At 60.1% G+C, this 56208-nt stretch carries 56 protein-coding genes, 1 tRNA gene and 1 pseudogene (2 of these 58 cut by a window edge); 27 read left to right on the forward strand and 31 right to left on the reverse strand.

Annotated elements, in window-relative coordinates:
* Positions 1–1042, reverse strand: the 5' portion of a protein-coding gene (gene aroB, locus NKH70_RS11620; protein WP_352714235.1) for a 3-dehydroquinate synthase. 80 nt of this gene lie to the left of the window's left edge; 1042 of the gene's 1122 nt are visible here — the first part of the coding sequence; it begins with the start codon at positions 1040–1042; the stop codon falls past the left edge of the window.
* A complete protein-coding gene (locus tag NKH70_RS11625; RefSeq protein ID WP_352714236.1) occupies positions 1039–1641 on the reverse strand; it encodes a shikimate kinase in 603 nt (200 codons plus the stop codon). The genes aroB and NKH70_RS11625 overlap by 4 nt, the downstream gene beginning before the upstream one ends.
* Positions 1642–1801: 160 nt before the next feature.
* On the opposite strand from NKH70_RS11625, the gene NKH70_RS11630 reads away from it, so the two are divergent.
* From NKH70_RS11630 to NKH70_RS11650, 5 genes are all read left to right on the forward strand, one after another.
* Positions 1802–1951, forward strand: coding sequence for a hypothetical protein (locus tag NKH70_RS11630; protein WP_023677884.1), 150 nt, complete (start codon positions 1802–1804; stop codon positions 1949–1951).
* Positions 1948–2865 carry a site-specific tyrosine recombinase XerD gene (locus tag NKH70_RS11635; protein WP_352714237.1) on the forward strand — a complete coding sequence of 306 codons (918 nt, stop codon included), beginning with the start codon at positions 1948–1950 and terminating at the stop codon, positions 2863–2865. The genes NKH70_RS11630 and NKH70_RS11635 overlap by 4 nt, the downstream gene beginning before the upstream one ends.
* A gap of 99 nt (positions 2866–2964) precedes the next feature.
* On the forward strand, positions 2965–3915 hold the full coding sequence (locus NKH70_RS11640) for an acetyl-CoA carboxylase carboxyltransferase subunit alpha (RefSeq protein ID WP_292664002.1): 951 nt from the start codon (positions 2965–2967) through the stop codon (positions 3913–3915).
* Positions 3916–4126: 211 nt separating this feature from the next.
* A complete protein-coding gene (locus NKH70_RS11645) occupies positions 4127–5452 on the forward strand; it encodes a L,D-transpeptidase family protein (RefSeq protein ID WP_352714239.1) in 1326 nt (441 codons plus the stop codon).
* A gap of 5 nt (positions 5453–5457) precedes the next feature.
* The gene (locus NKH70_RS11650) at positions 5458–5727 is read left to right on the forward strand and encodes a sulfurtransferase TusA family protein (protein WP_352714241.1); all 270 of its coding nucleotides are present in this window, start codon (positions 5458–5460) and stop codon (positions 5725–5727) included.
* A 166-nt stretch (positions 5728–5893) separates the two neighbouring features.
* Here NKH70_RS11650 and NKH70_RS11655 read toward each other — a convergent pair whose 3' ends face one another.
* Together NKH70_RS11655 and NKH70_RS11660 are read right to left on the reverse strand one after the other, a co-directional pair.
* Entirely contained in the window at positions 5894–7030 is a 1137-nt protein-coding gene (locus NKH70_RS11655) for a CobW family GTP-binding protein (RefSeq protein WP_352714243.1), read from the reverse strand.
* Between the two features lie 4 nt (positions 7031–7034).
* Positions 7035–8213 (reverse strand): D-alanyl-D-alanine carboxypeptidase family protein, encoded by a 1179-nt coding sequence (locus NKH70_RS11660; RefSeq protein ID WP_352910786.1) that lies wholly within the window; start codon positions 8211–8213, stop codon positions 7035–7037.
* Positions 8214–8483: 270 nt separating this feature from the next.
* On the opposite strand from NKH70_RS11660, the gene NKH70_RS11665 reads away from it, so the two are divergent.
* Positions 8484–9647, forward strand: a complete 1164-nt coding sequence (locus tag NKH70_RS11665; protein ID WP_352910282.1) for a M20 aminoacylase family protein — start codon at positions 8484–8486, stop codon at positions 9645–9647.
* Positions 9648–9719: 72 nt separating this feature from the next.
* Here the strand turns inward: NKH70_RS11665 and NKH70_RS11670 are convergent, their stop codons facing one another.
* From NKH70_RS11670 to NKH70_RS11695, 6 genes are all read right to left on the reverse strand, one after another.
* Entirely contained in the window at positions 9720–9863 is a 144-nt protein-coding gene (locus NKH70_RS11670) for a glycine zipper domain-containing protein (RefSeq protein ID WP_352910280.1), read from the reverse strand.
* A 41-nt stretch (positions 9864–9904) separates the two neighbouring features.
* The gene (locus tag NKH70_RS11675; RefSeq protein ID WP_352910278.1) at positions 9905–10204 is read right to left on the reverse strand and encodes a hypothetical protein; all 300 of its coding nucleotides are present in this window, start codon (positions 10202–10204) and stop codon (positions 9905–9907) included.
* A gap of 86 nt (positions 10205–10290) precedes the next feature.
* Positions 10291–11316 carry an alpha/beta fold hydrolase gene (locus NKH70_RS11680; RefSeq protein ID WP_352979354.1) on the reverse strand — a complete coding sequence of 342 codons (1026 nt, stop codon included), beginning with the start codon at positions 11314–11316 and terminating at the stop codon, positions 10291–10293.
* A gap of 86 nt (positions 11317–11402) precedes the next feature.
* The gene (locus tag NKH70_RS11685) at positions 11403–11975 is read right to left on the reverse strand and encodes a TetR/AcrR family transcriptional regulator (RefSeq protein WP_352910275.1); all 573 of its coding nucleotides are present in this window, start codon (positions 11973–11975) and stop codon (positions 11403–11405) included.
* A gap of 192 nt (positions 11976–12167) precedes the next feature.
* Complete coding sequence (locus tag NKH70_RS11690) at positions 12168–12692, reverse strand: hypothetical protein (protein ID WP_502908348.1); 525 nt, start codon at positions 12690–12692, stop codon at positions 12168–12170.
* A 127-nt stretch (positions 12693–12819) separates the two neighbouring features.
* Positions 12820–13146: a DUF1330 domain-containing protein gene (locus tag NKH70_RS11695; RefSeq protein WP_352529087.1), complete on the reverse strand. Its 327-nt coding sequence runs from the start codon at positions 13144–13146 to the stop codon at positions 12820–12822.
* A gap of 340 nt (positions 13147–13486) precedes the next feature.
* On the opposite strand from NKH70_RS11695, the gene NKH70_RS11700 reads away from it, so the two are divergent.
* Both NKH70_RS11700 and NKH70_RS11705 read left to right on the forward strand, forming a co-directional pair.
* Positions 13487–14179 carry a winged helix-turn-helix transcriptional regulator gene (locus NKH70_RS11700; RefSeq protein WP_292659138.1) on the forward strand — a complete coding sequence of 231 codons (693 nt, stop codon included), beginning with the start codon at positions 13487–13489 and terminating at the stop codon, positions 14177–14179.
* 47 nt (positions 14180–14226) lie between these two features.
* A tRNA-Arg gene (locus tag NKH70_RS11705) sits at positions 14227–14303 on the forward strand.
* Positions 14304–14785: 482 nt separating this feature from the next.
* Here the strand turns inward: NKH70_RS11705 and NKH70_RS11710 are convergent.
* The 8 genes from NKH70_RS11710 to NKH70_RS11745 all read right to left on the reverse strand — a co-directional run bounded on the left by NKH70_RS11710 (position 14786) and on the right by NKH70_RS11745 (position 22201).
* Entirely contained in the window at positions 14786–15085 is a 300-nt protein-coding gene (locus NKH70_RS11710) for a MurR/RpiR family transcriptional regulator (RefSeq protein ID WP_353025284.1), read from the reverse strand.
* Positions 15086–15384: 299 nt separating this feature from the next.
* A complete protein-coding gene (gene iolG / locus NKH70_RS11715) occupies positions 15385–16386 on the reverse strand; it encodes an inositol 2-dehydrogenase (RefSeq protein WP_353025349.1) in 1002 nt (333 codons plus the stop codon).
* 37 nt (positions 16387–16423) lie between these two features.
* Positions 16424–17197 carry a TIM barrel protein gene (locus NKH70_RS11720; RefSeq protein WP_353025285.1) on the reverse strand — a complete coding sequence of 258 codons (774 nt, stop codon included), beginning with the start codon at positions 17195–17197 and terminating at the stop codon, positions 16424–16426.
* 1 nt (position 17198) lies between these two features.
* On the reverse strand, positions 17199–18158 hold the full coding sequence (locus tag NKH70_RS11725) for a sugar phosphate isomerase/epimerase family protein (protein ID WP_353025287.1): 960 nt from the start codon (positions 18156–18158) through the stop codon (positions 17199–17201).
* The gene (locus NKH70_RS11730; RefSeq protein ID WP_353025288.1) at positions 18155–19156 is read right to left on the reverse strand and encodes a Gfo/Idh/MocA family oxidoreductase; all 1002 of its coding nucleotides are present in this window, start codon (positions 19154–19156) and stop codon (positions 18155–18157) included. The genes NKH70_RS11725 and NKH70_RS11730 overlap by 4 nt, the downstream gene beginning before the upstream one ends.
* An 89-nt stretch (positions 19157–19245) precedes the next feature.
* Complete coding sequence (locus tag NKH70_RS11735) at positions 19246–20070, reverse strand: ATP-binding cassette domain-containing protein (protein WP_353025289.1); 825 nt, start codon at positions 20068–20070, stop codon at positions 19246–19248.
* A gap of 11 nt (positions 20071–20081) precedes the next feature.
* Complete coding sequence (locus NKH70_RS11740; RefSeq protein ID WP_353025291.1) at positions 20082–21137, reverse strand: ABC transporter permease; 1056 nt, start codon at positions 21135–21137, stop codon at positions 20082–20084.
* A gap of 98 nt (positions 21138–21235) precedes the next feature.
* Positions 21236–22201 (reverse strand): substrate-binding domain-containing protein, encoded by a 966-nt coding sequence (locus NKH70_RS11745; RefSeq protein ID WP_353025292.1) that lies wholly within the window; start codon positions 22199–22201, stop codon positions 21236–21238.
* Positions 22202–22537: 336 nt separating this feature from the next.
* Between NKH70_RS11745 and NKH70_RS11750 the strand changes: the two genes are divergently transcribed.
* The 10 genes from NKH70_RS11750 (at position 22538) to NKH70_RS11795 (ending at position 33991) form a co-directional block, all read left to right on the forward strand.
* Complete coding sequence (locus tag NKH70_RS11750) at positions 22538–23566, forward strand: LacI family DNA-binding transcriptional regulator (protein ID WP_353025293.1); 1029 nt, start codon at positions 22538–22540, stop codon at positions 23564–23566.
* 471 nt (positions 23567–24037) lie between these two features.
* Complete coding sequence (locus NKH70_RS11755; protein WP_353025294.1) at positions 24038–25048, forward strand: ABC transporter substrate-binding protein; 1011 nt, start codon at positions 24038–24040, stop codon at positions 25046–25048.
* Between the two features lie 47 nt (positions 25049–25095).
* Positions 25096–26106: an ABC transporter substrate-binding protein gene (locus NKH70_RS11760; RefSeq protein ID WP_353025295.1), complete on the forward strand. Its 1011-nt coding sequence runs from the start codon at positions 25096–25098 to the stop codon at positions 26104–26106.
* A gap of 44 nt (positions 26107–26150) precedes the next feature.
* Positions 26151–27158 (forward strand): ABC transporter substrate-binding protein, encoded by a 1008-nt coding sequence (locus NKH70_RS11765; protein WP_352449182.1) that lies wholly within the window; start codon positions 26151–26153, stop codon positions 27156–27158.
* A 30-nt stretch (positions 27159–27188) separates the two neighbouring features.
* Complete coding sequence (locus NKH70_RS11770) at positions 27189–28208, forward strand: ABC transporter substrate-binding protein (protein ID WP_353025297.1); 1020 nt, start codon at positions 27189–27191, stop codon at positions 28206–28208.
* A 38-nt stretch (positions 28209–28246) separates the two neighbouring features.
* Positions 28247–29245: an ABC transporter substrate-binding protein gene (locus NKH70_RS11775; protein ID WP_353025298.1), complete on the forward strand. Its 999-nt coding sequence runs from the start codon at positions 28247–28249 to the stop codon at positions 29243–29245.
* Positions 29242–29847 carry an SCO family protein gene (locus tag NKH70_RS11780; RefSeq protein WP_352532382.1) on the forward strand — a complete coding sequence of 202 codons (606 nt, stop codon included), beginning with the start codon at positions 29242–29244 and terminating at the stop codon, positions 29845–29847. The genes NKH70_RS11775 and NKH70_RS11780 overlap by 4 nt, the downstream gene beginning before the upstream one ends.
* Positions 29813–32467, forward strand: coding sequence for a GAF domain-containing protein (locus NKH70_RS11785; protein WP_353025300.1), 2655 nt, complete (start codon positions 29813–29815; stop codon positions 32465–32467). The genes NKH70_RS11780 and NKH70_RS11785 overlap by 35 nt, the downstream gene beginning before the upstream one ends.
* On the forward strand, positions 32464–32829 hold the full coding sequence (locus NKH70_RS11790) for a response regulator (RefSeq protein WP_140762002.1): 366 nt from the start codon (positions 32464–32466) through the stop codon (positions 32827–32829). Before NKH70_RS11785 ends, NKH70_RS11790 begins: the two co-directional genes overlap by 4 nt.
* 13 nt (positions 32830–32842) lie before the next feature.
* Entirely contained in the window at positions 32843–33991 is a 1149-nt protein-coding gene (locus NKH70_RS11795) for a response regulator (protein ID WP_353025350.1), read from the forward strand.
* A gap of 250 nt (positions 33992–34241) precedes the next feature.
* Here the strand turns inward: NKH70_RS11795 and NKH70_RS11800 are convergent, their stop codons facing one another.
* Positions 34242–34427, reverse strand: coding sequence for a hypothetical protein (locus NKH70_RS11800; RefSeq protein WP_353025302.1), 186 nt, complete (start codon positions 34425–34427; stop codon positions 34242–34244).
* Positions 34428–34429: 2 nt separating this feature from the next.
* Here NKH70_RS11800 and NKH70_RS11805 point away from each other — a divergent pair, with 2 nt between their 5' ends.
* The 5 genes from NKH70_RS11805 to NKH70_RS11825 all read left to right on the forward strand — a co-directional run bounded on the left by NKH70_RS11805 (position 34430) and on the right by NKH70_RS11825 (position 41100).
* Positions 34430–35614 carry an ROK family transcriptional regulator gene (locus tag NKH70_RS11805; protein ID WP_353025304.1) on the forward strand — a complete coding sequence of 395 codons (1185 nt, stop codon included), beginning with the start codon at positions 34430–34432 and terminating at the stop codon, positions 35612–35614.
* Between the two features lie 110 nt (positions 35615–35724).
* Positions 35725–37035: an ABC transporter substrate-binding protein gene (locus NKH70_RS11810; RefSeq protein ID WP_353025305.1), complete on the forward strand. Its 1311-nt coding sequence runs from the start codon at positions 35725–35727 to the stop codon at positions 37033–37035.
* Positions 37036–37111: 76 nt separating this feature from the next.
* Positions 37112–38032: a carbohydrate ABC transporter permease gene (locus tag NKH70_RS11815; protein WP_353025307.1), complete on the forward strand. Its 921-nt coding sequence runs from the start codon at positions 37112–37114 to the stop codon at positions 38030–38032.
* Entirely contained in the window at positions 38032–38934 is a 903-nt protein-coding gene (locus NKH70_RS11820; RefSeq protein ID WP_352700489.1) for a carbohydrate ABC transporter permease, read from the forward strand. Before NKH70_RS11815 ends, NKH70_RS11820 begins: the two co-directional genes overlap by 1 nt.
* A gap of 24 nt (positions 38935–38958) precedes the next feature.
* Positions 38959–41100: a beta-galactosidase gene (locus tag NKH70_RS11825; RefSeq protein ID WP_353025308.1), complete on the forward strand. Its 2142-nt coding sequence runs from the start codon at positions 38959–38961 to the stop codon at positions 41098–41100.
* A 148-nt stretch (positions 41101–41248) separates the two neighbouring features.
* Here NKH70_RS11825 and NKH70_RS11830 read toward each other — a convergent pair.
* Positions 41249–41521: pseudogene (locus NKH70_RS11830) on the reverse strand (substrate-binding domain-containing protein); the annotation flags it as partial.
* Between NKH70_RS11830 and NKH70_RS11835 the strand changes: the two are divergent.
* Complete coding sequence (locus NKH70_RS11835; RefSeq protein WP_353025309.1) at positions 41499–41651, forward strand: hypothetical protein; 153 nt, start codon at positions 41499–41501, stop codon at positions 41649–41651. The pseudogene NKH70_RS11830 and the gene NKH70_RS11835 overlap by 23 nt on opposite strands.
* Positions 41652–41747: 96 nt before the next feature.
* On the opposite strand, the gene NKH70_RS11840 is transcribed toward NKH70_RS11835, so the two are convergent.
* From NKH70_RS11840 to NKH70_RS11855, 4 genes are all read right to left on the reverse strand, one after another.
* The gene (locus NKH70_RS11840; protein WP_353025310.1) at positions 41748–43064 is read right to left on the reverse strand and encodes a tyrosine-type recombinase/integrase; all 1317 of its coding nucleotides are present in this window, start codon (positions 43062–43064) and stop codon (positions 41748–41750) included.
* A 462-nt stretch (positions 43065–43526) separates the two neighbouring features.
* Positions 43527–45218, reverse strand: a complete 1692-nt coding sequence (locus NKH70_RS11845; protein ID WP_353025311.1) for a recombinase family protein — start codon at positions 45216–45218, stop codon at positions 43527–43529.
* A complete protein-coding gene (locus NKH70_RS11850) occupies positions 45215–45754 on the reverse strand; it encodes a DUF2924 domain-containing protein (RefSeq protein ID WP_353025312.1) in 540 nt (179 codons plus the stop codon). Before NKH70_RS11850 ends, NKH70_RS11845 begins: the two co-directional genes overlap by 4 nt.
* A complete protein-coding gene (locus NKH70_RS11855; protein ID WP_353025313.1) occupies positions 45711–46079 on the reverse strand; it encodes a DUF3489 domain-containing protein in 369 nt (122 codons plus the stop codon). Before NKH70_RS11855 ends, NKH70_RS11850 begins: the two co-directional genes overlap by 44 nt.
* 349 nt (positions 46080–46428) lie before the next feature.
* Between NKH70_RS11855 and NKH70_RS11860 the strand changes: the two genes are divergently transcribed.
* Positions 46429–47802, forward strand: coding sequence for a PleD family two-component system response regulator (locus NKH70_RS11860; RefSeq protein ID WP_353025314.1), 1374 nt, complete (start codon positions 46429–46431; stop codon positions 47800–47802).
* A 106-nt stretch (positions 47803–47908) separates the two neighbouring features.
* Here the strand turns inward: NKH70_RS11860 and NKH70_RS11865 are convergent, their stop codons facing one another.
* From NKH70_RS11865 to NKH70_RS11890, 6 genes are all read right to left on the reverse strand, one after another.
* Positions 47909–48223, reverse strand: a complete 315-nt coding sequence (locus tag NKH70_RS11865) for a hypothetical protein (RefSeq protein ID WP_353025316.1) — start codon at positions 48221–48223, stop codon at positions 47909–47911.
* 88 nt (positions 48224–48311) lie between these two features.
* A complete protein-coding gene (locus NKH70_RS11870; protein ID WP_353025317.1) occupies positions 48312–49352 on the reverse strand; it encodes a Cap15 family cyclic dinucleotide receptor domain-containing protein in 1041 nt (346 codons plus the stop codon).
* Between the two features lie 522 nt (positions 49353–49874).
* On the reverse strand, positions 49875–50330 hold the full coding sequence (locus tag NKH70_RS11875) for a Mov34/MPN/PAD-1 family protein (protein WP_353025318.1): 456 nt from the start codon (positions 50328–50330) through the stop codon (positions 49875–49877).
* Positions 50321–52006 carry a ThiF family adenylyltransferase gene (locus NKH70_RS11880; RefSeq protein ID WP_353025319.1) on the reverse strand — a complete coding sequence of 562 codons (1686 nt, stop codon included), beginning with the start codon at positions 52004–52006 and terminating at the stop codon, positions 50321–50323. The genes NKH70_RS11875 and NKH70_RS11880 overlap by 10 nt, the downstream gene beginning before the upstream one ends.
* 10 nt (positions 52007–52016) lie before the next feature.
* Positions 52017–53039 (reverse strand): cyclic GMP-AMP synthase DncV-like nucleotidyltransferase, encoded by a 1023-nt coding sequence (locus NKH70_RS11885; RefSeq protein ID WP_353025321.1) that lies wholly within the window; start codon positions 53037–53039, stop codon positions 52017–52019.
* Positions 53036–54172 carry a patatin-like phospholipase family protein gene (locus NKH70_RS11890; protein ID WP_353025322.1) on the reverse strand — a complete coding sequence of 379 codons (1137 nt, stop codon included), beginning with the start codon at positions 54170–54172 and terminating at the stop codon, positions 53036–53038. Before NKH70_RS11890 ends, NKH70_RS11885 begins: the two co-directional genes overlap by 4 nt.
* A 314-nt stretch (positions 54173–54486) precedes the next feature.
* On the opposite strand from NKH70_RS11890, the gene NKH70_RS11895 reads away from it, so the two are divergent.
* Together NKH70_RS11895 and NKH70_RS11900 are read left to right on the forward strand one after the other, a co-directional pair.
* Positions 54487–55230, forward strand: a complete 744-nt coding sequence (locus tag NKH70_RS11895; protein ID WP_353025324.1) for a nucleoside 2-deoxyribosyltransferase — start codon at positions 54487–54489, stop codon at positions 55228–55230.
* Positions 55230–55751: a hypothetical protein gene (locus NKH70_RS11900; RefSeq protein ID WP_353025326.1), complete on the forward strand. Its 522-nt coding sequence runs from the start codon at positions 55230–55232 to the stop codon at positions 55749–55751. Before NKH70_RS11895 ends, NKH70_RS11900 begins: the two co-directional genes overlap by 1 nt.
* A gap of 408 nt (positions 55752–56159) precedes the next feature.
* On the opposite strand, the gene lpxD is transcribed toward NKH70_RS11900, so the two are convergent.
* Positions 56160–56208, reverse strand: the 3' end of a protein-coding gene (gene lpxD / locus NKH70_RS11905) for a UDP-3-O-(3-hydroxymyristoyl)glucosamine N-acyltransferase (protein WP_352910113.1). The gene runs 1079 nt beyond the window's last position; 49 of the gene's 1128 nt are visible here — the last part of the coding sequence; its start codon lies beyond the right edge, outside the window; its stop codon occupies positions 56160–56162.

Below are 56208 nucleotides of genomic sequence, written 5' to 3' on the forward strand. Positions count from 1 at the left end.
CGCGCGTCAGGATGAAGGTCAGCGCGCCGCGCGACACCTTCTTGTCCTGGGTGATGAAGGAGAACAGCGTCTCGGCATCGGGCAGTTCGCCTGGAATGTTGGCCATGCGCCAGGGCAGGCCGACGGCGCGAAGATGCGCCTCGACACGCGCCGCATCGTCGGGGCTCGCCAAATTGAGCCTTGACGAAAAGCGGTGGGCCAGCGCCATGCCGATGGCGACGCCCTCGCCATGCACGAGCCTTGCGCCGTCATAGCCGGTCGCCGCCTCCAGCGCGTGACCGAAGGTGTGGCCGAGATTGAGCAGGGCGCGGTCGCCGGTCTCGAACTCGTCGCGGGCAACGACGTCGGCCTTGGCGCGACAGGCCTCGGCAATGGCCTCTCCCCGCTCCGGCCCGCCGGCAAACACTTGGCGCCAGTTTTCTTCCAGCCAGGCGAAGAACTGCGGCCGGTCGATCAGCCCGTATTTTGCCAGTTCGGCGTAGCCGGCGCGAAACTCGCGGATCGGCAGCGTGTCGAGCACTTCGGTGTCGGCCAGCACCAGCCTGGGCTGGTGGAACACCCCGACCAGGTTCTTGCCGCGCTTGCTGTTGATGCCGGTCTTGCCGCCGACGGAGGAATCGACCTGCGCCAGCAGCGAGGTCGGAACCTGCACGAAGTTCATGCCGCGCCGCGCGATGCCGGCGGCAAAGCCGGCGAGGTCGCCGACGACGCCGCCGCCGAGCGCGATGACGACGTCGCCGCGCTCCAGCTTGGCGGCCAGCACGCCGTCGACCACCTCTTCGAGATGCGCAAAGCTCTTGGTCTTTTCGCCTGGCGGCAGCGTGATGACGGCATGTTGGATGCCTCCGCTTGCCAGGCCGGCCGCAAGCGTTGCGAGATGCGCGGCCGCGACGTTTTCGTCGGTGATGACCGCCGCCCGCGTCCCCGGCAGACGGCGCGAAATCTCGGCGCCGGCGCGTGCCAGCAGGCCGGGACCGATCAAAATGTCGTAGGCACGCTCGCCAAGCCCGACTTCGACAGAGACCGCTGCATCAGCGCTCACGACCGCACCTCGTCAATGTCGGCAACGCCAAGGTGGCCGCGCAGCGCGTCCACCACTTCGGCGGCAATGATCTCCTTGCGGTCGTCGCGGGTCGGCACGGTGACGTCGGCCGCGGCATAAACCGGGTAGCGTTCCGCCATCAGCCGTTCGAGCACGGCGCGCGGTTCGGCGCTTTTCAGCAGCGGCCGATTCTGCTTCTTGGAAACGCGCTCCATCAACAGGTCGATCTCTGCCTTCAGCCAAACCGAAACGCCATGGCTGGCGATCGCCTCGCGCGTCTGCGCGTTCATGAAGGCGCCGCCGCCGGTCGACAGCACCTGCGGCCCGTGCTCCAGCACACGCAGGATGACGCGCTGCTCCAGCGCCCGGAACTCCGCCTCGCCATAGCGCTCGAACAGGTCCGGGACGCTCATGCGCGAAACAGTTTCGATTTCCTGGTCGCTGTCGATGAAGGGCAGTGCCAGCATCGCCGCTACCTTGCGGCCGATCGCCGTCTTGCCGGCGCCCATCAGCCCGACAAAGACGATGGAACGGCCGCCCAGCCGGCCGAGCAGCGCGGCATGGCTCTCGCCCGGAGGATTTGCTGGTAGCGCGTTCATGTTTCTAGGCCTCTTGCCGGCGTATCGACATCAAAAGCCTGTTTGCGTCAAGCGCGGCGCAACCGGGACCTGTTATCGGCTTCACCCTTGAATTGGCCGGATTGGCGTCTCATAAGGGCACAGGGTTGGAAATGCAGAATAAGACGACGGGCGAAAATTAATGCCAACACTGTTTCGCTTTGTCGTGACGCTCGCGATTCTTGCCGGCATTGTCTATGGCGCAATGTTCGCCCTGGTCATGTTCGTCGAGCCGAGAAAGGCGGAAATGAGCGTGCGTATCCCTCCGGAAAAGCTCAATCCCAAAAAATGAACAGCGCCGCCCGCATCGAAGCCTTCCTGGAGATGATGAGCGCCGAGCGCGGCGCTGCCGAAAACACGCTTTCCTCCTATCGCCGCGACCTCGAGGACGCTTCCGCCGGGATCGGCGGCGGGCTTGCCGCTGCCACCAGCGCCGCCATCCGTGCTTATCTCGACGACATCGCCGCGCGCGGCTTTGCCGCCACTTCGCAGGCGCGCAAATTGTCGGCGATCCGGCAGTTCTTCAAGTTCCTCTACGCCGAGGGTCTGCGCGGTGACGATCCGACCGGCACGCTGGACAGTCCGAGGAAAGGCCGGCCGCTGCCGAAGACGATGAGCGAGGCCGACACCGGCCGGCTGCTCGACCGCGCCGCGCAGGAGGCGATGGACCCCTCCATGCATGACGGCGACAGGCTCGCGGCGCTGCGCCTCCACGCGCTGGTCGAGGTGCTCTACGCCACCGGCTTGCGCGTTTCGGAGCTGGTCGGCCTTCCCGTGACGGTGGCGCAGCGCGACGACCGCTTCTTCATGGTCCGCGGCAAGGGCAACAAGGAGCGCATGGTGCCGCTGTCGGCCAAGGCGCGCACGGCGATGCGGACCTGGCTCGCCGCACGGGCGGCGGTGCCGGCTTTTGCCGACAGCCCCTTCCTGTTTCCGGCCGCCTCGGACAGCGGCTATCTTTCGAGACAGGTCTTTGCCCGCGAGCTGAAAGGGCTTGCCGCGCGGGCCGGCATTGCCACGGCGAAGATATCGCCGCATGTGCTGCGCCATGCTTTCGCCAGCCATCTGCTGCAAAACGGCGCCGATCTCAGGGCCGTGCAGCAGTTGCTCGGCCATGCCGATATTTCAACGACACAGATCTACACGCATGTGCTGGAAGAGCGGCTGGTGCGCCTGGTTAACGATCATCATCCGCTTGCCGACTAGGCGTCATGTCGCTATGTGAGAACGACGTTCCACCGCGCCCAGCCTGCATTTTCAGGCTTGCGTCAGTCATTGCCTTCCGACTTGCCGGTCCGCCCAAGAATGTACAATTACCTCGATTTCGAAAAGCCTGTGCAGGATCTCGAAGGCAAGATCCTCGAGCTGAAGAAGCTTGCCGAGAACGGCGAGGCGGTCGATGTCGGCGATGAGATCGCCCGTCTCGAGAAGCGCTCGCGCGATGCGCTGCGCGACGCCTACAAGGCGCTGACGCCGTGGCAGAAGGTGCAGGTGGCGCGCCATCCGGACAGGCCGCATTGCATCGACTACATCAAGGGCCTGCTTACCGATTTCACGCCGCTCGCCGGCGACCGCAATTTCGGCGAGGACCAGGCGATCGTCGGCGGCTTCGCCCGCTTCCGTGGCGAGCCGGTGGCGATCATCGGCCAGGAGAAGGGTTCCGACACGGCAAGCCGGCTGAAGCATAATTTCGGCTCGGTGCGGCCGGAGGGCTACCGCAAGGCGGTGCGGCTGATGGAACTCGCCGACCGCTTCCAGATCCCGCTGCTGACGCTGGTCGACACTGCCGGCGCCTATCCCGGCGTCAACGCCGAAGAGCGCGGCCAGGCGGAAGCCATCGCCCGCTCGACTTCCGCCTGCCTTGGCCTGAAGGTGCCGTCGATCTCGGTGGTGATCGGCGAAGGCGGCTCGGGCGGCGCCATAGCGATCGCCACCGCCAACCGCGTCTACATGCTCGAACACGCCATCTATTCGGTGATCTCGCCGGAGGGCGCCGCCTCGATCCTGTGGCGCGACACCACGCGGTCCAGGGATGCTGCGACCAATATGAAGATCACGGCGCAGGACCTGCTGGAGCTGAAGATCATCGACGCCATCGTTGCCGAGCCGCTCGGCGGCGCCCATCGCGGCCCCGAGACGGTTATCGCCGCCACCGGCGACCTCATCGCCAGGACGATGAAGGAATTTTCCGGCGCCAACACCGACTTCCGCGAGCATCGTCGCGAGAAATACCTGGCGATGGGCCGCAATCTGTAATCAACGCAGGCACGCGGCCTGAAATGTGACGGCGTGGAGCAATTTCGCCACAAAAATGCCGCTGCATTCGGCTCAGTGAGCTTGCCGTAAGGGGACGCTCCAGCATGCTTGCGGTAAGGAATTTTCAAGGTTAACGGGCTTAGGGTCCGTCAGTGGTCAGTTTAGCAGCTGCGGCATCCGCGGCGCAGAGATGAAGACGATAGCGATATCCATGTTAGCCAAGCTTGCCCGCACCGGAGTTCTGATCGCTGCGATCGGCGTCGCCGGCTGCAACGATGCTTCGATGAAGGATTTTGCGCCGCAAGCCAACAAGCCGCTGCCGGACAAGATCCTGACCGAAATGAAGGCCAAGGGCATGGTCCGCACCTCTTCGGTGATGGCCCGCATCTTCAAGGAAGAAGGCAAGCTCGAAATCTGGAAGGCCAAGACCAACGGCCGCTACGACCTGGTCGCCAGCTATGACATCTGCAAATGGTCGGGCAAGCTCGGGCCGAAGTTCACCGAAGGCGACCGCCAGGCGCCGGAAGGCTTTTACACGGTCCGCCCGGCACAGATGAACCCGCGGTCGAATTATCACCTGTCCTTCAACATCGGCTACCCGAACGCCTATGACCGCGCCAATGGCCGCACCGGTTCCAACCTGATGGTCCATGGCGCCTGCTCGTCGTCTGGCTGCTATTCGATGACCGACGCGCAGATCGAGCAGATTTACGCTTTCGGCCGCGACGCCTTCCAGGGCGGCCAGACCGAGTTCCAGATCCAGGCTTTTCCGTTCCGCATGACCGCCGCCAATATGGCGCGCTACCGCAACGACCCGAACTACGAATTCTGGAAGATGCTGAAGGTCGGCTACGACAATTTCGAAGTCACCAAGGTGCCGCCGAAAGTCGACGTCTGCGAGAAACGCTACGTCTTCAACCAGGTTGCGGCCGACGGCTCGGCCTTCAATCCGACCGGCCCTTGCCCTGCGACCACCCAGCCCGATTCGCTGAAGAGCGCCATCAACGCCTATCAAAGCACCTATGAGGCGGCCTTCAACGGCGCCGTCAAGGCCAGCGTGCCGGCGCCCAAGCCGACCATCGCCGGGATCAAGGAAGCCAGCATCGTTTCCGACTGGTCGAAACGGCGTGCCCGCGGCGAACGCGTGCCGATCGAGCCGCCGTCGCTCAACGCGGACGGCACGGTGACCGAAACGGCGCGCATGGGCCGCGTCGATTCGCCGGCGGGCCGCAAGATGGCGGCGCTCGACGCCGAAAAGGCCGCCAAGCAGAAGGCCGAGGAACAAAGGCTAGCCGCCATAGAAGCGGCGAAGGCCGCGAAAGAGGCAGCCAAGGCGCAGGCCCTGGCCGAGAAGGAAGCTGCCAAAGCCCAGGCACTGGCCGAAAAGGAAGCTGCCAAGACCGCCGCCGAGATGCCTGTCGCCACCGCCACCGTAGCGCCATCGGAGGCCGCTCCGGCAGTCGAAACGCAGGCTGCGGACGCCGAAAGCACGGCGACAAGGTTGAAGAAAAAGCTGCTCGGCATGTTTGGCGGCTGAGCTTCATGCTTGAACAAGAAGATGGGGGCCAAGAAGACAGGCCCTCAACCAACTCCGCCGCCGTCTACGACCTCAAAGGCCTGAACTGCCCGTTGCCCGTGCTCAAGGCAAAAAAGCGCCTGTCCGCAATGCAGCCGGGCAGCCGGCTCTGGCTCGAAACCACCGACCCGCTCGCCGTCATCGACATTCCCGCCTTCTGCGCCGAGAGCGGCCATCGGCTGGTCGAAACGACGGCGATATCGGGCGGCCACCGCTTCCTGGTCGAGCGCGGCTGAGCGGGGGTAATCTCCCCCCTCGAGGGGAGATGTCGCCGAAGGCGACAGAGGGGGTCGCCTCGCGTAAAGCGCCAACCTTGATCTGCCGCAGGAGGCCGCGTCCGGTCGCGCCGACCCCCCTCTGGCCTGCCGGCCATCTCCCCCTCGAGGGGGGAGATCGGCAGCTTCACCCACGCCCGGCAATAGCCAGGGGATTGCTTTCCAGTGCTGCGCGATCCGGGGTGTCGATCGACGGCCGGTTGGTGAAGGCGGCGAACAGCCGGCGGACATAGTCTTCCGGCATGTCGAGCGTGATCAGCACCAGTCTGGTGCCGCGCTGGCCGTCCGGCCAGGCCGGCAGTTGCACCGGCGGATGCAGGATCTTCTGCACGCCATGGATAACCAGCGGCCGCGACGGATCTTCTGCAAGTTCGATGACGCCTTTCATCCGCAACAGGCGCTCGCCATGCGCCGAGCGCAGCAGATCGAGGAACATCTCGATTGCCGAAAACGGCACCGGCCCGTCATGAACCAGCGAATACGAACGCACGCGGGAATCGTGCCTATGGCCATGACCATGGTGATGGTGATCGCCACGGTCATGCCCGTCGTGATCGTGCCCGCTGTGGTCATGCCCGCTGTGGTCATGGTCGTGGCCGGCTTCTTCGCCGAGCCAACGCTGCACATCGACCGATTTCGTGGCCGGATTGTAGAGGCCGCTATCGAACAGGGTCGCCGCGCTTGCCTGGCTCGCGTCGAGCACCACGGCGCCCCGGTTGAGGTGACTGAGCCGCGCCCGCAACGCCTCGACATCGCCTGCATCCGTGGCCAGGTCGGCCTTGCTGAGCACGATGCGATCGGCGACGGCCACCTGCTTCACCGCCTCGACATGCACATCGAGCGTCGCATTGCCGTTGACGGCGTCGACCAGGGTGATGACGCCGTCGAGCCGGAAGGCCTGGACCAGCGCCGGATGCGCCATGATCGACTGCAGCACGGGGGCGGGATCGGCGAGCCCGGTGGTCTCGACGACGACGCGGGCAAGCCGGTCGATGCGGCCGGTTTGCAGGCGGTCGACGAGGTCGGCCAGCGTGTCGACCAACTCGCCGCGCACCGTGCAGCAGAGGCAGCCGTCGGAGAGCTGGATGATGCCGTCGGAGGCCTGCTCGACCAGGAGATGGTCGATCGCCACCTCGCCGAACTCGTTGATGATGACGGCGGTGTCGGCGAGTGCCGGATCCCGGAGCAGCCGGTTGAGCAGCGTCGTCTTACCGGCGCCGAGAAAGCCGGTGAGCACCGAAACGGGGATCGGGAAGCCGACCATGCGGCTAGTTCAGCGCCTTGGCCGGCTGCTGGACCTGCGCGGCGGTGGTGGATCCCGCCACGGCCGGCTCGGCGCCGGCCGGCGGCGCCCGGTCCGGCCGCCATGTCGGCAGCGGCACGTCGGCATATTCCTGCCCGGAGGCGTCGAGCATCGCCTTCGGCTTCGGTCCCGTGGCGCCGCCGAGGCCGACGGCGATCAGCGTCGGCACATGGTCGAGCTTTTCCTGATAGGGCGATTTCGGCACGTCCTTGCCCTTGTCGCCGACGGCGGGTGCTGCTTCCGATTGCTCCTCGGCCGGCTTCTTCTTGCAAATCTCGTCATTCATGTCGTTGGCCGACACGGTGTCGCCATAGGCAGGCAGCGCCGCGACCGTCAGCCAGCTCGGCGCCGGCGTTGCAAAGCCCTGGTCGAGCAGTTTTGCCGCCGCCTCGGCGCGGGTGACGGCCGATTGTTCGCCGAGCACTACGGCGACCAGTGTGCGGCCGTTGCGGGTCGCCGAGCCGATCATGTTGAAACCGGACGAGCAGACGAAACCCGTCTTCATGCCGTCGGCACCCGGATAGCGGCCGATCAGCAGGTTGTAGTTGGAGATCGCCTTCTTGCCGACGGCGAGGCCTTCGATCGAGAACCAGGGAGCATATTGCGGGAATTCCTTGCGGATCGCCATCACCAGCAAAGCGAGATCGCGCGCTGTCGTATACTGGTCCGGCGAATAGAGCCCGTTCGGATTGACGAAATGCGACCCGCTCATGCCGAGCCTCCGCGCCTCGGCGTTCATGCGTTCGGCGAAAGCCGCTTGCGAACCGCCGATATTCTCGCCGACCGCCATGGCGATATCGTTGGCCGATTTGACCAGCATCATCTTCAGCGCATTGTCCAGCCGCATCACCGAGCCCGGCTTGAAGCCCATCTTGCTCGGCGGCTCGCCGGCCGAATGTTTCGTCACCTTGATCGGCGAATCGACCTGGACCTCGCCCGCGGCAATCGCCCGAAACGCCACATAGGCGGTCATCAGCTTGGTCAGCGATGCCGGGTACCAGCGCCTGAACGCCTCCTGATGCTGCAGGATCTTGCCGCTGTTCAGGTCGAACAGGATGGTCGGATTGGCCAAGGCAGGCCCGGCCAGCGCCGCAAGCACCACCGCGCCCGCCACCAACAGTTTGAGGAAATGCCTGTAGCGCATCATGAAAACCGAAATAGCCTCTTGCCGCAGTCGCACCTGGCTCCGTAAGATTTCGTTACACGATCGCCAGGATAATGGTCCGGCCCTCTGTTCCCGGACCACAGTCGCGGTGCTATTTACTCTATGTGACGTCAACATGGCAAAGTGCTGCCGATCACAATGTGGAAGCAGCAGCACAATGCAAAGCTGCGTGCATGGTTGCAAGGCAGCAGGCACAATTGCAAAGCAGCAGGCCAGGACCGCCTGCTCCAACAGCGAAATGGAACCATCATGCCGATCCTGAACCGAGCCGCCGAAATGCAGGACGAGGTGGCCGGCTGGCGCCGCCATTTGCACCAGACGCCGGAGCTGAATTTCGACGTCTTCAAGACCGCCGCCTTCGTCACCGAGAAGCTGAAGGCTTTCGGCTGCGACGACATCGTGACGGGTTTAGGCAAGACCGGCGTCGTCGGCATCATCCGCGGCCGCCACGGCGAAGGCTCGACCATCGGCCTGCGCGCCGACATGGACGCCCTGCCGCTCAACGAGATCACCGGCAAATCCTATGCCTCGACCGTCCCCGGCAAGATGCACGCCTGTGGCCATGACGGCCACACCGCGATGCTGTTGGGTGCCGCCAAATACCTCGCCGAAACGCGCAATTTCGCCGGTTCCGTCGCGGTCATCTTCCAGCCGGCCGAAGAAGGCGGCGGCGGCGGCAACGAGATGGTCAAGGACGGCATGATGGAGCGCTTTGACATATCCAAGGTGTTCGGCATGCACAACATGCCGGGCCTGCCGGTCGGCCAGTTCGCCATCAGGCCGGGCCCGATCATGGCGGCGACCGCCGAATTCACCATCACCGTCAAGGGCCGGGGCGGCCACGCGGCGATGCCGCACGGCACCATCGATCCGATCGTCATCACCAGCCAGCTTGTCGGCGCATTGCAGACGATCGCCTCGCGCAGCATCGATCCGGTCGAGGCGGTGGTCGTCTCGGTGACGAAATTCCACGCCGGCGACGCCTATAACGTCATTCCAGAGACCGCCGAGATCGCCGGCACCGTACGCACGCTGAAGAAGGAGGTTGCCAAGAAGGCCGAAGAGCGCATCCGCGCGCTTTGCCAAGGCCTGGGCGCTGCCTTCGGCGCGACAATCGAGGTCGACTACAATGCCAACTACCCCGTCACCTTCAATCATCCGGAAGAGACGGTCTTTGCCAGCGACATCGCGGCCGACGTCGCCGGCGACAGCCATGTGCACCGCGCCATCCAGCCGGTGATGGGCGGTGAGGATTTCTCCTATATGCTGGAAGCGCGGCCGGGCGCCTTCATCTTCATCGGCAATGGCGATACCGCCGGCCTGCACAACCCGGCCTACGACTTCAACGATGAGGTCATCCCGCACGGCATGAGCTATTGGGTGAAGCTGGCGGAGACGGCGCTGGCGGCGTAGCGATTCGGCACCGGCGGTGCGGCGACCGCCGCATCTCTGGGCGGCAAAACTGGGCAGGATATGTTCTGCTGGTCACTTCCGGCCGGATGACTTCCAGGCAAGGCCGAAGGCAATGCCCAGAGCAATACCTATACCAATGCCCGCAACAATGTTGTCCAACACGACGCCGATAGCCACGCCGATCACGACGCCGAGTGTGAGGTGTTTGGCATCCATTATGCCCGGTCATGTAGCGTGGAAGGGAAGAGCCGCAACCGCTACGGCCCGCTCTTCGGATCCTCGACCTCCAGCGCCTCCATGACCGGCGCCAGTTCACTGTCTTCGATCGGGACCGCATTCTGCGGTTCCTCGCCGGTTCTCGCCTTTTTCAACGCTGCCTCGATCGCCTCCTGGATGTTGCCGAGCTCGTCTTCGCGAACCTCGTGGCCATAGCCGGCAGCGTCGGCATCCTGCTCGAATTGCTGCGCCAGGACGGCGACGCTCACCTCGCTCTCGGCCGGCAGATTGCCGACATTCTCCTGCAGCCAGGTTTCAAAGAACTCTTTTGTGGCGCTCATGCGGTGTCTCCTTCGGGACACTAAAGCGCGCCGGCATCCCGAAAGTTCCGCTATCTTAACCGTCTTTGCACCGCTCGCCATGTCGGCTACGCAGGAACCCGCCGCTTCAACCAATCGACCATTAGCGTGGTGACTTCGCCCGGCTTCTCCTGCTGTGACCAATGTCCACAGCCGGCGACCACATGTTTTTCGAGATCGGCGATGTGGGCGTCCATTCCATCCATCATCGCTGGAGATAACACGACGTCGTCCTCAGCGCCGATCATGAGCGAAGGCACTTTTATCGTCTGGTCGACATTCAAGCCGGCTCTCCAATTGCGCGACAAATTGCGATACCAGTTGATGCCCGGCGTGAAACCGGTGCGCCGGAAGCTCTCGGCATAGAAAGCAAGCTCGTCTGGCGTCAGGATCAGCTCGCCGGGCAGCGTCTTCGGCTCCGGCTGCGCGAGCGCCTGTAGGAACGTCATGTGTCGGGCCTGCGGCGGCAGCTTGGCGTATTGCGCGGCGGTGATAACACCCTTGCGCATATTGCTCCTGAACACCCGCGCCACGTCATGCGCCATCAAACGGTCCGCGAGATCACCATCTTCGAACATCAGCACATACATGTCGGGATTGTAGACTTCGCGCATCTGCGCGATCGGGTCTTTTGCCGGGTTGGCCACGAACGGCTTGTCTGGGGCGGTCAGCCCCTTGGTGAGGCTCGGATGCAGCCACAGCATTTCATGGGGAATGAATGGCGTGTTGACACCGATGACGCCAGCGACCCGGCTCTGATGCAAAAGCGGCATCTGCCATGCGACCAGGCCGCCCCAGTCATGGCCCGCGAACACGGCCTTTTCGACGCCGAGAGCATCGAGGAGACCGACGAGATCGCCGGTCAGGTGGACCATATCATAATCCTCGACCTTGGACGGCCGGTCGGTCAGACCATATCCGCGCTGGTCGGGAACAATGACGTGATAGCCGGCGGCCGCGAGCGGCGCGATCTGGTGACGCCAGGAAAAGGCGAGTTCGGGAAAGCCGTGCAGCAAAACGACCGCCGGTCCCTTGCCGGCTTCGTAAACAGCCATATCGATGCCGTTGGAGCGAACGTATCGGACCGGCGGCATGGCCTGCGACGCGCCAAAGACCGGCAGGCAAGGCGCAAGAAGACTGCCGGCGGTGCCGAGAAGCACCGCCCTGCGGGAAAGGGTGGTCATGGCAGAAGTTTCCTTAGCTGCTCGAATTCTGATCGAATGACGGCCGGGCAGGCCGAGACGTCTCGGCCGGCGCGGATCAGCACGAGAATGCCTTGGTAGAGAAGCAGAAGCCTGACGACGTGGAGATCGACCTGCCCTCCGCCGATCTGGCGCTCCACGACCTGCCGGATGGCGGCTTCCAGCACGGCGAAGCCTTCCGTGAGACCTTCCGAGGCGACCGACGGTTGCGCGCCGAACTCGACTGCGGCATTCGTCAACAAACAGCCGTCGTCGCCGGATTCCGGGGCGGGCAGCAACAACGACAGGAACAATTGTTCCAAACCATCCAGATCGCCTGCTTCGCCGATGTAGGTCTCGATCCGGCAGCGGATGACGGCATCGATATAGTGGCCGAAGGCCGCCCGATAGAGACCTTCCTTGTCGCCAAAGGCATTGTAGATCGAGCCAGACGTCAGGCCGGTGGCATCGCTCAGATCCTTGATCGAAATTCCCGCGAAACCGGCCCGTCGAAACGCGTTCATCGCGTCACCCAGCACAGTGGCTTCGTCAAATAGTCGCGGTCTGGTCATGGAGCAACCCAATGTAAAATGATCATTCTAGAATGAGCATTTTACATCGCCAGTCAAGCGACTTTTTTGCAAAGACAGCTCGATGGGCACACAGGCACGCCAGCGATGCCAGGTTGCATCGCGATCTCCCGGAGCTTGGCCCCTCTGTGAGATTAAAAACCAGGCGGCGTAGGCGCCGCCTGGCTCGGCTGCTTACTGGCTGGCAGCAGTCGTCGGTTCGCACGACACGTTTGGGTTCATGTCGGCGAACGCGCCGGTCGGGTTGCCTTTCCAGGCCCAGACATGCAGCTCGTAAAACGGGCCGAGGCCATAGCGATTGGGCGCGCTGTTGAAGTTGAACAGATGCCCATCGAGCGAGGCCGGGCCTTTCGAGGTGATGTATTCGACCGCGATCAGTTTTAGCGTGCCGTCGGCCATCGGCTCGTACATCACCGCTTCGGGCTTGGCGACATCGACAGCGTCGTCCTTGAGGTAGCCGGGATTGACGTAGTGGATACCCATGGCGCCGCCGGTGATGCCGCTGGCGCAGGGGATCGGCGCATAGCCCTCGGCGGTCGCCGCCGCCACATTCTCGAAGCGGCTGTTGGCGGCTCGCACCTTTTCGGCCAGCGGATTGGGACCGGACGTGGGCGCTGCCTGATGCGCCTGCGCCAACGCAGTGCAGGCCGACAGGACCGCCGCGGCAGCGAGGAATTTGTTGCGAAAGTTGATTGTCATAATCATTCCATTCTTCTTGAAAAGCACAGCCCGGCCGGGCGCCGGAAGTAAGGAGGTCCGGCAGGTGGGCGCTGTGGCTGTTGTTGCTCGGAGAGCCCTATCCCGATGCGACGAATGCAGGGGAAGATCATCCCTTCGGCAGATACGGGATCGTTCCGGCCAGATCGGAATTGTCGATCAGCTGGAACCGGCTGTCGCTGCCGCCCTGACGGGCCGAAACGAAGGGTGCGTAGGCAGGATCGTCGGTGAAGGCGCGCGCCGCTGCCTCGGTCGGGAACGCCATCAAGGCAATCAGCGTGGTGTCGAGCGGCTTGCCTTCGAGCGTCTTCACATTGCCGCTGCGCGACAGATATCTGCCACCGTGCTTGTGAACGAGGTCGTGGACCGACGCGGCATAGGCCGGCATCCACTGCGGGTCCCTCACCTTGATGTCTGCGATAACGTAAGCGGTCATGGTTCATGTCTCCTGATCGTGCACAGGGGTATCCCGTGCAGCGGCAGAGGGGTCGCATGGCAAGGCCGGCGCCAGCCAGTCCGCGATCTGTACTGGTGTGGCGAATTCGAAATTCGCATTCACTTTGGAGCAACGCAGCGAGCGAATTTCGGATTCAAAAGCCACACCAGCAAGTGCTTGGATTTCCAGTGTGGTTTTGGATTTGAAGTTCCTAACCCTGATGCCACCCAGAAAGCAGGAACTTCAAATCCACCACACTTGGGCCGGTACAGTTTCTGTACTCGCCGCACCGCTGGGAAAGGCCTATGGTCCCGGCTGAGTTTGAGGGGAAGGCAACATCATGACCCAGGCCGGATACAAACAGTTCTGCCCGTTATCGATGGCCGCGGAGGTGCTGTGCACCCGCTGGACCATGGTTCTGCTTCGCGAATTGGTGGCGGGCTCGACCCGTTTCAACGATCTGCGCCGCGGCGTCCCCAAAATGTCGCCGACCCTTCTGTCGCAACGGCTCAAGGAGCTTGAGCTGGCCGGGATCGTCGAGCGCAAGGAAGTGCGCGGCGAGAAAGGCATCTTCGAATACCGGATGACAGAGGCCGGCCGGGATCTGCGTTCCGTCGTCGAGGCGATGGGCTTTTGGGGGCAGAAATGGGTCGAGTCGCGGCTGTCGCTGAAGAACCTCGATCCGTCGCTGCTGATGTGGGACATGCGGCGCAACCTCAACGCGTCGCCGCTGCCCGACGGCCGCACGGTGATACAGTTTCTGTACCAGGAGCTCCCCGCCTCCAAACGGTCGTGGTGGCTGATCGTCGAGAAGCACGGCGAGGTCGACCTCTGCTGGTACGATCCGGGCTTCGATGTCGATCTCTACGTCTCGACCGACCTGCACACCATGACCGAAATCTGGATGGGGCTGATCACCGTCGAGAAGGCCGGGGCGAAAGTCATCTTGACGGGCGACCAGGATATCGCCCGCAAAATGCAGACCTGGCTGGGCCTGAGCCCGTTCGCGGTCGAACCCAAGCGAGCAGCCTAGCTGCCTCTTGGCGAAACGATCCGAAGCGGTTATGTGTCGGGCGCGATGGTCCCGTAGCTCAGTAGGATAGAGCGGCAGATTCCTAATCTGTAGGTCACAGGTTCGATTCCTGTCGGGATCACCAATGTTTTCAGTTGCTTAGTGAAAAATCCGCCGTACTTTTTTGGGAAATTTTGAGAAATTAGTACGGCGAATTTCGCAGACCTTCAAACTTTGGGCACGCATGCCTGAGGGAGAAACGGCTCAATTCTCTTCACGAGACCACCGTCGGCGGCGCTCGCCGGACGTGATCACCTCCACATGCTGCTTCGTCATAGGACTGTTCCTAGTGCTACCACTAGGACTTGCACCTTCAGCCTATCTCAGCAAGGCGGCCGTCACCGTGGGGATACGTATGAACCAACACCGCGTGAATGGCGGTAAGGAGGGCGCAAAGCCGACGTTCAGCGAGCTAATCTTCTATTTCCGATTGGGCACCACTGCGAAAGTGAGCGATGCCCGCCTTGAAAGGGATCGAACCAAGGACCGATCATCGGTTAGGTTCACGTTGGATAACGGTGATTTATGGAACTCATTTCATTTGTGGCGGTTATTGCGGCTTTCCTGTCAGCATAGGGTGTCCGCGGCTCGTATCGAAATCTCCCGGATGTGCTGACGGAAAACCTGTCGGAACTCCCTGAAGTTATCGAACCCGAGAGCAGTGGCCACTCTGACCACGGTTGAGGGCGACACTCCGCATCGGTCCGCAAGCGATTGCGCGGTGCCGAATGCTACAATTTCCGGATGGGCGAGAGCCGTGCGTGCGACGCGCTCCTGTTGGTCTGGGAGGCTAAGCCTGGTTGCTACAATCATATCCTTTAGCTCGGCGATGGTCGTCGGGTTTCGAATGGTTTTTTCCGTGCTCATGATCGTGCTTCCGGTGCATGTTCGGCTATGACTTATTGGGAAGGGCCGTCGGAGGTTGACATCTAACCCCTGAACTTTGCCTGGATGGAACCACAGGCCTGCGCCATGTACTCTCTCGGAGGCGTCCGCACCATCGTTGAAGCTGATATCCTGCGGCCGGTACCTGTAGTTGCAGCAGCTCGTTGATCAAGTCCTTCGCGTGCACCATCCTCCGGTAGATCAGTAGTATGCGGCGGCTCGATCCGAAGTTCGGGGCGCCGCTAGATCGGACAGGAGGACGATTTTGCTTCTCCGAACGGTCAGCCAAGAACCTCTGCCAATTTCACGGGGAATCCGTTCTTTGCAGACTGGGTTGCAGCTTCCGCCATGGCGAGTGCTGCGACACCATCATCAAGGTTGACCGGCAGAGCCGAGCCTGTCTTCACAGCGTTGACAAATGCTGCCCATTCCGCCGCATAAGCGGGCATGTAGCGTTCGAGGAAGAAATAGGTGGGCTTTGCGCCCGTGACACCGGAAGTCGTGGACTTGACCAAGGTGTTTTCCAACATGTTCTGCGCCTGTAGCAGCCCTTCGGAGCCGAGAAGCTCCAGCCGCTGGTCATAACCATAGACGGCTCGGCGGCTGTTCTTGATCACGGCGATCCGGCCATCCGCATAGGCAAGGGTCACGACGGCGGTATCGACGTCGCCTGCCGCGCCAATTTCCGGATCGACAATCGATGTACCCACCGCCGAGACGGAGACCGGCGCTGTCCCCATAATGAAATTAGCCATGTCGAAATCATGAATCATCATGTCGCGGAAAAGACCACCCGAAACCTTGATATAGGCGATCGGCGGCGGCGCGGGGTCGAAAGAGGTGATCGAGAGCAGTTCCGTCTTGCCGATTTCACCACGGTCGGCTGCTGCCTTGAGAGCCGCAAAGTTGGGATCGAAACGGCGGTTGAAGCCGATCATCACCGGCTTGCCGGTAGCGGCGGCCACCTTCTGACAAGCCTGTGCCCTTGCAAGGCTGAGATCGACAGGCTTTTCACAAAGCACGGCCTTGCCCGCTGCCGTCGCCCGCTCGATCAAGTCGGAATGGGTATCGGTGGAGGTGGCAATCAGCACGGCATTGATGGCGGGATCATTGAGGATCGCATCGGTCGAGCGGGCTTCGGCGCCATACTGGGCGGCGATCTTCTCAGCGGCGGCCTGATTGATGTCGGAGACAGCCGCAAGGCGGCTGCCGGGATTGGTGGAAATGGCGGTGGCATGGACGCCAGCAATACGGCCTGCGCCCAAAAGGCCGACGTTCAGGATGGTGGATGACACGGATGATCCTCTCAGGAAAACAACCTCAGATAGTGAAAGCGGTGCGGAAGGCTTCGAGTGCAGCTTCCGGATCACCGGAGGCAAAGGCTTCCATACCGACCGGCCCCGCGTAGTCCATGGATTTCAGGGCTTTTGCGACGCCATGCCAGTTCACTTCGCCCGTGCCCGGCTCGCAACGGCCGGGATTATCAGCCACCTGAACTTCCCCGATCCAGGGCAGGCAGGCCTCACACCAGCGGATAAGATCACCTTCACCGATCTGGGTATGGTAGAGATCGAGGTTAATTCGCAGTTGCGGGCGGTTGACGGCTGCAACGAGCGCAAGCACGTCTGCCGTCGAGCCGAAGGGGCAGCCGGGATGATCGATTGGGTTGAGGTTTTCTAACGTGAAGACCTGACCCTCGGCTTCTGCCAGATCGCAGATGCGGTTGAGTGTATCGCGAGCCCGCTGTTCCTTGCCCGGCGCGAAGGCCCCGATCTTCGGGATCGGAATGCCCATGTCGCCAAGCCCTGTGCCATGCAGATTGAGGCGGTGGACACCGAGCCGCTTGCCGACCTTCGCCGTTTCCGTGGCAGACGCCAGAAGCATCTCACAACCTTCTGCATCGGTGAGCCGACCTTCGAGATAGCCATTCATGACAGTGAAGGTGGCACCGGTTTTTTCAAGCGCATCAAGATTCCAGGCGGGCCAGTTCCAAAGGCCGACGCCGTAGCCCATTTCTTTCAGGCGGCTTGCCCGCCATTCGATTGGTTTGTCGCGCCAGAGCATTTCGGCGCAAGCGGCAAGTTGGAAGCTCATCTTAGATTTCCTGAAGTTTGAAATCGGCCGGTGCAACCGGCATGACACCCTTGAGAAGGGCCACGGATTTTTCGAGGCCCTCAAGTGAGTTGAGAAGCACGTCCTCATGCTCGATTGAAAGCCAGCCGTCGTAGCCAGCCATCTTCAAGCGATAGCAAAACTGTCGCCACCACTCCTCACTGTGGCCGAAGCCGAGTGTGATGTATGACCAGGAGCGGGCTGGAATGTCGGTCAGGTTGCCGTTTTCGAGGAGGCTGGTCACTGCCTGTTTGGGCGCGTTCAGGAATGTGTCCTTGGCATGGACGTGATAGACTGCATTGCCCAGCGCTTCCGCCGCGATCAGCGGATCGGCTCCCATCCAGAAGAGGTGCGAGGGATCGAGGTTCGCGCCAACGATAGGGCCGACTTCTTGACGGAGTTTCAGGAGCGACGGCACGTTGTAGACGCACTGGTTGCCATGCAGTTCGAGCGCAATCTTTTCCACACCGCATTCATTTGCCAGCGCCACGATCTCGGTCCAGAACGGGAAGAGTTTTTCTTCCCACTGGTATTTGAGGATCGCCTGCGTTTCCGGCGGCCAGGAAGAGACGACCCAGTTTGGCATGGTATCGGACGGATTGCCCGCAGGCAGGCCAGACATGGTGCAGACCGTCTTGATGCCCATCTCGCCTGCGACCCGGATGGTGTTCTTCAGACCTTCGCCCTGAGCCGGATCGGTCGGGTGAAGCGGATTGCCATTGGCATTGAGGCTGATCACATCAAGCCCACGATCTGAAAAGCCCTTGAGGAAGTCCTTCTGCGCGACCGTGTTACCCAGCATGGATTTGAGATCGAAATGCGGTGCGGTCGACCAGCCGCAGGTGTTGACCTCAATACCGGAGACGCCCATGCGTGCAGCGTTGTCGAGAAGGTCGTCGAGCGGCATGCCGCCGAGGCTGTCAGATACAAAACCCAGTTTCATGCGTAGAACTCCGGCTTGGAAATCATGGTGACGAGCTGCTTCTGCCCGGAAGCGAGTGCTGTTACGCCTGCCTCGGCGGCAACTGCTGCGGCATAGCCATCCCAGCAGCTTGATGCGATCTCGGGAAACACGTCTGTGTCGACGAAGCGTAGGAAGGCGCGGTTCTGGCGGCGATAGGCATCGAAATAGCGGGTCCGCCAATCGGCATCGTAGCCGGTGTGGACGCCAAGCGAGCGTTCGAGATGGGTATAAGCGACATGGCTCATGGAAATGCTCGCCTGCTCGCCCACGAGTTCGGCACGAACGTCGTAGCCGTACGCAGCGTTGTTGTTGATCTCGATGTTGACGAGCTGGCCATCGACGGTTTGGAGGACCATGAAGACGGGCGCGACGCGTCGATCAGAGCGCTTCGGCTGGAAGGCAGAGATCCAGGCATATTCGGTGCCAAGTACATGGCGCACGACGTCGAACTCATGCGGGGCGGAATTGGTGATTGCCATGGCACCGGTGAAGTCGGAGGCTGGCGTTTCCACATTGCGGTGGAAGTTGTGCATCATCAGGGCTCGGCCAAGCGTGCCATTTTCAATTGCCTCTTTCATCTCGACATAGGACTGGTCGTAGCGCCGCATGAAGCCGAGCTGGACGAACTTTTGACCAACTTCCTGTTCGGCCTGCATGATCGAGAGGCATTCGGCCGAGGACTGCGATAGGGGTTTTTCGCAGAGTACCTTCTTGCCCGCGTTGATGCAGGCGAGTGACAGCGGCGCATGAGTGAAGTCCGGGCTCGCGACGATCACCGCATCCACATCGGCACGGGCAATCACGGCTTCCGGATTACTTGCAACGTCTGCCGCACCATGGGCATCGGCCACCTTGCGAGCGCGTACTTTATCCATGTCGCAGACCACCTGAAGGGTCGCGCCCGGCATTTCCTCCACGACGATCTTGGCATGGTCAGCGCCCATCAGCCCTGCACCAATGACTGCTACACGCACCATTGGACAAACTCCTTCCATTCGGTTGGCCCAAGAGCTCAACCGCTTCCATTCAACAAATTCCACTACTTGGCGGCTATGCCAATACTCAGTCAGTGAGCGGGCGGTGGCGGAAGACCATCATGGGTCTCCATATACCCTTCAATTGAGGCTTCGAGACTGGCCATGGATTCACCACCAGCCATCAGATCAGCGATCTGCTCGCGTGTCTTTTCCCCCTTGCGGAAGTCAGCCGCAATTGCACCACGAATGAGCACTGCGAAGTGATCGCCCACTGCCATGGCATGCATCACCTGATGGGTGATGAAAATGACCGCGAGGCCACGACGCTTGGCCTCATTGACGATACGCAGTACGTGAGCAGCCTGCTTGACCCCGAGGGCTGCCGTCGGTTCGTCGAGAATGAGAACACGGGCTCCGAAATAGACAGCACGGGCAATCGCGAGCGACTGGCGTTCCCCTCCGGAAAGGCCGCCGACCAAGCGATCCCCGTCGGTGATGCGTGTGATCCCCATTTTCTGAACCTCTGCAACTGCCACTCGGGTGGCGGTTTTGCGGTCGAAATATTTGAACGGTCCCCAACCCTTTGTCGGCTCCGAACCCATGAAAAAATTACGTCCTATGGACATCAATGGATATGTCCCACCGAATTGGTGAACCGTAGCTATCCCGCGTTCCTGAGCCTCACGGGGACTGGAGAAAAGTGCGGGCTGACCATCCATCAGAATTTCGCCACGCGTCGGCTGATAGACACCAGACAGCGTTTTGATGAGCGTCGACTTACCCGCGCCGTTGTCGCCAAGCAGGCAGAGCACTTCGCCTTCACCGACCTTGAGGCTGATATCGTTCAGAACATCAATATGGCCAAACGATTTGTCGACGTTTCGAAATTCGAGAACGGGTTTCTTATCGGACATTGTCGCTCTCCTTATTTCTTCTTGGGCGTCGACCAGCTGGTGGCCAAATGACGAAACGTGTCGTTGAGCAGGACAGCGATCAAAAGCATGACACCGATAATTAGGAAGGACAGGTTTCTGTCGATCTCCGTGAAACCAATAGCTTGGGTAACAATCGAAAGGGTGAGCACCCCGAAGACAATGCCCATTACAGTACCAAAACCACCCGTGAGGAGAACGCCACCTACGACCACGGCAATAATGGTGTTGAAGATTAGGCCAAAATTGGCCTGAGACGTTGCGGAGCTGAATGTCATCACCTGAAGGACACCAGCAAAGGCCGCCGATATGGAACACAGCATGAAGAGTGCAATCTTCATCCTGGTTACAGGAATACCTGCGTTTCTCGCACTTTCTTGGTCTCCACCAAGAGCGAAGACCCAGCTTCCCTTCGGAGAGTAATGCAGAAAGAAGACGAATGCTGCGATAAGCCCACCCCACCAGAAGACGGAAGAATTGAAGCCATACACCTTCCCGCCGAAGAGCGATTTTGCCCAATCTGGCGCGTGATAGAAGGAATTGGTGTTGTTGATGAAGAAGATCGACAGGTAGAGCGTGATGCCGGCCACTGCAAAGAGCGTCGCCAATGTCACGATGAACGACGGCACGCGCGTGTGAGTTACTATGTATCCATTGATGAAGCCGATCAGTGCACCGATGGCAAGCGCTGCAGCTACACCGACAAGCACAGGCATTTGATAGTGCTCGCAGACAATCGCAACTGTCATCGTGGACGCGGGAAGTACAGCACCGGTTGAAATATCGAGTTCACCGGCAATCATCAGGAACCCGACCGGAATTGCAATCATTCCTATGAGTGACGCGAAGTTCACCCACGTAGTTACACCAGCTACGGACAAAAAGTTGCGGCTATATCCGAACATCGCAAAAAGGATGAATACAGCCACGAAACCCATGAAAGCACCAGCGGCAGGGGTGCGAAAAAAGGCCTTAATGGATGAAATGGCCGATTCACTCTCGATGGCGGATGTTTCAACGGTGCTGGTTCTTAGGTTTGTGGCGGTCATGGAAGCAAAATCCTCAGTTAGCGCAGACGAAGCTACATAGAGGGAGCATGGATGAGACCCGGCCAGGTTAGCGGCCAGGTCTCAGCCTCGGGCCAGCCTCAACGTGCGCCGAGTTTGACGCCTTCGATTGCCGAAGCAACATTGGTCTTGTCGACAATCGCCGGACCAGTCAGAACCGGCTTCGTTGCAATCGCAGTGCCGAACTTCAGGTTTGCAAACAGCATGGAGGTTGCGAGGAACCCCTGCAGATAAGGCTGCTGGTCGATTGCGAAGGTCTGGGTGCCCTTCGAAATTCGATCCAGAACCGAGGCGGACATATCGAAGGTGCCAAGCTGAATCTTGCCGGTCTTGCTCTGCTGATCGATGGAGCTAGCGGCAGCATCTGCAGCCCATGCAGCGAGCGTAATGACGGCGTCAATGGACGGATCGGCGATCAGCTCGGATTTGATTGCTTCAGAGGTACCATTCATGTCCTGGTCAAGGTTAGCAGGAACACGGAGGATGAAGGTGTCTGCGCCAGCCTTCTTCGCACCGTCTTGAACGCCCTTGCAGCGGGTCTCGAGATTTACGGCACCTGGGTTCTGGATGTGGCAGAGGATTTTCTTTGCACCATGAGAAGCGAGATACTTGCCACCCTCAACACCTGCCAGATATTCGTCCGACCCGAAATAGTTTAGCGAGCCGTAATTATCCATCTCACTCTGGCCAGCGTTGAAGGAGATGATCACCACGCCCTTGTCCCGCGCAGCCTTAAGGGCAGTGGTTTCGGATTCTGGCAGCCAGTTCGGGATAGCAATACCTTTAGCGCCCTGGGCTACAGCCTGTTCGATTAGCGAAGCGAGGTCCGGGCCGAAGTTGTCATAGTTTTGGGTCTGCATGAAATTGACGGTGCCGCCATTAGCCTTGACCATCAGCGAAGCATCATCGACGCCCTTCTTGACCATGTTCCAGAAGCCATCTTGGGCCGAACCCACGATGACGGCGATATCCGTGTCACCCGCATGAGCGCTGGATGCCAGCATGAATGCCATGGCTGCGGTGGCGATTTTCTTGGTGAACGACATGTCGAATTCCTCCTCAGGTTAAAGCCGCATGGCAGCGGCTCGACATACTTTTTTGCCTTTTTGGCCGTGCGGCCGATCCCGGTAGGCACGCGCAGGTCCGCGATCTCAACACAACGACGTTGAGCCTCCTCGTCCAAATTGTGCGCTGGGCCTCCCCCCAAAGCGCTGACGGCTCCTAGATCGCTGAGCACTGTCAACGCGTAATGAATGCTACGTTGACATCGTTCAGGTCAATCTGGATTACTATCGCTTCAGAACTTCGTCTCAAATCATTTCGAAAATTTGTATGGATGATATTTTTTGAGATGCCGAAACCAGAGTAATGGAATTTTTGACATGAAGAGACCAACCATTCCAGACTTGGCAAGAGCTGCAGGTGTATCCGTGTCAACGGTCAATCGAGTACTGTCCGAGCCTGAATCGGTCCGGAGCAATACGCGCACACGCGTTTTGGCAGCCGCTGAGGAAATCGGCTTCTACGGACTTGGCACCATCAAGCAGGCGGCGAAGGCACAAGAGGTGATCCACCGTGTCGGCGTTTTGCTGCAGCGACGGGAGAGACGCTTCTATCGCCTACTCGGCGATTCAATTGCGCAAGCTGCGGAAGCTTATCCTGCCTGCAATATCGATCTAACGGTCGAGTATATGGAAGACCTCACGCCGGAGAAAGTCGCGGCACATATTCAGTCGCTCGGCGGGCGGTGCGAAGCACTTGCGATTGTAGCGCCGCAGCATCCTGCCGTTGCTGACGCGATTGACGCAGTTCTTGAAAGCGGCGTGCCGGTCGTTTCACTTATCGGCCCCCTCACGGCCAAGGGAGGCATCAGCTTTGTGGGGCTCGATAATTGGAAAGTAGGACGCACCGCTGCCTGGGCGTTTGACCGCATGGTGAGACAGCCGGGGAAAATAGGCATTCTTTTGGGCAGCCACCGATTGCGAAACCAGGAAATGAACGAAAGCGGGTTTCGTTCTTACTTCCGTGAACATAATTCGGGATTCACGCTGCTCGAACCGTTGCCAACTTACGAGTCAGCCGTGGTTGCCCGTGAACATGTCGAAAAGCTGCTGACAGACCATCCGGATATGTGCGGACTATTCATCTCAGGGGGTGGTGTTACAGGTGCGATAGCCGCACTCAGGGCTACTCCAAAACGGGAAGACTTCGTTACCGTAGGCTATGAACTCTTTGAAGATACGCGGGCTGCTTTGATAGATGGTACGATTTCGCTGATCCTGTCACACCCCATAGAGCGTTTTGCATCAGAGACTATTGCAACTCTGGTGAAAGCGAAGAACGCAGGTCCTGATAACGGGGTATTTAGGATCACGTTTCCATTCGATATGTACAGCCCGGAGAGCGTTTGATGACGACTTGGCTCTTAAGTTGGCCATCCAAATGGCAGGCTGGGGTGCACCTACCTCTTCACGTCCGCTTTGGGCCGCGCGCGGAATGGCGGCTTTTGGTGTCCGAAGAACGATAGCGGACGTTCAGCCCGGTGAGACCAGGGTCTGAAGCTGACCCGATGCAGGCCGCAGTGAACTCGAAGTGGCCATTCGCAATCGCGCAAACAGTCTCCCTGACAGCGAGGTGCTGGCGGGACGTTTGGCGTAGTAAGCTTTGCGCTCGCAACCTACGCAAATTGGGCGTATCGTTGGCATATCGTCGGCTGCTAATACATGAGCCGGCGACTGAGAGCGCAAGACTCCCGCAGCGGACTGGGCGCGCTAGAATCCACAACTACTCGTTGCGCTCACGAGACAATCTGCCTCTGCCGAAACCTCTTTTGCTCGGTTCCGGCCAGAATTGCCTTTTGCAAATCGGAAGAGGAGCGCTTGATGCAGATTCTGCAAACCCGCCGCCGATTCCTGACCGGCGCTGCAATGGCAGGCGCTGCCGGTATCGTCGGTCTTCCGGAGTCACTCCACGCCGAGCCGCTGGAAACGACCACGGTTCGTCTGCCGCGGTGGGTTGGTGGTTCCTATTGCTGGGCAGGCGCGTACATCGCCGGAGAACTGATGCGCGCAGAGGGCTTCACCGACGTTCGCTACGTAGAAGCCGACAGAAGCGTCGACCAATCGGAATGGATCGCACGCGGTGAGACCGATTTCTCTGTGAACTTTCCGCCGAATCAGATCGCGTCGATCGACGCTGGCGTGCCGATCAAGGTGCTAACCGGGTTGCACTCGGGATGCCTCGAACTGATCGCCAAGGAGAGCATCCGCAGCGTCACGGATCTGCGGGGCAAGAGGGTGGGCGTGGATGGTTTCAATAACTCGCGACACATGTGGCTGACGCTCATGTCCGCGTATGTCGGGCTCGATCCCGTGAACGATATCCGATGGGTCTTGACTAAGGACGTCAAGCCCACGGAACTCTTCATCCAAGGGAAGATCGACGCATTCCTTGGGACGCCGCCCCAGCCGCAGGAGCTGCGCGCCAAGAAGATCGGCCACACGATCCTCAACAATGCCGTCGACCGCCCATGGTCACAGTATTTCTGCTGCATGATCTCCGCCACCACGGACTACGTGAACAGGTACCCGGTGGCGACCAAGCGGGTCTTGCGATCCATCCTCAAGGCCGCCGACCTCTGCGTGTCGGATCCGCAGTGGGTGGCCCGGCAGATGGTCGATCGCGATTTCGTCCCGTCGCATGACTACGCGCTCCAAACGCTCAAGGATATCCGCTACGACCGCTGGCGGGAATTCGATCCTGAAGACTCCCTGCGGTTCTACACACTGCGCATGCAGGAAACGGGCATGATCAAATCGAGCCCGCAACAGATCATCGCCAACGGAACGGACTGGCACTTCCTCGACGAGTTGAAGCGTGAGCTGAAAACCTGAGCAGCTGGCTGACTCGTTGTGCCTTTTTCCTTGGGAAGGAGAAGCCCATGCAGATCATCCAGAACCGCCGTCATTTCCTAGCCGGCGCTGCGGCCGTCGGCGCCGCAGGACTTATCGGCACCGCAACACAAGCCCGGGCCGAGCCGCCGCTGGAGACCACTTCCGTCCGCCTGCCGCGGTACATCGGCGGCGCCTATTGCTGGGCGGGCCTGTACATCGCCGGAGAAATGCTGCGCGCCGAGGGGTTCACCGATGTCCGCTATGTGCAAGGCGAAAAGAAGGTTGATCATTCGGCGTGGATCGCAAACGGCGAGACGGATTTCAGTGTGAACTACGTGCCGATTCATCTGGCGTCGATCGATGCAGGAGTGCCGATCAGGGTACTAAGCGGACTGCACTCCGGGTGCCTCGAACTGATCGCCAACGACAGCGTCAAAGGCATCTCGGACCTGCGGGGAAAGCGGGTTGGGGTCTTTACGCTTGATTCGCCGCAATACGTGTTGGTTTCTCTGATGGCCGCCTATGTTGGGCTCGATCCCGTCAACGACATCGAATGGGTCATCGAAGAACACAATTTTGCGGAAGGCTTCGTCGAAGGAAAATACGATGCAGTCCTCGGCCAACCGCCCCGCACGCAGGAACTTCGCTCCAGGAAAGTAGGCCATACGATCCTCAACTCGACCACCGACCTGCCCTGGTCGCAGCATTTCTGCTGCATGATTTCCGCGACTGCGGATTATGTCGACAGGCATCCGGTGGCGACAAAGCGCGTGCTCAGGGCCATCCTCAAGGGCGCCGACCTCTGCGCGTCGGATCCGCCATTGGTAGCGCAGCAGATGGTCGATCGAGGGTTCGTGCCCAGCTACGACTACGCGCTGCAAACGCTGCACGACATCCGGTACGACAGGTGGCGGGATTACGATGCCGAAGCCTCGATGCGCTTCTACGCGCTGCGCATGCACGAAACGGGCATGATCAAGTCGAGCCCGCAAACGATCATCGCCACCGGCACTGACTGGCGTTTCCTTGACGAGTTGAAGCGCGAGTTGAAGACGTGAGGGGCAGCCAGCCTCGTGCCATTTTCAATGGGAGGGAGAACCCCATGCAGATCATCCAGAACCGCCGCCGCTTCCTGGCCGGTGCTGCGGCAGCAGGCGCTGCAGGTCTCATCGGCGCAACGACTGACGCTTGGGCCGAGGCACCCCCTGAAACGACCTCCGTCCGCTTGCCGCGGTGGATCGATGGTGCCTACTGCTGGGCGGGGATGTACCTGGCCGGAGAGCTCCTCAAAGCGGAGGGCTTCACCGACGTCCGCTACGTGCAGGGCGACGAGAAAGTCGATCAGGCGGTGTGGATTGCACGCGGCGACACGGATTTCAGCATGAACTACGCGCCGGTCCACGTCGCGTCGATCGACGCCGGCGTGCCAATCAGGGTGCTTGGCGGTCTGCACTCCGGGTGCCTCGAGCTGATCGCCAACGACAGCATCCAAGGCATCCCGGACCTCAAGGGCAAGCGGGTGGGCATGCACGACATCGATGCGCCGTCGCGCGTGCTGGTCGCCCTGATGGCCGCCTATATCGGACTGGACCCCGTCAACGACATCGAATGGGTCCAGGAAAGCAAGCCGGTGGAAGCCTTCGCCGACGGGAAGTTCGATGCATATCTCTTCACGCCGCCGGAGACGCAGCAACTGCGCGCCAAGAAAATCGGCCACACGATCCTCAACACGACCCTCGACCGCCCTTGGTCGCAGTACTTCTGCTGCATGACTTCGGCCGCTGCGGACTACGTGAACAGATATCCGGTGGCGACCAAGCGCGTGCTAAGAGCCATCGTCAAGGGCGCCGACCTATGCATTTCGGATCCCGCATGGAGTGCAGCGCAGATGGTCGATCGAGGTTTCGTCCCCAGCTACGAAATCGCGCTGCAAACGCTGAGCGACACGCGGTACGACGTCTGGCGGGACTACGATGCCGAAGCCTCGATGCGCTTCTACGCGCTGCGCATGCACGAAACGGGCATGATCAAGTCGAGCCCACAGCAGATCATCGCCGATGGAACGGACTGGCGCTTCATCGAGGAGCTGAAGCGTGAGTTGAAAACCTGAGCCTGCTTTGTCCCAGGGAGGAAGCGTGACATGCGGATCATTCAGAATCGACGCCGTTTCATGGCCGGCCTGGCAGCCGGCACCGTGGGAATTGTCGCAACCCCGAGATTGGCGTTTGCCGAGCCGGAGCCCGAGACGACCAGTGTCCGGCTGGGCCGGTGGGTCGGAGGCGCCTACTGCTGGGAGTCGCTCTACCTCGCTGGCGAACTGCTCCGCGCCGGCGGTATGACCGATGTCCAGTACGTGCAAGGTAATCAAAAGTACTTCGACAGCAGCGAATGGATTGCAGCGGGTGAGACGGACTTCGACTTCAACATGCCGCCGATGCACATCCGCAGCGTCGAGGCCGGGGTGCCCGTCAAGATCCTGGCCGGCGTGCATTCCGGCTGCTGGGAGTTGCGAGCGAACGATCGCGTCAACAGCGTTGCCGACCTAAAGGGCAAGCGGGTGGGGGTCTGGGCGATGAACGACCACCCGCAGGTGTTTCTCCAACTGCTGATCAACTATGTCGGGCTCGATCCCAACCACGATATTGAGTGGGTCGTAGGCGTCCAGGAGAACGGCTCGCTCATGCAGAACTTCATCGACGGCAAGGTCGATGCCTTCCTGGTAGACACCAGCCAATACTCCGAGGTTCGGAACAAGAAGGTAGGTCACACGGTCTTCAGCAATCTTATCGACCGTCCTTGGTCGCAGTATTTTTGTTGCATGCTCGCCGGCCGGACCGACTATGTCGATAGGTATCCGGTCGCCACCAAGCGCGTGCTGCGGGCCATCCTCCAGGCTGTCGAATTCTGCGTGTCGAACCCGAAATCGGCCGCCCGCGCGGTGGTTGATCGAGGCTTTCTGCCGAGCTACGACGTTGCACTGACCACTCTGCAGAACACCGGGCACGACAGGTGGCGGGAATACGATGCTGAAGACTCGGTGCGCTTCTACGCGCTGCGCCTCCTGGAGACGGGCATGATCAAGTCGAGCCCGCAGGAGATCATCGTCAAAGGGACGGATTTCCACTTCTTCGAAGAGATCAAGCGCGAACTGAAGACGTGAAAGGCGCAGCGCGAAGGACCGCTGAAGAGGAGAACGTCATGCACATCATCCAGAACCGCCGCCGCTTCATGGCCGGCATCGCGGCGGGTGCCGCGGGATTAATCGCAGCCCCGAGGCTGGCGCTCGCCGAGCCGGCGCCAGAGACGACGAAAGTCCGGTTGCCGGTGTTCGCCAAGGTCTCGGACTGCCAATCGCCGATGTATGCGGCCACCGAGCTTCTGCATGCCGAAGGCTTGACCGACGTTGAGTTCGTGTCTTCGGGCACCGGCCCGGATTCGTCGGACTGGATCGGCCACGGCGAGATCGACTTCGACTGGAACTACCCGCTCGCGCATGTGCTTAACATCGCAAAAGGCGCGCCGATAAAAGTCTTGACCGGCTTGCATGTCGGCTGTCTTGAGCTGATCGCAAACGATCGGGTCGTTGGCATCCCTGATCTGAAGGGTAAGACGGTCGGAGTGGATGGCAGCACCATCCAGTATCTGTTGCTGAATGTGATGTCTTCCTATGTTGGCCTTGATCCGGCAAAGGATTTCAAAACTCTCGTAACCCCCGATGCGGTTCAAAGCCTCGCGGAGGGTAAGATCGATGCGTTCCTCGGCGGACCGCCCACGCCCCAGCAGGCGCGCGAGCGAAAGCTCGGCCATGTACTTGTCAGCACGGCGATCGACAAACCATGGTCGCAGTATTTTTGTTGCATGCTCGCGAGCACCGCAGATTACGCAGGACGTTACCCGATGGCGACTAAACGAGTCATGCGCTCCCTACTCAAGGCCGTGGACCTCTGCATAACCAATCCGGAAGCGGTTGCGAAAAGTGCGGTCAATATAGGCTACGCCACCGACTACACGCTTCAGGCTATCCGTTCCGACATACGCTACGACAAATGGCGCGAATATGACCCCGAGGATTCCCTGCGTTTCTATGCGCTGCGTATGCAGGAGACAAATGCGGTCACGATGAGGCCACAGGAGGTTCTGGACCGCGGCACCGACTGGCGTTTCCTTAAGGAGCTCAAGCGCGAGATGAAGACGTGAGCCGCTGGCCGACGCGCGCGTTGCTGCTCCTCGCCCTCGTCGCTGAGCCTGCGCACACCTCTGCGCACGAAGCGTCAGCGCACGCTGGGAAGAGCGAGCGCCTGCCGATGATGGGCGCTGCACCGGATTTCACGCTGATATCGCAGGACCACAAGCCGGTGTCGCTGCGCGACTTCCGCGGCAAGGTGGTCGCCATCGCCTTCATCTATACGTACTGTACCGACGTCTGCCCCATGCTGACCGCCCATATGGCCAGCGTGCAGGAAAAGTTGGGTAGTGCGTTCGGACCCCAATTCGCCTTTGTTTCGATCACCGTCGACCCGGAGCGCGACACGCCCGATGTTTTGAAGGAATATGCGCAGAATTTTGGCGCCGATCTGAAGGGCTGGTCGTTTCTTACCGGTGATCCGGCGGTCGTCCATGAGGTGGGACGGAAATACGGGGTCATCGCGAAGAAGGCGGCGAACGGAGATGTCGACCATACCTTGTTGACGTCGCTCGTAGACCCCAATGGCATCTTGCGAGTACAGTATCTTGGCGTCCGGTTCGACTTGGAGGAGTTCCGGGATGACCTTGTCAGCCTCTTGGACGAATCCAAATAGCATAACGAACCGGCTCGTTGGCTGGGTTGCCCGGCTGCCGGCGCGCGTCCAGACCAAGCTCTTGATCGCGTTCCTGTCGATCGTCGGCCTGCTGATCGTGCTCGGGGCCGTCGGGTTGCAGGTGCTGAGTGGGGTCAACGATCAGACCAACGAGCTGATCAAGCTGCAGCGCAGGATCGCGGCCTACCGCCAGGTACAGCACGATACGACCAGCCAGCTCTACGGCATCTCCACCGCCCTGTTGCTTCAGGACGACCGGATGCTGGATGCGGCGCTGCGCCAGCTCAATCAGTTCGGCTACGACCTCGACCGCATGGAGTTCGTCGCCAAAGCCGAGGTGGAAGTGCTTGGCCAGGTCAGGCAAGAGTACGAACGGCTGACGGCCGGCGTGACGCACGTGGCAGAGCTCGTCCGCGCCGGCCGCACTGAGGAGGCGCGCAAGGTTCAGCTTGATGGAATCATACCGTCGGCTGAGCGCCTCGAGCGGCTGACAAACCAGCTGGTCAACATGGCCGAAGCCGACATGGTGGCGGCCATCGAAACGACCGAGGGTGCGTACGGCACGTCCAGGCTGATCGTGGTCTCGTTTGCGGTGGGCAGTATCCTGCTGGCGTTGGGGCTCGGCTACATCATCTCCTGGTCGTTGATCGAACCGGTCAAGAAGATCGAGACGCGTCTCAGCCAGATAGCGGCCGGCGACTTCGCCCAACACGTTGCCGTCGCCAATCGCGACGAACTTGGAGTGCTCGCCGCTAACGTCAACCGGACCTCCGACCAGCTGGGGCGCCTGTATCAGGAGATTGAGACGCGCACCCAGCAGCTCGACGAAGCCCTTCAGCAGCAGACAGCCACTGCAGACGTTCTGAAGGTCATCAGCCGCTCTACCTTCGATCTGCAGGTCGTGCTCGATACGTTGGTGGAATCGGCTGTCAGGCTCTGCCGTGCCGACAAGGGTGGTATCGTGCAGTTGCTTGATGGCGTATTCCGCTATGTGTCGACGCATGGCTACCCGCCCAGTTTCCGTGCTTATGTCGACGCCAATCCATTTCCAGCGCTTGCCGCAGGCCGAGGCTCCGCCGTAGGGCGCGTAATCGAAGAACGGCGGATCGTGCAAATCGAAGACGTGACCGCTGATCCGGACTACCGCGTTGCCTTGATCGCTGAGGCAGGCGGATTCCGCACCGTCCTCGCTGCCCCGCTGTTGCGGGAAGGTGATCTCGTTGGCGTATTCGTCATGACGAGGGTTGAGCCGCAACCTTTCAACCCCAAGGAGATCGCGCTCGTCGAGACATTCGCCGACCAGGCGGTGATCGCCATCGAGAATGCGCGGCTCTTCGAGGCGGTGCAGTCACGGACGCGCGAGCTTGCCGCGTCTGTTGGTGAGCTCGAGGCGCTTGGTGAGGTGAGCAAGGCAGTCAATTCGACGCTGGATCTCGACACGGTGCTGAAGACGATCGTTGCCAAGGCGGTCCAGTTGTCGGAAACGGATGCTGGCACCATCTACGTGTTCAGCAGCACGCGGCAGCAATTCCGTCCGCGCGCAAACTTCGGTATGAGCGATGAGCTTATCGCCGCAGTCTCGCACCAGACGATCGGGCTGGCCGACATGGGGATCGGCGACGCGCCCGGGCGCTGCATGCCGGTGCAGTTTCCCGACCTCAGCGAGGAGACCTCATCCTTCCTTGTAAGAAAGACGATCGTCGACGCCGGATATCGCGGTATCCTGATCGTTCCGCTGCTGAGGCCCAACAAGATCGTCGGTGCACTGGTCGTCAGGCGCCACAAGCCAGGTGCCTTCCATGAGCAAGTTGTCCACCTGCTGGAGACCTTCGCAGCCCAATCGGTGCTCGCGATCCAGAATGCCAAGCTGTTCCGCGAGATCGAGGAGAAAGGCCGGGAGCTGGAGGCAGCTAGCCGCCACAAGTCCCAGTTCCTCGCGAATATGAGCCACGAGCTCAGGACACCGCTCAATTCGGTCTTGGGCTTCACAGAACTGCTGGTCGACGGCATCTACGGCGAACTCCCGGACAAGGCAAAGACGACCGTCGCGCGCGTGCAGGCGAACGGCCGTCACCTCCTCGGGCTCATCAATGACGTACTCGACCTTTCCAAGATCGAAGCCGGCCAGCTCACGCTGGCGATCGAGGACTACTCCATCGCGCAGATTGTTCGATCGACCGTTACGGCTGTCGAACCGCTGGCACGAGCGAAGGGTCTTGAGCTTTCAACGACTGTTGCCGAGAACCTTCCATTCGGCCGCGGGGACGAGCGCCGTTTGACGCAGGTCCTGCTCAATCTTGTAGGCAATGCCGTCAAGTTCACCGAAACGGGTGCGGTCGACGTTCTTGCCGATGCGGTCGACGGGCACTTCGAGATCACCGTCCGAGACACCGGTCCCGGCATCGCGTCCAAGGACCAGGCTCTCATCTTCGAAGAATTCCAGCAGGTCGACAACAGCAGCACCAGGCAGAAGGGTGGCACAGGTCTTGGCCTGGCGATCTCGAAGCGCATCGTCGAAATGCATGGCGGAACCATAGACGTCGAGTCCGTGATCGGGTCAGGGTCGACATTCCGTCTCAAGGTACCAATCTGGGTGAATGAGGACGTGAGGGCCGCATGAGCAAACGAATCCTTATGGTGGAAGACACCGAGGACAACCGCCAGATCATCCGCGATCTCATTGCCACCACCGAATACGAACTGATCGAGGCGGCGGACGGCGCCGCCGGCATCGCTGCAGCCGGAGCGCATAGGCCAGACCTGATCCTTATGGACATTCAGCTCCCGGTGATCGACGGGTATGAAGCGGCCCGCCGCATCAAGGCCGACCCGGCGCTCCGGCACATTCCGATTATCGCCGTCACCTCCTACGCGCTGTCGGGCGACGAGGCGAAAGCCCTTGCTGCTGGCTGCGATGGTTACATTGCCAAGCCATTCAGTCCGCGCCAGCTGCTTTCCGAGATTCGCGGGTTCCTTTCTTGAGGGAGGCAGCGCCTTGCACGATCCGCCTCGCATTCTCGCAGTCGACGATACTCCGGAGAACCTCGAGATCCTGCGCATGCGCCTCGAGGCGAATGGCTACGAAGTGGCGACCGCCGCCGATGGTGAAGAGGGGTTTGCAAAAGCTCGCGAACTCACGCCGGATCTGATCCTGCTCGACATCATGATGCCGAAGCTGGACGGTATCAGCGTGGTTCGCCTGCTCAAGCAGGACATCTCCCTGCAGGCGATTCCGGTCATCCTCGTCACCGCGAAGGCCGACACGCGCGATGTGGTCGAGGGGCTGGACGCCGGTGGCGACGACTATCTGACAAAGCCCTTCGAGCACAGGGCGCTGTTAGCGCGGGTGCGCTCGATGCTGCGCCAGAAGGCGCTTCACGACACTGTCGCGAGCCAAGCCAAACGCCTTGAGGACCAAGCTGCGCAACTTTCCGACTGGAATCGCTCGCTCGAGCAAACCGTGGCTGAGCAGGTGACGGAGCTCGATCGAATGGCGCGGCTTAGACGGTTCCTGCCCGAACAGGTCGCCGACCTCATCGTTGCGGCGGGCAATGGAGATGCGCTCTTGCAGAGCCACCGTCGCGAGGTGACCGTTGTCTTTTGCGATTTGCGCGGCTTTACGGCCTTCGCAGAGACCGCCGAACCCGAAGAAGTCATGACAGTTCTTGCCGAGTATCATTCCTGTCTTGGTGAACAAATTGTCCGCCACGAGGGGACTCTCGAGCGGTTCGTGGGCGACGGGATCGTCGTGGTTTTCAACGATCCACTTCCATGCGCCGACCACAGCGAGAGAGCTGTCTCAATGGCTGCTGCGATGCGCGACGCGATTGACGAGCACTCAGAGCGATGGCGCAAGCGGGACTATTTGCTTGGCTTTGGGATCGGCATCGCCAGGGGCCACGCAACCATCGGGCGCATCGGTTTTGATCAGCGCTCGGACTATGCCGTCATCGGCACTGTGTCGAACCATGCCGCCCGATTGTGCGAGGAGGCCAAATCGCGCCAGATTCTTGTTAGCCAACGGGTCCTCGGAGCTGTCGAGTCGCTGGTCGAATCCGTTCTTGTTGGCGAACTGACGCTGAAGGGTTTTCGCCGCCCGATGCCTGCCTATGAAATCGTGCGGTGGATCGGTCGGCCAAGCTAGCGTTAGACGCATTCCGGCTTCTTTCGGACGATGCGGCGCGTCGAACCGCCGGCACAAAGCAGCCCAGCCATCGACCGATCCCGAAATCGCCGCAACGGGCCGTTAACGGCCTGGCAGCTTTCAGGATGACTGGCAAGAAAGCCGACCGTTGCGTCCAGCGTAGTGCGGACCGCTTTGCGCCAAAAGCGGTCATTGGTGTTGGTTCCGCGCCAAAGGCGGACGAGCTCGTAACCGATTGAAGCAACCGGAGTCAGTTATTTGCGCGAGTAAGCGCATTGACTCCGGAGGGCTTGAGCGCCCGCCACGGATCGCCGTTATCATCGAACGGGCTACCGCGGTAGCTTTTCGGCGTCATCAGAAAAAGGCGGACTCTGGCACGGTTCTGGTCTATGCCGACGCTCGTTGCCGGTCCGCCGGCCTTTTGCAACTGGTCCATGAATGAAGCGCCAGCCCACGACGTCGAGCCTGTTACGCCGACTCAATCGTTCCGCCGTGGTGGATTTGATCCGCACCGAAGGAGTGGCATCACCTTCGAGCCTCGCCGAGCGACTGAACATCAGCATCCCGACGGTGATGCGGGTGATCGAGGATCTGATTGCCGAGGATTTGGTGGCGTATGACGGGTTTGACGAGGCCAATGTCCGGGGCCGTCCCCGGGCACGCATCAAGTTCCGCGGCGCGGCGCATGCGATCATCGGCATCGAGGCCGGCAAGGGCGAGTTCTATGGCGCCGTGGCCAATCTCGAGGGCGTCGTGCAGACCGAAATGCACGAGACCGCCGATGATGATGGCGAGCGCAATTTCGAGAAGCTGGTCGGCCTGATCCACCGGCTGATGGCGGCCCCCCGCCCGCGCGGCCAGACCATTCGCGGCATCGGCATTGGCCTGCCCTCGATCGTCAGGCAGCCGGAGGGCGAAGTGGTGCTGACGCTCGGGCTCGGCTGGCGCGACATGCCGTTGCGGGCGCGGCTCAGCGAGCATTTTCAGATGCCCATCGTCGTCGAAAACGGGCGCAACCTCGCCGCCGTGGGCGAATGGGGATTCGGGGCCGGGCGTGGCGCCGACAGCGTCGTGAGCCTCTCGATCGGGCCCGGCGCCGGCGCGGGCGTCGTGATCGACGGCAAGCTCTATGGCGGGCACTCGCATGCGGCGGGCGAGCTCGGCTGGTATCTCGACGACCCCTTCCTCACCGGGCGGCCGTTCGAACATCTGGGCGACAAGCAATCGCTGCGCTTTTTCGGCATCCCCGAACAGGCGACCAAGATGCTCGAAGAGGCCAACACCCAGTATGCGGCGGGAAAGCTCACCCTGGCCGCCGTCACCGACCGGCAGGCGGACAAAATCGCGCCGGTTGTCACCGAGTTGCTCGACTATGCGACGATGGCGGTGGGCAGTGTTGCTGCCTTCATGAACCCGGAAATCATCGTACTGGCGGGCCGGGTCGTCGGCGGCGGTGATCTGGTACTCGATGTGCTGCGGCATCGCCTCAAGGGCAATGTGTACGACCCGCCGCGCCTCGTGATCGGCGCGCTGGGGCACCGCGATATCGTCCTTGGGGCGGTGCGCCTGGTGCTCGATGCGACGACCCTCAACCCTGCCGACAGCCTCGTGATGGCCGACTAAGATCAATCGATCGCGATTGACAGCGACTGAATGTCGGCATTAAGTTTCTAACTGAAAGAAAAACCGCGCCCTGCGTCGTGTGGGAGCGTATCTTTCGTGGGAGGAGTTCAATGACGAAGATTTTCAATCCGCTTGGGCGGACGATGCAGCGTCGTGACTTCTTGAAAGTTGCGGGTGCGAGCGTTGCGGTTGCAGCCCTGCCGGCGGCAGCTCGCGGTGCCGAGCCCGTCAAGGTGGTGCTGTGGTCGTGGGTGCCGGATCTCCAGCTTCAGGTCGACCTGTTCAACGCCGCGCATCCGGGCATCAAGGTCGAACTCGTGAATGCCGGCCAGGGGAACCCCGAATATCAGGCGGTCCGTGCGGGTCTGCAGGCGGGCAGCGGCCTGCCCGACGTCGTCCAGATCGAATACCAGCTGATCGAGACCTTCCGCCAGGTCGACGCCTTCGCCGACATCGGCCAGTACGCCAATGCCCATAAGGGCGAGTTCCCCGCAGGCCTATGGGCGCAGGTCGCCAAGGGCGATGTGGTCAACGGCATGCCGCAGGATTTCGGTCCGATGGCGATGCTCTATCACAAGGACATCTTCGATAAGCATGGGATCACGCCGCCCACCACCTGGGCCGAGTTTGCCGATGCGGGCAAGAAGATCCATGCGGCCGATCCGAATGTGTTTATCTCCGACGCGCCGTTCGGAGCCAATGCCGACTGGGCCTTGGGTCTGTTGTGGCCGATGGGCTGGAAGCCGGTCAGCCGCGATGGCGACAAGCTCGCGATCAACATCAACGACAAGATTGCCAAGGACTTCGCCGCCTATTGGCAGGACCTTATTGACGCGGGTGTCATCGAGACCAAGCCGGGCTTCAACAATGAGTGGTACACCGGCCTCGATTCGGGCCGCTATGCCACGTGGCTCGCTGCCGGCTGGGGTCCGCTGTTCCTGACCTCGGTTGCCAAGACCAGCGTGGGCAAGTGGCGTGCCGCCGATCTGCCCCAGTGGGACGCGAGCAAGTTCGCGACCGGCGCTTGGGGTGGCTCAGCGCTAGCCGTGATGAAAACGACCCAGCATCTGCCCGAGGCCGCCGAAGCCGCGATCTGGCTGAACATTAATCCCGAAGCCACAAAGCTCTACACCACCAAGCAAAACTTCTTCCCCTGTACCAACGCGTTGCTGTCGAGCCCGGAATGGGCGGGCAACAAGCCGGAGTTCTTCGGCGGCCAGGAAGTGAACAAAGTGTTCGCCAAATCGGCGGCCGCAGTCAGCAACTTTGAGTGGAGCCCGTTCCAGGACTTCCTCTACCAGTCGATGGCCGATGAATTCGGCGCCTCGATCGGCGGCAAGGGCACGCTGTCGGATGCGTTCGACCGCATCCAGGACGCCGTGGTCGCCTACGCGAAGGAACAAGGCTTCACCGTAGACTGATTTCTCCCGGGCAATGGCCGGGCGCGCTTGACCGGCGCGCCCGATCTCTTCATCTTGCCGGACGGGGACCATGGCAATGTCGAATTCGCCAGCCGCCGCGACGCGCCCAGCGCGATCGGGCGGTTTTACGTCACGAAAGCTCGCGCCCTATCTGTTCCTGGCGCCCTTCGTGCTGCTGTTTATCGCCTTCATCGTCGCGCCGTTGGTCTATGCGTTCTACATGAGCCTCTACCGCGACACGCTGGTGGGCGGGCGGCAATTCGCGGGTGCAGCCAGCTACATCAAGGTCACGGGCGACGCCAAATTCTGGGGCGGCGTGTGGAACCTCGTTCTGTTCGGCATCGTGCAGGTGCCGATCATGCTGAGCCTGGCGCTGTTGTTTGCCATCGTGCTCGATCGTGGCCAGGTCTATGCCAAGGGCGTCTTCCGGCTCGGCTTCTTCCTCCCCTACGCCGTGCCGAGCGTGATCGCGACGATCATCTGGGGTTATCTCTACGGCCCCACCTTCGGCCCGTTCACGCAGATGGCCAAGGCGTTCAACCTGCCGCCACCGAACTTCCTGTCGCCGGGCGCGATGATCTTCTCATTGGCCAATATCGTGACGTGGGAATATGTCGGCTACAATATGGTGATCTACTACGCCGCGCTGAAGGCGATCCCGTCGGACCTCGCCGAGGCCGCGCGGATGGATGGCGCCTCGCCCTGGCAATTTGCGCGGCTGATCCAGCTGCCGCTGCTGTGGCCGGCGATCCTGCTCACCATCATCTTTTCGATCAACGGCACACTGCAGCTGTTCAATGAGCCGTATTTGATGCGCTCGCTCGCCGGTAACACCATCAATTCGAGCTACACGCCGAACCTCTATGCCTATTCGCTGGCGACTCAGAACCAGCAGTATGGCTATGCGGCCGCCGTCTCGTTCGTGCTTGGCATCGTAATCGCCGGTGCCTCCTACATCTTCACCCTGATCACCAACCGCCGTCGGCCGGAGCAATGATGACTGCGACCACCGACATCGCCACTTTCGACGCTACCAGGCGCCGGCCCGGCGAACGGCGGCGCTCGCGGATCATCCTCACGCTGCTGCTGTCACTGTTCCTCGTCTACAGCTTCGTGCCGCTGGTCTATCTGGTCCTATCGGCAACGAAGACGAATGGCGACCTGTTCACCACGTTCGGCTTCGGCTTGGGCACCGAGTTCAACCTCTGGCAGAATCTGAGCGATCTGTTCAGCCGCGACAATGGCATCTTCTCGCGCTGGATGTTCAACAGCGTGCTCTATTCGACCGCCGCCGGGCTCGGTGCCGCGATCTTTGCTACCGCGGCAGGCTATGCGTTCGCCAAGTTCAAATTCGTCGGCCGCAATCTGCTGTTTGCGCTGGTCTTGGGCGCTGTGATGATCCCGCAGACGGCCCTCGTCGTGCCGATCTTCCTGCTGCTGGCGCTTTCGGGTCTCAGCGACAATCCGCTGGGCGTGATCCTGCCCTCGATGATCTCGCCGATCGGCGTCTATCTGATGCGCGTCTATATCGACCAGGGCGTCGACGACGAACTGCTCGATGCAGCGCGGCTCGATGGCGCCGGCGAGTTCGTGATCTTCCGCGCCATCGTGCTGCGGCTGGTGGCGCCGGGCATGGTGACCGTGGCGCTGCTCTCGTTCGTCGGGACCTGGAACAATTACTTCCTGCCGCTCATCGTGCTGCGCTCGCAGGAGTATCAGCCGATCACGGTGGGCCTTGCGACCTGGTATCAGCTCGCGCAGCAGGGCGGTGGCGGCGGACAGGTGCTGTTCTCGATTATCATCACCGGCGCGCTGGTCAGCATCATCCCGGTCATCGTGGTGTTCCTGCTGCTGCAGCGGTTTTGGCAGGGCGGCCTCACCGCCGGCTCCATCAAATAGACTATCGCCTGGAGTTTTCCGACTATGACGACTGCCTCGAAATCCGCGCCGCTCTCTGTCTGGCGGCCGATCTCGACCGACACTTTCCTCGTCGGTACCCCGCATTACCCGGAGCATGTCGATGAGAGCTATTGGCAGCGCGACGCCGACCGCATGGCAGCCGCGGGCTTCAACGCGGTGCGACTTGCGGAATTCGCCTGGCATATTATCGAGCCGCATGAGGGGACGTTCGACTTCGATTTGTTCGACCGCGCCATAGATGCGCTGGGCAAGGCTGGCATCAAGACCATCATGTGCACGCCGACGGCGACGCCGCCGCGCTGGCTGACGGCGCGTTATCCCGAGGTGTTGCGCGTCGATGCCAATGGCCGCGCCATGAGCCATGGCTCGCGCCAGCACGCCAATCTTGCGAGCGGAGTGTTCCGCGAGCATTCGAAGCGCATCACTAAAGCGATGGCCGAGCATTATCGCGGCAATTCGCACATCATCGGCTGGCAGACGGACAATGAGCTCAATACCTCTGGATCGCTGTCCTACGGTCCGGTGACTCTGGCCGAGTTCCAGGCCTTCCTCAAGGACAAGTACAAGACCATCGCCGCGCTCAACGATGCGTGGGGCGGGCATTTCTGGGCGACCGCCTACGACGATTTCGATCAAGTGGTGCTGCCCCTCGACTACGCCCCTGCCCCGGTCGGGCCGACCCATGTGGTCGACTATCACCGCTTCCTCGCCTTCGTCACCGCGCGGTTCCAGCACGATCAGGTGCTGATCCTGCGCGCCACCAATCCAGACTGGTTCGTCTTCCACAATCTGGGGCGGATCGACGACATCGACTTCCGCGGCGAGTTCTCGACCGATCTCGATTTTCTCGGCTTCGACATCTACCCGCATCTCTATGACGAGATGCAGCGGGTCGGCGGCGTCGGCGAGGCGCAGGCGCTGCATCTCGACATTTGCCGCGGCTTCACCGGCAACTTCATCGTGCCCGAGCAGCAATCGGGCTTCGGTGCGCAGCCGAACTTCTCGACGCTGACGCCCGAACCCGGCGAGATGCGCCGCATGGCCTATACGTCAGTGGCCCGCGGCGCCGATGGCGTGATGTTCTTCCGCTGGCGGCCGGCGCATTTCGGCGCCGAGATCTATTGGATGGGCATCATCGATCACGACGACATCCCGCGGCGGCGCTATGACGAGGCCAAGCAGTTTGCGGGTGAGGTCACGGCGCTCAAGGACAAGATCCTCGGCACGCATGTGCGCATGGATTTGGGCATCGCCGGATCAGATTTCGACAATCAGGAGATGCACCGCTCCTACCCCATCGGCATGCCGAGCCCGCAGGACGACGCGACGCTGCTGCACCGCTATTGCTACCGCCACAACATCGCCTGCGGCTTCATCCATCCCGAGGATGATCTCAGCAAGCTCAAGGCGCTCTACGTGCCGCATTGGCTGAAATGGACCGATGCGTGGACAGCGCGGATCGAGGCCTTCGCTAAGGCGGGTGGAACGGTAATCCTGGGCGGCCGCACCGGATCACGCGACGTTAACAACCACGTCATCCGCGACACCTCGCCGGGCAGGACGCTCTCGGCGCTGGCCGGGATCACGGTCGAGGAGTTCGGGTTGCTGCCGCCGATCGGCGGCGACGGCCTGTTCGAGCATGGCGGCCGCTTCGGCGCCAACACGGTGCGCAAGAAGCTGCCGGCGACGTCGGCGAGCCGCCAATACGAGCTCAAGATCGGGAATGCGCAGGTGACGGCGGCGCATCTTTATGAGCTGCTTAACGTCGCGCCCGGCACGGAGGTTATCGGCAGCTGGGCCAGCCGCTTCGCCGAGGGCCAAGCCGCGATGACTTCGCGCAAAGTCGGCAAGGGCAATGTGATCTACCTCGGCACGTACCTCAGCGATGCTCTGGTCGAGGTGCTGGCCGATCAGGTGCTGGAGCCCGCCGGTGTCGTGCCGCTCATCGCCGACATGCCGGCCGGCGTCGAGGCGACGATCCGCGAAAGCAAGGACCGCCGCCTGCTGTTCATCCTCAATACGATGGGCGAGCTGGCAAGCATCGGCAATGTCCCCGCGGGCAAGGATTTGCTCGGCGATGGCAAAGTACGCGGCGGTAAGCTGTCACTCCCGGCCTATGGCTGCAGCATGATCGAACTCGACTAGGGATGTTGTCGCGAGGCTTTGGGAAACGCTCGATATCTTCTGTCCCAGTGATCTTAGATTGGGCGGCGATCTCCACTCCAAGCATCCTTGTGCTGCCAGGTGCCACGACTTTCGGCGCGACCGTCACGAACACGCTTTTCGTACGTCCCTCGATCCTTTCGATGAGAAGCCGTGCCGCGTTTGCGCCAAGTTCGTGCCCCGACTGATCGAAGCTTGTTATGGTGGCGATACTGAGATCGCAAAAGGCTGTATTGTCGTGACCCATTATTGCCACGTCGCCTGGCACATGCAGACCCAGCTCCCTGGCAACGCTCAAAACCTCGAAAGCGACGAAATCCGTCCAATAAAAGACCGCTTCGGGGCGTGTTGTTTGTCGAAATAGTCGAAGCGCTTGTTTCATGAGCATCCTTCTGATCACCATCCCGCCGCTGATCGTCTACCTGTTCTTCAACCGGCAGATCGTCGCTGGCATGACGGCTGGCGCTGTGGACCCGTGTCCGCTTTGGGCCAAACCCGGACATCATGTCGCCCAAGCCGAACAGCTGCTTTGAGGAAACGGCGAATTTGATCTCAACAGCCGACATGAGGCGCGAAGCAGCCGTTAGTCCCGGACAAGGTCCGATGCAATGCGGAAATGTATTGGGCAGCTAGTCCTCCTCGCTCATCAGTCCAGAAAGCAGGCGCCTGCTTGGAAGTGCAGGCCATGCACAACCGCGAGACTTCGATTCCTTCTGTCGCGACCGCCCCGCTTCGAGCATCCGGTATGAGATGGCCTCCTGCTGCTGGCGCAGGTGATCGCTCAGTAGCTTGTTGCGTGTGATGTAGCCTGCATTAACTCCCGGGATCGAGTGGTTCATCAGGAGGTGAACGTCCAGCTCAGCAACGCCTGCGGCCTGGGCGATCGTGCGAAAGGTCTGCCGCAGGTCATTCCCCCATTTTGACAGACCGCTGCGTTTCTCCTTGTGCTCGATGACGTGACCACTTTCGCTCTCGGCCGGGAACAGCCATCCACGCGATTGCTCGGCGTAGAGAGCCCGACCAATGCGCATCACGCGGACCAGACAGCGGATCATGCCTCGCGAAAGCGGTATATCGAATGCCTTGACCTCGCCGCCCTTCGGCCTGGGTATGTGCAGGACACGCGCGCGAAAGTCGACATGCTCGACCCGCGCCTTCCTGATCGCTTCAGGGCGATGGCCTGAGAGCAGCATGAACAGGTGGAGTTCCCGACGAACAGGGTTCTTCAATGCCGCGAGCTGGGTGAACCATTCCTCCAGATCCGAAAGCCCGAGTGCCGTGTCGCGCCGATGTTCGGCATTCCAGTCTATGGCTGAGACGGGGTTGTCCGCAGGGAGCGTGCGGGCGGCCTTGCGAGCATGGTTGTAGACGGCGCGTAGCGTCCGCATGCAGCCATTGGCGATGTAGGCGCCGTTCTCCTTGGTGAGTTTCTCGTGCCGCACGGTCACGAGGGAAGGATCGTTGCCGAACTTGGAAAGCGGCTCGTCAAGCCAATCGGCCAATAGCCGCTCGACGTGATCACGATAGTTGTTGATCGTTCCATCGCTTCGGCCTTTGTTCTTCATATGCCCGTCACGGTAGCGCTCCCAGGCAATGCGCAGCGTGGGATTCGCAATCGATGGCAAATCGACCGCCGGAGCATCGCCGTCCTGCTTGCGCGTCGACGCGCGAGGGTCGACGCCGTTGGCGATCTTCCCGAGAATGTCCTTGGCCTTCGCCCGCGCCACGCGCGTTGTGAGTTCTCCAACTTCGGCAACCTTCATTCGGACGGAAAGACGCTTGCCCGCCTTCCTTCGATCACCCTGGACAACGAATGTCTTTTGCCGTTTGCCCACAAGCACCATGAAGCCCGGCAGATCGGTGTCGCGCGCAAAATATTGGCCCGACGACGCCGGCTGGAGGCTTGCAATGGCGCGGTCGGTGAGGGCGAGTCGAAGGTCTGTCATGAAATTAGTACGGCATTAGTACGGCAATTGCGCCCTGTTTGGTCTTGCTCAATCTGTCGGTTTGTCTACGCTACTATAGCCGCGCAGTACGAAACTCGCAACAACTTGAATATGTTATAACTGGCGCAATCGTACAGCGACCGGTATTGGGAAACAACAGGAAAGGCCGTCTGACAAATTCCTAATCTGTAGGTCACAGGTTCGATTCCTGTCGGGATCACCACTCAGTCACGGCAGACATGGCCCATATCGGTCGGCTCCAAATTCGCTCGACTTATCCGAGGGTTAGCCCCCAGTGGTCTCCGCATATTAGGGCTGAGCCGCGCGATCCGTCTCTGCTTCCGCCGAGTTTTCAAGGCCCGTCTCTGTGCCCGTCTTTCCGAGCCCTAATGTTTTTGTGACCGATGCAGAGAGATTGTTGACGTAACCTGTCTTAGAGAGCTGGAAGTGACCGGGCGGATATTAAAAGCCTAGAGCGGACTCCTGCTCGTTCCAATCAACCGGCAGATCGACGAGCCGAGCGAGTCGCCGAGCGGTTAGGTTCACAGGTTGAATACCCGACAAGATGCCGTCCACGATCCCCGGAGCGAGGAATGCTAGTGGCAATGCCTTGCTTAGGTCGGCACGATGGATGCCGGTAACTTTCGATAATTCAGAGATGCTGCGAGCCGACCCATTCGTAAGCGCCGACAGCATGGAGTGCGACCTTGCCAGCAGATTGACAAGGCTCGGGTCAGGAGTCTGATCGCGCTTTGGTTGATCCCCAATAATCAAGCGCGCCTCATTTCCACGCCTTTGAATCTTGCATGTGACGGTGATTTTGTGTGTCTCTGCGGCGCTGACGGGTCGTTGGGACCTTGTTGCATCGGATTGTCCGTCGCCCTGCGGATCTAGGATCACACTCACCAAAGCAGCAGGATTGATTGCGAGATCAATGGTCTCGGGCCAGAGCGTTATCCTGGTGATCGCAGTTCTGACGATCGATCTACGCTTTGCTTTACATCCTGGCGAGTCGCTCAAGAGCCCATCTGCCTCGCTCAAACCGCTCGCGATCTTATCCCTTGATGCGTACTGCTCGATCCATTCAGCCAGTCGCGATTTGTCGTTCAGCAAAGCAATCACCTGCTGATCGACCATCGCTTCCAGTTCGTCAGTCGGAACTCTCCAGCCGCTGTCCTCTTTGCGCCGAGCGACCTTCAGCCGGTTCGAGATGTAGTAGCGATAGCGCTTGCCGTGATTGTTCGCATAGGCAGAGCTCAATCGATCGCCGGTGTCGTCAAAAACAAGGCCGGTGAGCAAATGTAGGTCCGCGGCATTCGATCGCGATCGGCGTTTCGGCCCTTGCTCCTTCAGCAGTGCCTGGACCGATGCAAACAATTCCGCGTCTACAATCCGCTCATGAGCGCCTTCGTAGCATGTGTCTTTATGACGAGACTGGCCGATATAAACTGGGTTTGAAAGCAGGTGATAGAGTCGACCGCGACTGATCGGATATTGAAGGGGGTTGCCCTCCACCGTTTGGCTTAGATTGAGCTCATCGGCCAAGGCCAGCACCGACTTCAGTTCCAAGTAGCGCTTGAATAGCGATCGGATTGTTGCCGCCGCTGTTTGATCGACAATGAGCTTCTTGTGGACAGCGCGATAGCCGAGCGGGATGGTGCCGCCCATCCATATGCCTTTCTTTCTGGATGCGGCGATCTTGTCGCGGATACGCTCTGCGGTCACTTCCCGCTCGAACTGAGCGAATGAAAGAAGCACGTTGAGCGTCAGCCTGCCCATCGACGTCGTCGTGTTGAATTGCTGGGTGACAGAAACAAACGACACGCCGTGAGCATCGAAGGTTTCAACGATCTTGGAAAAGTCCATCAGCGATCGCGTGAGCCTGTCGATCTTGTACACGACCACCACATCAATGCGCTTATCACGAATGTCTTGAAGCAGGCGTTTTAAGGCCGGCCTCTCCATTGTCCCGCCCGAGATGCCGCCATCGTCGTAGAAGTCGGGAACGAGCTTCCAGCCTAGGCCGATCTGCGAAGCAATGAAGGCCACGCAAGCCTCGCGCTGCGCATCAAGTGAGTTGAATTCCTGCTCAAGACCCTCTTCGGTGGATTTGCGGGTGTACACGGCACAGCGCAGTTTCTGCTGGTTGCTCATAGCCCGAAGAACCTCGGACCGGACCAGTGAGCACCGGTGATCTCGCGGGCGATGGCGGAGAGAGACCGATGAAGCTTTCCTTCAAACAAAAACCCCTCTGCGGTCACGTCGACAATGTGGGTCTTGCCGTTCCAATCGCGCAGCAGGCGAGTCCCCTTCGATAGGGAGCGACGCGGCTTCGAAGCTGGGTCGGCATTTTTGCCATCGCCGTGCTCATTTGAAGTCTCCGACACCGAGCCTGATGCCCTTCCCGATCCATTGATGCCGACATGTCGCACTGCTTCGGCGAGGCGCCTCTTTGTCTCAGTCGACAAACCTCCGAGCCTCTTCGCTTGCAGATGCCAAGCGACCGCTCTCACTAAGAGTTCACGCCGCACCCCGCTCGGCGGCGGGCACCCATAGATCTTGATCCACCGAGCCGCGAGTTCGTCGCGAGAGAGGTCGCCGAGCGCGGCGACCTCCTGTTCGATCTTTACATCGATGGCCATGGCTTCAATCAGCCTTGGCCTTGCTGTCGAGCCGATAACGTCGGACACCGTCCTTGCCAATTTCGCTGACCAGAGGCAGGCCCAGCTTCTTCTTCACAGTCCCGGAGAGAAATCCGCGCACCGAATGAGGCTGCCAACCGGTTGCCGCTATCAACCCCTCGATTGTGATGCCCTTGGCCAAGCGAAGCTTCTTCAACACAGTGTCTGTCTTCGTTTCCACAGGCTTGGGGTTCTTGGGCTTGTCCGCAATTTCCGCTTCAGCGTTAAGCAGCTTCCGGAGGCGCTTCGGCGGCGTTGCGACAGCTTGAACCGAAAGGTTCTCAGGCTTCCCAATTCCAGTGCCTTCGTCTTTGACAGTGTCGGTAACGCGCATTGCTTTTCTCCATCAATACCGGCGTCGGACCCTCCGATGCCGGTACTGAGTCGAGCCCGCATAGAAGCTGGCGGGCCTGGAATCGGGCGGAAAGTGTTGCCCGGCCCCGACAGCAATGCTTGCCCTGCCAACGAAGTCCAGCAGAACTGGTAATTATCTTATGACCGTTTTGCGCCTCATCCAGGTCATCAAACTAGCGACGACCGCAATAGAGGTCGCGGTAGCGCCTTATTTGGCTGAACGCACGTCTAGTGTACGGTGTTTGCTTGTATTGTGGTCGATAGTTTTTAATCAACCCCAATCCGAGCAATTATGATGACGAAATACGTCTTCAGGAGAATATCTCGTCATGACCGCGCGCATCCTCGTCGTCGACAGTATCTCTGCCAATGTGCGGTTGCTCGAAGTCAGGCTCTTGGCCGAATATTTTGAGGTGCTGACGGCGTCCGACGGGTTCGGCGCCATCGAGACCTGCGAAAACGGCAAGGTTGATGTCGTGCTGCTCAATGTGATGATGCCCGACATGGACGGGTTCGAGGTCTGCAAGCGACTGAAGAGTGCTCCGGCGACATCGCATATCCCCGTAGTCATGATCACCGCGCTCGACGAGGTTACGGACCGCGTGCGCGGCCTCGAGGCCGGTGCCGATGATTTCCTGACCAAGCCGATCAACGACCTGCAGTTGATGACGCGGGTTAAGAGCCTGGTCAGGCTGAAGTCGCTGACCGATGAACTGCGCCTGCGCGCCTCGACCACCCACGAAATCGGCATCGAGGCGCTTTTGAGCCGCAGTTCCATGTTTGATGACGCGACTCTGAAAGTGCTCCTGATCGACGAGCGCAAATCCTCCTTCGAACGCATCCAGAAAATGTTGCGCGGCAAGGCCGAGCTCGACATCGCCCCCGATCCTCATGTCGGCTTCTTCAAGGCCGCCGAGGCGGCCTATGAGTGCGTGCTGATCTCGACCACCTTTGCTGATTTCGATCCACTGCGGCTGTGTTCTCAACTACGCTCGCTTGATCGCACCCGCTTCCTGCCGATCATCCTGCTTACCGACGAAGGCGAGGATAGGCGCATCATCCGCGGCCTCGAACTCGGCATCAATGACTATTTGAAGCGGCCGATCGATCAGCAGGAACTGATGGCACGGCTGCGCACGCAGGTGCGTCGCAAACGCTACAACGACCAGCTGCGCGCCAGCGTCACCCAGACCATTGAGATGGCGGTGATCGATTGTGTAACAGGGTTGCACAACCGACGTTACTTAGACAGCCACCTACTAACGCTGTTCGACCGCGCCGTGGCCCGCCGGCGACCGCTGTCTATGATAATCACCGACGTCGACCTTCTAAAGACGGTCAACGACACGTACGGCCATGACGCAGGTAGCGACGTGCTGCGCGAGTGCGCGCGCCGGCTACGCAAGAATGTGCGCGGCATCGACCTTGCATGTGTTTACGGAGTCGATGAATTCGTAGTGGTGATGCCGGACACGGACAGCACGGTGGCCGAAAAGGTCGCCGAACGCATTCGCGCCGAAATCGCTCAGTTGCCGTTTGCCATCGGTCATGAGGGCAAGACGACCGAAGTTACTGTCAGCGTTGGTGTTTCTTCGGTATTCAAAGGGGCGGATACAGTCGCAGCGCTGATAAAGCGCGCCGATGTCGCCCTTTACAAAGCCAAAAACGGCGGCCGCAACCGGGTGGTCGTTGATCTCGATTGACTGATTGCGGCCCGACGTTGTTATGGAGCTAGCGTTGTTTATGTATGAAAGGATCGACGGACCGTTCACCTCGCGATCAGGTCTTTCAGTGTGCACCTGCCTTCTGTCAGACTGAGAATCTGCCGATCAAGAAATTCCGAAGAGCTTCGGCAGACGCACGCGCCGCAAACGGCTTGAAACGATCCGCCTTGTTGGGATCGGCATGGTCCATCACCCCCTTGATGACGATCCACTCGCCAATACCACATTGCTTTGCGATCTCACCGATTGTGGCCGCCTCCATCTCGAGTCCCAACACGGTGCGCACGCCGCTGCGCTTCAACATGTCCCAAGTCATGCCATCTTTGACAACGACGTTACCGCTGGCGATTGGGCCAGTCTTGATTTCAAAGGGCAGTGTTTTTGGGGGATCGACATCCATGACAAGTGACCGTTCCACAGCACTTCGTCCTACTTCCGTAAGTTTTATCGAGGTCCCGTCTATTGTCAGCTCCCCCGACTTCTCTAGATCAACAAAGCGTCGAGGACCACTCCCCGTCGGCAAAGTAGCGTTTACGTGCTGGCAGCACACGCGGATCCAAGCCTTGATATAGCTTGTGCATCAGCCATAATTTGCGCTCCCCATCGTTTGGGTGGCCGAAACTCGGGAGATCACGAGGATCGAGAGACTGCGCCGCCGCAAGCCATTCCTTAGATATTCGCGCCTGGCGGATGTCGCTGAGGAATTCGTCCTTTTCGCGTTTTCCCTCGTCGTATTGATAGGCAAGCTCCGAGACGATAAGATCACCAAGCTCAACATCGCCTGGGTTGCCAGCGCAAACCCCACACATCACAAGACATTTAGGTCGGAGATAGTTGGCGAGATTGGTCGCCACCGGACTTGTGCTCACGGACCCCATGCGACTCGGTTTCGCTAAAGCTATACGGAAGCGCGCTTCTTCTCCTATGAAGAAGGACCCGACTAGATAATCGTCGTTGAGATGGGTCTTTCGCGGTAGCCATTCCTGCACGCCTTCAGGCGACCGGGCACGGGTGCCAAACACCGCGCGTGCCTCAGCAAATTCATCGGCAATGGCGGTTATCAACAAAACATCCACCGATTCGCCCTGTGGACCGATTACCGCAGCCTGAGACTCGCGGCTGAGTTTGAAGAAGCCCTTGGACAATTGGCTGGTCCAATAGTTCCCGCTTAATTCGCCGGTATGTTCATTTAGTCGAAGGATCGCCGCACCCTTATATGGGTTGACTGCGTCAGACCACATGGCTTTGGGTTCTACCTCGTACATGTAATGAATGACGGGGCGTCCTGATACCTCATGACCAGGCTTCGCGAGGATCGTGCGGGAATCCGAGCCAATCGAATACACTTGCATGTCGATCCCCCAATCGCTCTGACGAATGATGGCGGTTGCATCGACCTTTCCGGTACGGTCACCCCGTTGCCAATGGATTTCCATCTTCCAAGTACCGCTCACGGTCGGGAACGCGCCGTCGTCCGACCTCATCGCTTCGTGCGGCCCGATCTCATCTGAACGATCATCATTAGGCACCTGCGGCTACCTCCATACCGTCTTTGAAAATGACCACGCCGTAATGTGTACTCGCTACACCTGCCGCGATCACGCCCGGCAACGCCGACCCGAACAGTGCTGCCAGATACCGTCCGCCATGCCTTGGGGTGGGATGCGGTATTACCACCGACCGCAGGATCGGGGGCGAAAAATACAAGGAGAGCGAGCTGATTTCCAAGGTCGATGAAAGAAGATGGAATCCGTCATGGAAATCGCTGGAGTCCTTGGATATTGAACTCAAGACCCCGGTTGTAGATCCTCTGCGGGGCGTGACAGATCTAGGCCGTAACGGAAAAGTCGGAAGCGTATCGGGGGTGTCACTGACCAAGACCCCGATACCTGAAAACAGCGCTCCGCTTTCATCGCGAACGCTTCGCAGCAAGCCGTAAAGGCTTCCAACAATTGCATTTTTTTGGTCTGTCATCTCCGTAACCTACATAGTTTTCGCAGCACAGACTCCATGCAAGTGCGGTCCGCCTTGCGTCCCGGAGCCGGCAGCCATCAAGCATGGAAAGAAACGTGCAGCCCGTCTGGAAACGGTGCGAGACCCACGATGCAAAGTAGCAGACCCGAAATATAGAAGGTCGATTTTCTGACGACGCTCTCGATACTGGCGATGTCGTCGTGAGACGGCGTCGGGGCCTTCTCCGGATGTGTATGCCAGTCCCCCACGTACTCAAGCCCAGTTGCGAAATGCTGGTCAATCTCCTTCTGCTCCGCTTTGCGATCCGGCCAAAAATGAAACCGCCCCCGTCGATCCGCCGGCCTGGGGCCAGTCGCCGCTACCACAAGCCAGACATCACCCTTAATGTCGGCGAATAGCTGTCCTCCAGCCTCCCTGCTGAACCAGCCCGTCTGTCGGTGGGCGTTGAAGACCTTGAGCACATCTGGTGAGAACCGGACGGTCACGTGGTGGAACTGGGCTACGACCGAATTATCTTCAAGGGTTACGGCCATTGTCGCTCCATCACTCCCGACACCGACACCGCGGGCTTGGTCGCCTTGAACTCCTCCGTCCATTGCCCTTCGGCACGTGCGAGATTGCGATCCGAAGTCCACCATGTACGCCAGGCGCCGGCCAACTCTGGCTCTAGCAATCGATCGAGGCAGAGCTCAGCGATCATCGCCTGGACCGCGACAACCTCAGGCGCCCCGAACGGTGTCGTGGCGTTCCCGCATTCCTTGGGCGGCTGACGATCGTTCCGAGATGCCGGACGCCGAGGCACGCCCTCCTCAAACCCGTCCGTGAACCGGGCGCCATCTCCCAACAGCAGCAACGCGTGCCCGGCAACACCCCATGCCTCCATCCAGCCGAACACCACGGCTATCGGTGGAGCTCCGTGCCGTGCGAGCTCGGCGATGTAGTTGTCGGCGTGCAAGGATCCCGTAGTGGCCACGATGAGGTCCGCGCCCTTCAATATGTCGTTCCCGGACACGACGAGGTCCTGGATGGTTTTCGAGAAAGCCCTCACTTCGACCATCTCCGGCAAGTCTTGCCGTAGGTCCGATGCCAAGGCTTCCGGCTTCGAATGGCGGACGCTACGGCCACCAAGCTCATGACGTCGAATGTTCTCCCAGCCAAGAGTCTCGTGATCAACGAGATCTAAGCGTCCGACGCCTGCCTTCGCGAGTAGGCGCGCGACGCCCGCGCCGACAGCGCCACAGCCGACCACAACTACTCTCTTGTCGGCGAGATCGGTCAGATCGACGACGCTACGGGACGTCGAACTATCAAGCAGTGATGTCCGCAGACGCTGAATGGTATAGTGTTTGAGAAGGTCGCCCACGGCGAGTTTGTCACGGGGATGAAGCTTGAGCCTCGGCTTCCGTCGAGAGCCCCTTTTCTGTGGAGGAAGATTTTTCATCAGGCGGACACCCGCAAATTGGCGGCGGCCGGAAGGCGCAACGCCGACTAGCACCAAGACGATCCCGTTCGGCACCGCACTCACAGCCTTCAACATCGCCTCTCCACCATCGACGGCGTGCGTCTGGAGGAGTTTGAGAAGGCCTAAAGGATCCGCGGGAAATTCCGACGGCAAAGGGAACTTCTTGAGCTCGACGAAACGGGCGGCATTCGTGTGCTTGGGTGCCTCCCCGTTCCGATTCTCCCACCACCGAAACATCAATTCCTTGCTGGCAAATACAAAGACCTCGTTGCCAGTCAGGAGATATGACCCTGTCGATGCACGTTCCTCGTAGAGCAACGAGAGCGTCGGGCTGCCGACATGAGCACGCTGGCTCCAGTAGTTGGTGAAGTCTTCCTTGAGATCGGCGTCTTCAGTCCCTGTCTGATGCGCACAAAGGAGCTCGAGGGCTTCCGCCAGCACCTGTCGGGCGGCATCCGCCGGATCGGTGGTAAACTCAACCTTCGTCAGGCATAAGCGACCATCAAGCTCGACATGCGGCAGGTTTCGCTGGACGTCGTAGTTGATGATATAAGCGTTCGGCCGCGAATACGGGAACGCAGCGTCGGCCACGATGGACAAATCCTGGCCCCACACCTCGAACAACCAGAGATGACGGCCCGTCGGTCGCCCCTTGGCATCCTCGCAGGCGCGATATCCCCTGTACTCCGGCCGATAGGCCTCGAAGAGCGCCGAGACAGCGTCAATGGCTTGAGCGATGGTGAGCAATGGACCGCGCTCAGGCGTACCGGGTCTCACCTCGCTTGATCGCCGGACCTACTTTCTGGGCGAGAGACTTTGCCCCGTCCGGATCGGGCTGCTGGGAGAACCAGTCCGTGTTGAAGAACTTGTCCCAGGCGCTCATCGCGCTCGCGTGATCGCAGTCCCACTCGTCGAGAACGTCGAGATGCTTGAGCTTCTCATCGAGTTTGTCGTATAGGAACATGGCCTTCGCATTCCCGTCCTCGATAATGTTATCGTCGAGAACCGGATGCTTGACCGCCTGCTTCCAGGAAAGCTTGTCCCTGACCGCCTTCGCAACATTGCGAAGCGCCTTGTCATCGCGGTCGGCGACCTCGGCCCAGTGATCGGCCGCGAGCTTCGAGATGACGAATCCGTTCGAAATCTTGCCCTTCCAGCTCGATCGGCTGCGCGCGAAAGCCTTGAGCAACCTGACTACTTCAACAAACTGTCCCTTGTCGCTGTCTTTGGACGCGTTGGCGCAATTGTCCTTGTTGAAGTCTTGGAACCACGACGTCACTGCCAGCGCATCCGATCGCTTCCAAGTAGAGCTAGCCAGCTCGTAGTGGTCCGACTCCTTTCCGGTCCAGGCATCTTTCACAACGACGTGGCGGTAGACGGGCACGTCGATGTGATAGCCCTCGTTGTAATAGACCCGCACGCAGTTCTTAAGGGCTTCTGGGGAGTCGTTGAAACGATCGTCCTGCAGCGCGTCGCACACCATCTCACGGGCCGCGAGGGGTGTCTTGTCGCCTCCTTTCAGGCCGACGAGGTCCTCCTTCTTGAAATAGACACCGTCGTCGATGTCATAGTCCTCGCCATTTTCGACGATCATTGTGCGCATCGCGTAGGAGCCCTGCGTGCGCTGCCCGATCGGGGTCGGATCGTCGTTTGCGGCGAGGCCGTCTTTCAGCCGCTTCCGGTTGGTTTTTGCCTTTGTAAAGATGTCTTTGCGGCTGTCATTCGGAAGCCGCACTTCGTCACGCTGGTATTTCGCTAATTGGAGATGGCAATCTCTCATTCGAAAAACTCCTTGGGTACGCCTGCCTCTGGCATCGTAGGCAGAGACATCATGAGATTGTGGATCGATTGACCCTGCAGATTCCGAGGGTCGTCACAGGCGCTCCTGACCATGTCGGCGTCGGCCGACGCCTGGCTAATGAGCGCATTCATCGCCTCGGGCCGACTATCGTCGAGCCCGAGATACTCGAGTTTCGAGGCCGGAATTTTCTGCTGCGGAAAGCGGACGTGTTGCACCTCCCTGCCGCATTTGCTCAACACGTTGGCGAACATGCGAGCCATGTTATCGAAGGCGAATTCCTGGGCCGTGATGCTGAGCGGCGCGACATCGGCCCCCAGCTTCCACTGAAGCATCGACCTGTGGACCTGTGTCGGCGAAATCTCCTCTCCCTCAGGTCGAGAGCAAGTGCCCAAGGAGAATATCTGGATGGGCTGCCCCTCTTCAGCGTTCATCAGCGCGTCCAGCATCCCCACCATGACCGGGTTGTTCGCCCACAGTCCACCGTCTGCAAACACCTCGATCTGCTCGTGCTTGCTGTCGGGGTTCTTGATCGCCGCCAGGGACCGGTAGATCGGCGCCGCGCTCGAGGCCAGGCAAATATCGACTAGCTTATAATTGTCATCGCGGACTCCGCTCGTCTTCGTTTTCTTGAAGACCCACGCCCGGTGCGTGCTCATGGCCACCGCAGGGATCGATAGCGAAATTCCCCGCTTCCTATAGACGTCGAGCATGGTGATGTCTCCGAGCTCTACCCTGAGGGCTTCCCGCAGCGCCGCATCGCCGGCTTTGACTATGTTGCCACCCTTGGCGATGCGGGCAATGAGATTTCCTTTGCTCTCGGTAATGCGCTCGGGGAAGATCTTCTTACCCCAATCCCGGTAGAGCTTGACTAGATCGTTCATAGGGCGGCCGATCGCAGCGGCGCAGGCGATGATGGCCCCCGTGCTCGTTCCAGCGATGAGATCGAAGCCGCCGCCCAGGTCGAGTTGTTCCTTCCCGCGTATCCTGCGATATTGATCGAGCAAGCGATCGAGAAACGCAGCAGTGTAGATTCCACGCATACCGCCGCCGTCGAGACACAGAACCCTGAAGGGCCTTCCCACAGGGGGTGTAGGCTCGGCAGCTTCTTCCATTCAATGAATACCTTCTGCGAGCTACGGACTCTGCGCTCGAAATTTAAAGTCTTCCGATTCTTCCCTCGTTACAAGAACATACCATGCTCAATTATGATTTATAACGCCGCGCAAATTCGAAGTGGCAAAACATATTGGCGGATGAAATGGCATCTTCGAATTCGGTCGCCGTCCTAACCTACGAAGACGCGACCTCTGAAAAAAGCCGCTATTGGCGCGAAGCCGCCATCACCTATACTGATTCTAGAGTCCGATTCCGGCGGGACATCGGCGCCGCCGTTTCGACCGCAGTGAGTCTATTGCCCTGACTAGTTTTGAAGCGAACCCACACAACCGGAATCGAGCGCTGCGACTTCTTGATCGCCATCTTCGACGGAAGCCGGAGTGACTACCGCGTGATGTATGAGATCGGCATTGCGGAGGGTTTGCGAAAGCCGGTTCTCGCGCTTGCGACTAACAAGCGGGTCAACTCCACAGTTCAATCGTTGTTTCTCGTTGCCGAAGTTGGACTTAGGGAAAGAGTCACGCTCAGTTTTCAGCTTGACGCCTTCTTGGCGACGCCACACGAGGACATCTTTAAGCGGGGTCACTTAAATCCGCCACACCAAAGCTCTGCGCTGCCGAAATCCGAGTTTCCGCCTAGCTTGTCTGAGCCTCAGAGCAATCTCGAAAAGCGAGTCTTCGATGTTGTGCTTTTGGCAGGGGGAAGTGCCGTAGTGGAGCCTGCCAATCAGGACGCCAAGCTGCGACCGGATTTGCTGATTTGGCTGGCCGCTCAGGAACCCCAGCTTCTTGACTCAGCCGTAATTGAGGTAAAGGGCGAGGCCTCGCCGTCTCTGGCGCGCAAAGTCGAAGATCAGCTACTTCAGTTCATGAGTGTGAGCGGAATAAAGTCCGGTTTCTTGCTCACTGAGCGAGAGCCGCCGTCCTCGTTCAGATTCAAGTCACCGAATGTATTTTGGCTCTCAGTCGACCTTTTCGTTACGCTCACAACCGACGGCCGTCTGGGGTGGTATGTGCGCGATCTTCGCAACCGCGCTGCGCACGGGCTTATGTGATGGTCGCTATCCCACAACAACAGATCATCGCGCAGCTCGCCGCAGGTGATCAGGGGAACACCGACGCACTTGAAGAAGTGGTCCGAGCGACACTTTGCCTTTTCAGTGGCGTGACACTTATCTACAAGAATGCCGAAGATGCTGCAGGATCTTGCGAGATTGATCTGCTGCTTTCCAACAATGGCCATCCGGATGGACTGCCGTTTCTTCCGACCTATCTCGTCATCGAGTGCAAGAATTGGGAAGCCGCAGTGAACACGGCCACGTGCCGTGCCTTCACTTCAAAGCTCAGGGTTTTTGGAATGAAATTTGGCCTGCTTGTCGCGGCCAAGGGGATTACGGGCGATCCTGCCGCCAAAACCGCCGCGCACGCGCATCTGAGAGAAGAATTCCTTCTTGGTGGTCATATTGTCCTAGTCGTAACACGTAATGAACTTGAGGCCCTTACTTCAACAGACGAATTGCTTGTCCTTTTGAAGACAAAATTCGGCCGGTTCGTGATGGGCATGGGAGGACTCTAAGCCCTTAAGCGGCAAAACTCTGGTGCCTACTCTTCCACACCTCGCCGCCGTGGCGGTGAAGTCAGGCACTAGCTAGAATTTTCGATGCGAAGGCCGATCCGATCGTGGCTCTTTACCGAAGGCAGTGTCGTTCGGGATGGGCGCGAAGCCGTTTTCGGCATATGCGGCCCAATGGCAGCTTTCCGGATTTCGTAGTTCAAACACCAATGACAGATATGGGTGGGTTGCCGAATGGCAGCAATCCGCTGAACTCGCTCGGATAGCGGACCGACAGCTATCGGCCCAATCTCGGCCAACCCGCGCTCTATGGCCGCTCATGACGCTCATGAAAGCCGCAGAACATCATTTATGGAGCCGTATTCGAAACGCGCCCGGCCAACACCGCGGAACACTGGATTATATCTGAGCTCACAGCTTCGACAGCCAGGCCGCGAATGAGATGGCTACAGAGTCAGCC

The organism is Mesorhizobium sp. M0991 (assembly GCF_040318915.1).
Taxonomy (GTDB): Bacteria; Pseudomonadota; Alphaproteobacteria; order Rhizobiales; family Rhizobiaceae; genus Mesorhizobium.

Bases quoted from the DNA above. Each gene is read 5' to 3' on its own strand.
- NKH70_RS11740 (WP_353025291.1), bottom strand. From the start codon at position 21,137: ATGACCGCCACAAACCTAAGAACCAGCACCGTTGAAACATCCGCCATC.
- NKH70_RS11735 (WP_353025289.1), bottom strand. From the start codon at position 20,070: ATGTCCGATAAGAAACCCGTTCTCGAATTTCGAAACGTCGACAAATCG.
- NKH70_RS11755 (WP_353025294.1), top strand. From the start codon at position 24,038: ATGCAGATTCTGCAAACCCGCCGCCGATTCCTGACCGGCGCTGCAATG.
- NKH70_RS11690 (WP_502908348.1), bottom strand. From the start codon at position 12,692: ATGACAATCAACTTTCGCAACAAATTCCTCGCTGCCGCGGCGGTCCTG.
- NKH70_RS11815 (WP_353025307.1), top strand. From the start codon at position 37,112: ATGTCGAATTCGCCAGCCGCCGCGACGCGCCCAGCGCGATCGGGCGGT.
- NKH70_RS11700 (WP_292659138.1), top strand. From the start codon at position 13,487: ATGACCCAGGCCGGATACAAACAGTTCTGCCCGTTATCGATGGCCGCG.
- NKH70_RS11730 (WP_353025288.1), bottom strand. From the start codon at position 19,156: ATGGTGCGTGTAGCAGTCATTGGTGCAGGGCTGATGGGCGCTGACCAT.
- NKH70_RS11720 (WP_353025285.1), bottom strand. From the start codon at position 17,197: ATGAGCTTCCAACTTGCCGCTTGCGCCGAAATGCTCTGGCGCGACAAA.
- NKH70_RS11660 (WP_352910786.1), bottom strand. From the start codon at position 8,213: ATGCGCTACAGGCATTTCCTCAAACTGTTGGTGGCGGGCGCGGTGGTG.
- NKH70_RS11810 (WP_353025305.1), top strand. From the start codon at position 35,725: ATGACGAAGATTTTCAATCCGCTTGGGCGGACGATGCAGCGTCGTGAC.
- NKH70_RS11865 (WP_353025316.1), bottom strand. From the start codon at position 48,223: ATGGATGTCGATCCCCCAAAAACACTGCCCTTTGAAATCAAGACTGGC.
- NKH70_RS11685 (WP_352910275.1), bottom strand. From the start codon at position 11,975: ATGACCAGACCGCGACTATTTGACGAAGCCACTGTGCTGGGTGACGCG.
- NKH70_RS11665 (WP_352910282.1), top strand. From the start codon at position 8,484: ATGCCGATCCTGAACCGAGCCGCCGAAATGCAGGACGAGGTGGCCGGC.
- NKH70_RS11785 (WP_353025300.1), top strand. From the start codon at position 29,813: ATGACCTTGTCAGCCTCTTGGACGAATCCAAATAGCATAACGAACCGG.
- NKH70_RS11695 (WP_352529087.1), bottom strand. From the start codon at position 13,146: ATGACCGCTTACGTTATCGCAGACATCAAGGTGAGGGACCCGCAGTGG.
- NKH70_RS11750 (WP_353025293.1), top strand. From the start codon at position 22,538: ATGAAGAGACCAACCATTCCAGACTTGGCAAGAGCTGCAGGTGTATCC.
- NKH70_RS11885 (WP_353025321.1), bottom strand. From the start codon at position 53,039: ATGAGAGATTGCCATCTCCAATTAGCGAAATACCAGCGTGACGAAGTG.
- NKH70_RS11625 (WP_352714236.1), bottom strand. From the start codon at position 1,641: ATGAACGCGCTACCAGCAAATCCTCCGGGCGAGAGCCATGCCGCGCTG.
- NKH70_RS11635 (WP_352714237.1), top strand. From the start codon at position 1,948: ATGAACAGCGCCGCCCGCATCGAAGCCTTCCTGGAGATGATGAGCGCC.
- NKH70_RS11860 (WP_353025314.1), top strand. From the start codon at position 46,429: ATGACCGCGCGCATCCTCGTCGTCGACAGTATCTCTGCCAATGTGCGG.
- NKH70_RS11765 (WP_352449182.1), top strand. From the start codon at position 26,151: ATGCAGATCATCCAGAACCGCCGCCGCTTCCTGGCCGGTGCTGCGGCA.
- NKH70_RS11640 (WP_292664002.1), top strand. From the start codon at position 2,965: ATGTACAATTACCTCGATTTCGAAAAGCCTGTGCAGGATCTCGAAGGC.
- NKH70_RS11745 (WP_353025292.1), bottom strand. From the start codon at position 22,201: ATGTCGTTCACCAAGAAAATCGCCACCGCAGCCATGGCATTCATGCTG.
- NKH70_RS11710 (WP_353025284.1), bottom strand. From the start codon at position 15,085: ATGAGCACGGAAAAAACCATTCGAAACCCGACGACCATCGCCGAGCTA.
- NKH70_RS11840 (WP_353025310.1), bottom strand. From the start codon at position 43,064: ATGACAGACCTTCGACTCGCCCTCACCGACCGCGCCATTGCAAGCCTC.
- NKH70_RS11650 (WP_352714241.1), top strand. From the start codon at position 5,458: ATGCTTGAACAAGAAGATGGGGGCCAAGAAGACAGGCCCTCAACCAAC.
- NKH70_RS11875 (WP_353025318.1), bottom strand. From the start codon at position 50,330: ATGGCCGTAACCCTTGAAGATAATTCGGTCGTAGCCCAGTTCCACCAC.
- NKH70_RS11800 (WP_353025302.1), bottom strand. From the start codon at position 34,427: ATGGACCAGTTGCAAAAGGCCGGCGGACCGGCAACGAGCGTCGGCATA.
- NKH70_RS11725 (WP_353025287.1), bottom strand. From the start codon at position 18,158: ATGAAACTGGGTTTTGTATCTGACAGCCTCGGCGGCATGCCGCTCGAC.
- NKH70_RS11805 (WP_353025304.1), top strand. From the start codon at position 34,430: ATGAAGCGCCAGCCCACGACGTCGAGCCTGTTACGCCGACTCAATCGT.
- NKH70_RS11675 (WP_352910278.1), bottom strand. From the start codon at position 10,204: ATGAGCGCCACAAAAGAGTTCTTTGAAACCTGGCTGCAGGAGAATGTC.
- NKH70_RS11825 (WP_353025308.1), top strand. From the start codon at position 38,959: ATGACGACTGCCTCGAAATCCGCGCCGCTCTCTGTCTGGCGGCCGATC.
- NKH70_RS11820 (WP_352700489.1), top strand. From the start codon at position 38,032: ATGACTGCGACCACCGACATCGCCACTTTCGACGCTACCAGGCGCCGG.
- NKH70_RS11845 (WP_353025311.1), bottom strand. From the start codon at position 45,218: ATGAGCAACCAGCAGAAACTGCGCTGTGCCGTGTACACCCGCAAATCC.
- NKH70_RS11630 (WP_023677884.1), top strand. From the start codon at position 1,802: ATGCCAACACTGTTTCGCTTTGTCGTGACGCTCGCGATTCTTGCCGGC.
- NKH70_RS11775 (WP_353025298.1), top strand. From the start codon at position 28,247: ATGCACATCATCCAGAACCGCCGCCGCTTCATGGCCGGCATCGCGGCG.
- NKH70_RS11900 (WP_353025326.1), top strand. From the start codon at position 55,230: ATGGTCGCTATCCCACAACAACAGATCATCGCGCAGCTCGCCGCAGGT.
- NKH70_RS11645 (WP_352714239.1), top strand. From the start codon at position 4,127: ATGTTAGCCAAGCTTGCCCGCACCGGAGTTCTGATCGCTGCGATCGGC.
- NKH70_RS11655 (WP_352714243.1), bottom strand. From the start codon at position 7,030: ATGGTCGGCTTCCCGATCCCCGTTTCGGTGCTCACCGGCTTTCTCGGC.
- NKH70_RS11855 (WP_353025313.1), bottom strand. From the start codon at position 46,079: ATGCGCGTTACCGACACTGTCAAAGACGAAGGCACTGGAATTGGGAAG.
- NKH70_RS11770 (WP_353025297.1), top strand. From the start codon at position 27,189: ATGCGGATCATTCAGAATCGACGCCGTTTCATGGCCGGCCTGGCAGCC.
- NKH70_RS11890 (WP_353025322.1), bottom strand. From the start codon at position 54,172: ATGGAAGAAGCTGCCGAGCCTACACCCCCTGTGGGAAGGCCCTTCAGG.
- NKH70_RS11760 (WP_353025295.1), top strand. From the start codon at position 25,096: ATGCAGATCATCCAGAACCGCCGTCATTTCCTAGCCGGCGCTGCGGCC.
- NKH70_RS11790 (WP_140762002.1), top strand. From the start codon at position 32,464: ATGAGCAAACGAATCCTTATGGTGGAAGACACCGAGGACAACCGCCAG.
- NKH70_RS11670 (WP_352910280.1), bottom strand. From the start codon at position 9,863: ATGGATGCCAAACACCTCACACTCGGCGTCGTGATCGGCGTGGCTATC.
- NKH70_RS11835 (WP_353025309.1), top strand. From the start codon at position 41,499: ATGAGCATCCTTCTGATCACCATCCCGCCGCTGATCGTCTACCTGTTC.
- NKH70_RS11680 (WP_352979354.1), bottom strand. From the start codon at position 11,316: ATGCCGCCGGTCCGATACGTTCGCTCCAACGGCATCGATATGGCTGTT.